The 57,671-nt window shown below is 38.2% G+C and carries 44 protein-coding genes (1 of these 44 cut by a window edge); 11 read left to right on the top strand and 33 right to left on the bottom strand.

Annotated features, from left to right (window positions below):
• A protein-coding gene (locus BN1243_RS17280) for a galactokinase (RefSeq protein ID WP_062108912.1) crosses the window boundary here: on the bottom strand, positions 1-531 show its 5' end (the start). 642 nt of this gene lie to the left of the window's left edge; 531 of the gene's 1,173 nt are visible here — the first part of the coding sequence; its start codon is at positions 529-531; its stop codon lies beyond the left edge, outside the window.
• A 253-nt stretch (positions 532-784) separates the two neighbouring features.
• Here BN1243_RS17280 and BN1243_RS17275 point away from each other — a divergent pair, with 253 nt between their 5' ends.
• The 4 genes from BN1243_RS17275 to BN1243_RS17260 all read left to right on the top strand — a co-directional run bounded on the left by BN1243_RS17275 (position 785) and on the right by BN1243_RS17260 (position 5,274).
• Positions 785-1,981, top strand: coding sequence for an ROK family transcriptional regulator (locus tag BN1243_RS17275; protein WP_062108910.1), 1,197 nt, complete (start codon positions 785-787; stop codon positions 1,979-1,981).
• Between the two features lie 160 nt (positions 1,982-2,141).
• Positions 2,142-3,323, top strand: coding sequence for a M14 family metallopeptidase (locus BN1243_RS17270; protein WP_062108908.1), 1,182 nt, complete (start codon positions 2,142-2,144; stop codon positions 3,321-3,323).
• Between the two features lie 480 nt (positions 3,324-3,803).
• Entirely contained in the window at positions 3,804-4,340 is a 537-nt protein-coding gene (locus BN1243_RS17265) for a sigma-70 family RNA polymerase sigma factor (RefSeq protein ID WP_062108907.1), read from the top strand.
• Positions 4,321-5,274 (top strand): DUF4179 domain-containing protein, encoded by a 954-nt coding sequence (locus tag BN1243_RS17260; protein WP_062108905.1) that lies wholly within the window; start codon positions 4,321-4,323, stop codon positions 5,272-5,274. The genes BN1243_RS17265 and BN1243_RS17260 overlap by 20 nt, the downstream gene beginning before the upstream one ends.
• Positions 5,275-5,343: 69 nt before the next feature.
• Here BN1243_RS17260 and manA read toward each other — a convergent pair whose 3' ends face one another.
• The 11 genes from manA to BN1243_RS17205 all read right to left on the bottom strand — a co-directional run bounded on the left by manA (position 5,344) and on the right by BN1243_RS17205 (position 17,046).
• On the bottom strand, positions 5,344-6,288 hold the full coding sequence (gene manA / locus BN1243_RS17255; RefSeq protein WP_062108902.1) for a mannose-6-phosphate isomerase, class I: 945 nt from the start codon (positions 6,286-6,288) through the stop codon (positions 5,344-5,346).
• 5 nt (positions 6,289-6,293) lie between these two features.
• A complete protein-coding gene (locus tag BN1243_RS17250) occupies positions 6,294-6,713 on the bottom strand; it encodes a VanZ family protein (RefSeq protein ID WP_062108900.1) in 420 nt (139 codons plus the stop codon).
• A complete protein-coding gene (locus tag BN1243_RS17245; RefSeq protein ID WP_062108898.1) occupies positions 6,713-7,879 on the bottom strand; it encodes an MFS transporter in 1,167 nt (388 codons plus the stop codon). The genes BN1243_RS17250 and BN1243_RS17245 overlap by 1 nt, the downstream gene beginning before the upstream one ends.
• A gap of 96 nt (positions 7,880-7,975) precedes the next feature.
• A complete protein-coding gene (locus BN1243_RS17240) occupies positions 7,976-8,590 on the bottom strand; it encodes an SGNH/GDSL hydrolase family protein (protein ID WP_062108896.1) in 615 nt (204 codons plus the stop codon).
• Positions 8,591-8,617: 27 nt separating this feature from the next.
• The gene (locus BN1243_RS17235) at positions 8,618-9,904 is read right to left on the bottom strand and encodes a DUF4129 domain-containing protein (protein ID WP_062108894.1); all 1,287 of its coding nucleotides are present in this window, start codon (positions 9,902-9,904) and stop codon (positions 8,618-8,620) included.
• Between the two features lie 14 nt (positions 9,905-9,918).
• Positions 9,919-11,016 (bottom strand): DUF58 domain-containing protein, encoded by a 1,098-nt coding sequence (locus BN1243_RS17230; RefSeq protein WP_062108892.1) that lies wholly within the window; start codon positions 11,014-11,016, stop codon positions 9,919-9,921.
• Complete coding sequence (locus tag BN1243_RS17225) at positions 11,013-11,987, bottom strand: AAA family ATPase (protein WP_062108890.1); 975 nt, start codon at positions 11,985-11,987, stop codon at positions 11,013-11,015. Before BN1243_RS17225 ends, BN1243_RS17230 begins: the two co-directional genes overlap by 4 nt.
• Positions 11,988-12,142: 155 nt before the next feature.
• A complete protein-coding gene (locus tag BN1243_RS17220; protein ID WP_062108888.1) occupies positions 12,143-13,201 on the bottom strand; it encodes an aldose epimerase family protein in 1,059 nt (352 codons plus the stop codon).
• Between the two features lie 186 nt (positions 13,202-13,387).
• A complete protein-coding gene (locus BN1243_RS17215; RefSeq protein ID WP_230200242.1) occupies positions 13,388-13,798 on the bottom strand; it encodes a DUF4870 domain-containing protein in 411 nt (136 codons plus the stop codon).
• 207 nt (positions 13,799-14,005) lie between these two features.
• Positions 14,006-15,745, bottom strand: coding sequence for a phospho-sugar mutase (locus BN1243_RS17210; RefSeq protein ID WP_062108886.1), 1,740 nt, complete (start codon positions 15,743-15,745; stop codon positions 14,006-14,008).
• Between the two features lie 215 nt (positions 15,746-15,960).
• Entirely contained in the window at positions 15,961-17,046 is a 1,086-nt protein-coding gene (locus BN1243_RS17205; protein ID WP_062108884.1) for a Gfo/Idh/MocA family protein, read from the bottom strand.
• A 431-nt stretch (positions 17,047-17,477) separates the two neighbouring features.
• Here BN1243_RS17205 and BN1243_RS17200 point away from each other — a divergent pair, with 431 nt between their 5' ends.
• Positions 17,478-18,356 (top strand): CHY zinc finger protein, encoded by an 879-nt coding sequence (locus tag BN1243_RS17200; RefSeq protein WP_062108881.1) that lies wholly within the window; start codon positions 17,478-17,480, stop codon positions 18,354-18,356.
• Between the two features lie 58 nt (positions 18,357-18,414).
• On the opposite strand, the gene BN1243_RS17195 is transcribed toward BN1243_RS17200, so the two are convergent.
• The 8 genes from BN1243_RS17195 to BN1243_RS17160 all read right to left on the bottom strand — a co-directional run bounded on the left by BN1243_RS17195 (position 18,415) and on the right by BN1243_RS17160 (position 34,636).
• Entirely contained in the window at positions 18,415-19,584 is a 1,170-nt protein-coding gene (locus BN1243_RS17195; protein WP_069201801.1) for a mandelate racemase/muconate lactonizing enzyme family protein, read from the bottom strand.
• 427 nt (positions 19,585-20,011) lie between these two features.
• Positions 20,012-24,094, bottom strand: coding sequence for an Ig-like domain-containing protein (locus tag BN1243_RS17190; protein WP_062108879.1), 4,083 nt, complete (start codon positions 24,092-24,094; stop codon positions 20,012-20,014).
• A gap of 377 nt (positions 24,095-24,471) precedes the next feature.
• Entirely contained in the window at positions 24,472-25,398 is a 927-nt protein-coding gene (tagU, locus tag BN1243_RS17185; protein ID WP_084782055.1) for a polyisoprenyl-teichoic acid--peptidoglycan teichoic acid transferase TagU, read from the bottom strand.
• A 313-nt stretch (positions 25,399-25,711) separates the two neighbouring features.
• The gene (locus BN1243_RS17180; protein WP_062108877.1) at positions 25,712-27,109 is read right to left on the bottom strand and encodes a hypothetical protein; all 1,398 of its coding nucleotides are present in this window, start codon (positions 27,107-27,109) and stop codon (positions 25,712-25,714) included.
• 26 nt (positions 27,110-27,135) lie between these two features.
• Entirely contained in the window at positions 27,136-28,833 is a 1,698-nt protein-coding gene (locus tag BN1243_RS17175; protein ID WP_062108875.1) for a HEAT repeat domain-containing protein, read from the bottom strand.
• A gap of 10 nt (positions 28,834-28,843) precedes the next feature.
• Positions 28,844-30,631 carry an Hsp70 family protein gene (locus BN1243_RS17170; protein ID WP_062108873.1) on the bottom strand — a complete coding sequence of 596 codons (1,788 nt, stop codon included), beginning with the start codon at positions 30,629-30,631 and terminating at the stop codon, positions 28,844-28,846.
• Between the two features lies 1 nt (position 30,632).
• Positions 30,633-32,108: a hypothetical protein gene (locus BN1243_RS17165; RefSeq protein WP_062108871.1), complete on the bottom strand. Its 1,476-nt coding sequence runs from the start codon at positions 32,106-32,108 to the stop codon at positions 30,633-30,635.
• A 14-nt stretch (positions 32,109-32,122) separates the two neighbouring features.
• Positions 32,123-34,636: an MBL fold metallo-hydrolase gene (locus tag BN1243_RS17160; protein ID WP_062108869.1), complete on the bottom strand. Its 2,514-nt coding sequence runs from the start codon at positions 34,634-34,636 to the stop codon at positions 32,123-32,125.
• A gap of 382 nt (positions 34,637-35,018) precedes the next feature.
• Here BN1243_RS17160 and BN1243_RS17155 point away from each other — a divergent pair, with 382 nt between their 5' ends.
• Positions 35,019-35,366: a hypothetical protein gene (locus tag BN1243_RS17155; RefSeq protein ID WP_062108867.1), complete on the top strand. Its 348-nt coding sequence runs from the start codon at positions 35,019-35,021 to the stop codon at positions 35,364-35,366.
• 97 nt (positions 35,367-35,463) lie between these two features.
• Here BN1243_RS17155 and BN1243_RS17150 read toward each other — a convergent pair whose 3' ends face one another.
• Positions 35,464-37,059 (bottom strand): extracellular solute-binding protein, encoded by a 1,596-nt coding sequence (locus tag BN1243_RS17150; RefSeq protein ID WP_062108865.1) that lies wholly within the window; start codon positions 37,057-37,059, stop codon positions 35,464-35,466.
• A gap of 608 nt (positions 37,060-37,667) precedes the next feature.
• Positions 37,668-39,251, bottom strand: coding sequence for a type 2 periplasmic-binding domain-containing protein (locus BN1243_RS17145; RefSeq protein WP_230200241.1), 1,584 nt, complete (start codon positions 39,249-39,251; stop codon positions 37,668-37,670).
• Between the two features lie 341 nt (positions 39,252-39,592).
• Here BN1243_RS17145 and BN1243_RS17140 point away from each other — a divergent pair, with 341 nt between their 5' ends.
• Positions 39,593-42,121, top strand: coding sequence for a GGDEF and EAL domain-containing protein (locus BN1243_RS17140; RefSeq protein WP_062108864.1), 2,529 nt, complete (start codon positions 39,593-39,595; stop codon positions 42,119-42,121).
• 222 nt (positions 42,122-42,343) lie between these two features.
• Complete coding sequence (locus BN1243_RS17135) at positions 42,344-43,423, top strand: GntR family transcriptional regulator (RefSeq protein ID WP_062108862.1); 1,080 nt, start codon at positions 42,344-42,346, stop codon at positions 43,421-43,423.
• Between the two features lie 209 nt (positions 43,424-43,632).
• On the opposite strand, the gene BN1243_RS17130 is transcribed toward BN1243_RS17135, so the two are convergent.
• The 6 genes from BN1243_RS17130 to BN1243_RS17105 form a co-directional block, all read right to left on the bottom strand.
• Entirely contained in the window at positions 43,633-44,451 is an 819-nt protein-coding gene (locus tag BN1243_RS17130; RefSeq protein WP_062108861.1) for a carbohydrate ABC transporter permease, read from the bottom strand.
• Positions 44,451-45,311, bottom strand: coding sequence for a carbohydrate ABC transporter permease (locus tag BN1243_RS17125; RefSeq protein ID WP_062108859.1), 861 nt, complete (start codon positions 45,309-45,311; stop codon positions 44,451-44,453). The genes BN1243_RS17130 and BN1243_RS17125 overlap by 1 nt, the downstream gene beginning before the upstream one ends.
• An 86-nt stretch (positions 45,312-45,397) precedes the next feature.
• Positions 45,398-46,696 carry an ABC transporter substrate-binding protein gene (locus BN1243_RS17120; protein ID WP_062108857.1) on the bottom strand — a complete coding sequence of 433 codons (1,299 nt, stop codon included), beginning with the start codon at positions 46,694-46,696 and terminating at the stop codon, positions 45,398-45,400.
• 209 nt (positions 46,697-46,905) lie between these two features.
• The gene (locus BN1243_RS17115) at positions 46,906-47,859 is read right to left on the bottom strand and encodes an L-lactate dehydrogenase (protein ID WP_062108850.1); all 954 of its coding nucleotides are present in this window, start codon (positions 47,857-47,859) and stop codon (positions 46,906-46,908) included.
• Between the two features lie 115 nt (positions 47,860-47,974).
• A complete protein-coding gene (locus BN1243_RS17110; protein ID WP_062108848.1) occupies positions 47,975-48,763 on the bottom strand; it encodes a sugar phosphate isomerase/epimerase family protein in 789 nt (262 codons plus the stop codon).
• A gap of 4 nt (positions 48,764-48,767) precedes the next feature.
• Positions 48,768-49,844, bottom strand: coding sequence for an undecaprenyldiphospho-muramoylpentapeptide beta-N-acetylglucosaminyltransferase (locus tag BN1243_RS17105; protein ID WP_062108847.1), 1,077 nt, complete (start codon positions 49,842-49,844; stop codon positions 48,768-48,770).
• Positions 49,845-49,971: 127 nt separating this feature from the next.
• Between BN1243_RS17105 and BN1243_RS17100 the strand changes: the two genes are divergently transcribed.
• Positions 49,972-50,628 (top strand): Type 1 glutamine amidotransferase-like domain-containing protein, encoded by a 657-nt coding sequence (locus BN1243_RS17100; RefSeq protein ID WP_062108845.1) that lies wholly within the window; start codon positions 49,972-49,974, stop codon positions 50,626-50,628.
• Positions 50,629-50,779: 151 nt separating this feature from the next.
• Here the strand turns inward: BN1243_RS17100 and BN1243_RS17095 are convergent, their stop codons facing one another.
• From BN1243_RS17095 to rbsK, 4 genes are all read right to left on the bottom strand, one after another.
• Positions 50,780-51,601: an ABC transporter permease gene (locus tag BN1243_RS17095; protein WP_062108843.1), complete on the bottom strand. Its 822-nt coding sequence runs from the start codon at positions 51,599-51,601 to the stop codon at positions 50,780-50,782.
• Complete coding sequence (locus tag BN1243_RS17090; protein ID WP_062108841.1) at positions 51,598-52,536, bottom strand: ABC transporter ATP-binding protein; 939 nt, start codon at positions 52,534-52,536, stop codon at positions 51,598-51,600. Before BN1243_RS17090 ends, BN1243_RS17095 begins: the two co-directional genes overlap by 4 nt.
• Before the next feature lie 102 nt (positions 52,537-52,638).
• Positions 52,639-53,625, bottom strand: coding sequence for a nucleoside hydrolase (locus BN1243_RS17085; protein ID WP_062108839.1), 987 nt, complete (start codon positions 53,623-53,625; stop codon positions 52,639-52,641).
• A gap of 28 nt (positions 53,626-53,653) precedes the next feature.
• Positions 53,654-54,577, bottom strand: coding sequence for a ribokinase (rbsK, locus tag BN1243_RS17080; RefSeq protein WP_062108837.1), 924 nt, complete (start codon positions 54,575-54,577; stop codon positions 53,654-53,656).
• Positions 54,578-54,823: 246 nt separating this feature from the next.
• Here rbsK and BN1243_RS17075 point away from each other — a divergent pair, with 246 nt between their 5' ends.
• A complete protein-coding gene (locus BN1243_RS17075) occupies positions 54,824-55,099 on the top strand; it encodes a hypothetical protein (RefSeq protein ID WP_062108835.1) in 276 nt (91 codons plus the stop codon).
• Positions 55,100-55,171: 72 nt separating this feature from the next.
• Here the strand turns inward: BN1243_RS17075 and BN1243_RS17070 are convergent, their stop codons facing one another.
• Positions 55,172-56,902, bottom strand: coding sequence for a sulfate adenylyltransferase (locus BN1243_RS17070; RefSeq protein ID WP_062108833.1), 1,731 nt, complete (start codon positions 56,900-56,902; stop codon positions 55,172-55,174).
• 454 nt (positions 56,903-57,356) lie between these two features.
• Between BN1243_RS17070 and BN1243_RS22745 the strand changes: the two genes are divergently transcribed.
• Positions 57,357-57,671: hypothetical protein (locus BN1243_RS22745; protein WP_230200240.1), on the top strand; the 315-nt coding region annotated here is incomplete at its 3' end.

Raw genomic sequence — 57,671 nt, 5'->3', positions numbered from 1 at the left:
CTGGTCCATAATACCACATTTTACACCAATAAACTCATTTTCAGCTTTCTGAGCCAATTTTACAATCTCAATCTGTTCGATATTAAATTCAAAAAGATGATTAAGCATAACCCCTGTTGCTAACTCTATGGAAGCAGAAGAAGATAATCCAGCTCCATTTGGGATATCTCCAAAATATAAAACATCTAGTCCCGAGTCCATTTTGTAATTAGCTTTTTGAAAAACATCTATAACACCTTTTGGATAATTAGCCCAATCATCACTCTTTTTATATTCAATTCCATCTAAATCTACTTCAATTACGCCTTTTTCGGAAAAATTCATTGAGTAAAAACGTAGCTTACGATCATTTCTCTTCTTAGCTATAGCCGTTGTCCCAACATCAAGTGCACAGGGAAAAACATGCCCGCCATTATAATCTGTATGCTCTCCAATCAAATTGACACGTCCTGGTGCAAAAAAAGCCCGAATACCATCATCACTTCCGAATATTTCTTTAAACTGATTAATCAACTTTTGCAGATTTTCCATTATCCTCACCTACTTTTTATTAGTAAAAAAAAACTTAATTAATTAATTTAACTTACTTCATATGTTATTATAATATTAGCACATTTGCAACATTATTTTATCAAAAAGGAAGGTTAAGCAGGGAATAAATACACTTTTGCTAAATATATTAGATAGGTGAAAAGACCCTAGCTAAAACAACACTTTTTTTCCTAGCTATATGAGTGGTCTAGTTAATCAAATTTATACTTTTTACAAGGAAGTGATTTAATACATGAAAAAAGGAAGCTTTCAATGGATGAAGTCGCTTAATCGATCGATTATTTTAAATAAAGTTCGAACAGATGGGCCGATTTCCAGGGCAACGATCGCCAAAGAAACTAAATTAACCCCGCCTACCGTCAGTAATCTTGTTAGTGAATTAATTGTTTCAGGACTAGTTATCGAAAGTGAACAAGGTGAATCCATTGGCGGACGCAAACCAACATTATTAGTTATTAACAATACTAGATTCCATATTATTGGGCTTGATGTTGGTACAAAATCAATTCGAGCTGTTCTTGTAAATTTATCGGGAACCGTTCTTGGTGAAAAAGAAACTCCCATTCCTTTAGCTATAACCAAAGATTCATTACTTAAACTTATAAAACAAACGATTACCTCACTAGCTCATACTCATGAGGATAAGGAAATTATTGGAATTGGCGTTGGGATGCATGGTGTCGTTGATGTAGAAAGCGGGGTAAGCTTATTCGCCCCCGGACTAAACTTACGCGACACACCTATTAAAGAATTTTTGGAAGCAGAATTGGATCTCCATGTGATCATTGACAACGATGTCCGTGCAATGGCCTTTGGAGAATATTGGTTTGAAAATGGGAAGAACGTCGATAACATGGTTACTATTAATATCGGCCACGGAGTCGGGGCTGGCATTGTTTTAAACGGCAGGTTATTTTATGGAGATCATGACCTTGCTGGTGAAATTGGCCATATGACAGTGGATTTAAATGGGAGGTTATGTTCGTGTGGCAATCACGGCTGCTGGGAAACTTTGATTTCTGGTCCAGCTATCGGAAGAACAGCCCTTTCATACTTAGAAGCGGGTGCGAAAACGATGTTAGGAAAAAAACCGCTCGATGGCCAAGCAGTATATAATGCTGCATTGCAAGGCGATGAAGTGGCCAAGCAAGTTTTAGAAATAACAGGTCAATATATTGGAATTGGCTTAACGAATCTCATTCATTTGCTTAACCCAACGAAAATTATCATTGGTGGCGGTGTCTCCGGTGCAAGTCGATTCATCATGCCGAAAATAAGAGAGACCATTGCCGAAAGAGGCCTAACGAAACAAGCAAAGGAAACAGAAATTTATTGTTCTGAACAAGGCGCTTTCGGGACAGCTCGCGGAGCAGCAGCTCTTGTGTTAGGTGAAATTTTCGAAGGGGATTTTCCTGTTAAAGAGATGTAAATGGCTCGGTCAATAACCTTGAACCTGTTGAAAGGAAAGTACCTTTCATAGATTCAGGGTTATTGCCATGCCCCCCTAAAGAATCGCATCCTTCTTTTCATATCATCATCCGCCCTCCCTTTTCATACATATAAAGGAGAAACTGTTTGGAGGGAATAGCATGGAGGTAAAAGTCCGATCAGGTGATTCACTTTGGCTCTATAGCCAATTATTTTTTGTACCATTACTACTCATTATTGACTCGAATAGAGGAGTCAACCCCAATGGTCTCCATATTGGTCAAACAATTAAAATTCCTGGCTTTACAGAAGACCGCTATACCATTCGACGCGGTGATACGCTGTGGAATATTGCCCAATCGCGGAATCTAAATATCGATACTTTATTGCTTTTAAACCAAAATATGAATCCAAACGCATTGCAAGTCGGCATGACGATTCGTTTACCATTACGAGTAACATCCTTTGTCGTTGGAGACCCTTCTCATTATGATTTTGTTCGAATGAGAAATGATTTACGAACGTTACAAGAGATTTATCCCTTTATTTCATTACAATCTGCCGGTAACAGCGTAATGGATCTACCTTTATATGATGCTCGCGTTGGAAACGGCAATCGTAAAGTACAAATGAACGCCGCTTTCCATGCGAACGAATGGATTACTACACCTGTTTTAATGAAATTTTTAAATGAATATTTACTTGCTTTAACGAACGGTCAAAATATTAGCGGGGTCCCTGCCCTCTCTTTATATACACAAAATCAGCTATCCGCCATTCCAATGGTTAATCCTGACGGTGTCAGCCTTGTATTAAATGGACCGCCGGCTGGGAGAGAGGCTGAAGTAATCGCATTAAATCGGGGAAGTACGGACTTCTCTGGATGGAAAGCTAATATTCGCGGTGTTGATTTAAATAAGCAATTCCCAGCAAAATGGGAAATTGAAAGAGATAGGAAGCCTCAAGAGCCTGGACCACGAGACTTTCCGGGTACTCGTCCACTCTCAGAACCTGAAACAATCGCCATGGCAAATTTAGTCAGAAATGAAAGCTTTGCACGATTGCTTGCCTTGCACACGCAAGGACAGGAAATTTATTGGGGATTTGAAGGACTAGAGCCTCCAGAATCAGAGGTACTTGCCAATGACTTTGCTAGACTAAGTGGATATGAAGCGATTCGCTATGTCGATAGTTATGCTGGCTATAAAGATTGGTTCATCCAAGATTTCCGAAGGCCAGGATTTACCTTTGAATTAGGCTTAGGGCAAAATCCGCTCCCCATTACCCAGTTTGACGAAATTTACGCTCATATGAAACCAGCCTTAGTAAGAGCTTTAATGTGAATACATTCGACAATCCCAAAGCACCATTCGCTATATTTCCGGGGAAATTTTCACGTTTCCCCGGATTTTTTAATTTGGAAAAAGAGCACGGTTGCACTACTTAGTTAGTTTCTGACAACTCATTTTTATTTCCTCATGTTACATGTAATGATCCTCATACCATTTCTTCGGTGAATATAAAGACTTTCCTTAACACTTGGGTGTTTCTTACATATCCAAATAAATTTGAAAAACTTGCGATAAGATGTATATAAAATAATAAGATCAGAATTTTAGATTACGAATAATAAAGAATTCCCTATCTATAAATTGTTTTGCAAAAAGCTTACATTCACTTATTTACTTTTCCGCACTCCGCTGAAAAGGACTAGCCTATCCTTTGCTGACAAAGCGAAAAATAATAGACGAAAATATATTTTTAATATAATTAAACTTTTCTAGAATGATTGGGCTCTAATAGTATGAAAGGGGGAAATCAGAATGGAGCATAATATTGTTAAAAAAGCCATTAAAGGTGATGAAACGGCTTTTGAACTATTGATCAAACAAGAGAGTAGTAAATTGTACAGAACAGCGTTTTTATATGTAGGCAACAAAGAAGATGCTTTAGATGTTGTGCAAGAAACTGTTTATAAAGCGTTTAAATCAATCCATAACTTAAAAAGTCCTGAATATTTTAGTACGTGGCTTATAAAAATTTTGATCCGAACTGCTTATCGGGTGCTAGAGAAGAATAAAAAGCTAATAACTGTTGACTATGAATCCTTACCTAATTTACAGGACGAAAAAGTCATCGAGATTCATCAAAGCTTAGATCTTGCCGAAGCCCTTAATAACTTACAAGAAAATCAGAAAACGGCGATTATTTTATTTTACTATCACGATTTACCGATTCAGATGATTGCCACCATGATGGATAAGCCTGAAGGAACAGTAAAATCGTATCTCCGGCGTGCCAAGATGGAGTTAAAAAAGCTATTGGAAGGAGACTATCATTATGGACAAAGTATCGTTTAATGTAATAACAGAAAATATTGACGTCCCTGAGGATGAATTATTTTTAAGGATTAATAACGGGATTGAAAAAGGGAAAAAAAGTAAGAATCGTAAAAGGAAAGCAAAGATGTTGGTGCCCATGGCTTCAATGGCGGCTTCCCTACTTTTGATCTCAGGTTTTCTATTTGCGCCGATGACAAAAGTATTAGCCAATGTTCCAGTTATTGGACTCATTTATGAATCTTTCCAGATGTCTATAGGTAAAGATTTAGAAGAGAAGAATTTATTAACACCACTGAACGAAACGGTTTCAGATAATGGGGTTCAAATTACGTTAACAAGTGCCTATTATGATGGTTTATATATGGGGATTAGCTTTAAAGCTGAAGAAGAAGGAGAAATTAGTAAAATAAAGAATGATATGGTCATCGATTATGATTTCTATCTATTTAACGATCAGGGATGGAGCGGCAGTATCGGGGATCTACAAAAAGTAGATGATCATTTTGTATCCTTCATTGAGATAGAATATCCAGACAAACAGCTTCCGACGGATTATACCCTCCCAATTACGTTTACGAATATGGGAGGTGTTGAAGGTAGTTGGTCATTTGAAGTACCCGTAACCCAGCTTCCTTTAAAAACATTCACCTTTGAAAATAGTAAAACTGAGGATGAAAACTACTCCTTTACAGTGGAATCTATCGTATCGGGTACATCCAATATGCGAGTAGATTATACAACAAATATCCCGGAGGATTTACTTACTTTACGGATATTGGATCATAAAGGGAAGGAACTATCAGATCATACCCATCTGCATCATGGCTCGGACTCTGCAGTATTTCAGACAGGGATTAACGACAGTAATAAATATTTAATCATCTATCCTGGGTATCGAATGGACGGGAAATTTATTGAATTAGAACCTCTTAAGGTGAGTGTGCAAGAATAATAATCCATTTAAAAATGTAAAAGACGCTCAACGTTATTCAATTTTGAGCGTCTTTCCATTCAATAAAACTTACACATGGGACACAATCATCTGCGCATTTCCATCCAATGTAAATGCTCCTGTACTTGCAGGAAGAATGAAATGATCGCCTTTTTTGATTGGGTAAGATTCCGACCCTACGTTCATCGTGGCGTCACCATCTATAACACTAACTAGGAGGAACGGGCTGTCTTGTTGGAATTCTGCTTGTCCATTAAGTTCCCATTTATAAACAGTAAAATATTCAGCTTCGACAAATTTAGTGATTTCCGCACCCGGAATCGTCTTCACTTCAGGAGTTGTATCAGCATCTTTGTGCGGAATTGTTGCCACTGCAACTGATTGTTCGATATGAAGCTCCCGCGGCTTACCATCTTGTAGACGACCATAGTCATAAAGACGGTATGTCGTATCCGAGCTTTGTTGTGTTTCAAGTACAAGCGTTCCTTCGCCAAGCGCATGAATCGTTCCGCTTGGTACGTAGAAGAAGTCACCTGGCTTAATTTTCACGGTACGTAATAATTGCTTCCATTCGTCATCTTCAATCATTTTCTCGAATTGTTCTTTCGTGTTGGCCGTATGCCCGTAAATTAGCTCAGCGCCCTCTTTACAGTCAATAATATACCAGCATTCCGTCTTTCCAAGCTCTCCATTTTCATGAAGATTGGCATACTCATCATCCGGATGAACTTGTACAGAAAGATCTGCATTAGCATCTAATATCTTCGTTAACAGCGGGAACACTTTAGTAGGATGATTGCCGAATAATTCCGGCTGTTCTGTCCACAATTCAATTAACGTTTTGCCGGCAAATTCCCCGTTTTCTACAACGGATGGACCATTCGGGTGTGCCGAAATCGCCCAACATTCACCAGTATGGTCGTTCGGAATCTCATAACCAAACTTATCTTTTAGTGCTGTTCCACCCCAAATTCTTTCCTGAAAGACTGGTTTTAAAAATAAAGGTTCTGTCATGATGTTCATCCTTTCTTTAATTGCTTCACCTGTCGATATTTGATAAATACATAGATGAATCCTAAAGTTAGTAAAGCTCCGATCGAATCAATCCCAACATCGATGATCGAGCCTGTCCGCTCAGGAATAAAGGCTTGGTGCCATTCATCTATAGCTGCATAAATCGTTGTTAGGATCCATGCCTTGAAAAACCTGCTCTTCTCAAAACTATTGTAGAATAAAAACGCTAGAAAGCCAAATGCTGTCAAATGAACTGTTTTTCGAAAAAGGACATTTAAGACTTGCGCTTGATTTTCTGAAAGTCGCAAAAGCTTTTCAATCAAAAACTGTGTGCTTCCTCCAGTTGATGACGGGGAAGCTGTTGTAACAAAGATAGCAACACAATAGAGGATTGCAACTATGAACCAAAGGTATTTTTTCCTCATTATTCCACTACCTTCACCTTTTCTTTTCCCAATCCGTTAAAAAGCAACAGACCGATAATACCAATTAATGTAAGAATCGTCATAATAAAGTATAAAGTAGGTCCTCCAAAAGCGTCAAAAATATAGCCGCCCGCATATGAGCCAATAATGCCTGTTATTCCAAAAACAATAAGGACAAAGACCATATGCCCTGTCGCTTGCAGCTCCTTTGGAAGCAATTTATATAAATATTCAATTGCCCCCATAAAGAAAATCGCATAGCAGAAGCCGTGAAAAACTTGAACGGCTAGCAATAAGATAGGATCATCAATAAAGGCGATTAAAAACCAGCGAATCAGATAAAGGAAGCCCGCTATAATGATATAGTGAATCGGCCTTTCGGGACGGCGAAACCACCACGCGCTTGTAAAAAAGGCAACAGCTTCACTTAATACAGCAATAAACCATAACCAACCGACAAGCATCTCGTTGCCGCCAATTTCAAGAAGATGCAAGCTTACGAAACTATCATTCATCCGATGGGCTAAAGATATAAAAGATAAAACTAAAAAGAATAAGAGTAAAGTTGGATTCTTGAAAAACTTGCCCATATCCCGATAGTCCACTTTTTTAGTACCTGTCTTTGCATCCTTTAAGCGGAACGCTAAAATGAGTGCTATCATGCCAAGCAGTATCATAGGTAACCAAAGATAGCCAATCCCCATTTTAGCGAAGAAAAAGCCGCTCCCAAGCGTCAGTACTGCAAATCCAATTGCTGGCCATGAACGAAGCACGCCAAAAGAAATCCCTTCTTGATCAGCCATCCGTTTCGATAAATTTTCTGAAAGCGGAAAAAGCGTGTTATAAAATAGATAAAAGAATGAACCTGCCACAAAGATCCAAACAAGACTAGATGTTTGAAAGATCCAAACCATACCAAGCAAACTCCCAATAATAACGGTAATCAAAACTTTTTTAACCGTTTTATATTTATCACTTATAAATCCCCAAATAGGTTGTCCTAATAATCCGAAGAATGTTCCTATAGCTAGAAATCTGCCAATTTCCGAAGTTGTTAAACCTTTATTCTGAAAGTATAACGGAAAATAACTAACGATAAAGCTGTTGATTGCCCCAATCACAAACAGATAAAGAATAAATGGAATTAGCGGACGATGACTTTTCATGACATGACGCATCCTTTTGCATTCAATTTTATTTTTAGAGGATATTTTCCATAATGACAGCCAGTCCTATTTTTCGGACTGGCTAATATAAAACTATTATTCAATTGTATCTTTACAGGCTTTTAACCAAGATCGTGCCATTAACATATTTCCGGCCGAATTCATGTGAACCCCATCGGTCGTTAGTTTCTGCGTATTTCCGGAGCGTAAGTATTGTTGGAAATCCTCATGAGTAGGCACTAATACAGCACCATATTTATTCGCAAGCTTCCGAACAATTTCCACATACTCACGTAGTTTTTGATTACCTTCAGATGTTGGATTTTCTTCAATAATGGTCGGCTCCATTAAAATTAGGCGAGCATTCGTTTTTTCACACAATTCATTAAGTACTCGTTCAAACTGCTCTGGATAAACTTGATCGATATTCGGTCGATCAAGCTGTCGCCACACATCATTAATTCCAATCGAAATCGATACATAATCGGGGTTTAATGCTAGAACATCTTCTTCCCATCTTACTTCCAAATCTATGACTCGATTGCCGCTAATCCCCCTATTAATGATCTCTAGTTCCTTTTCTGGATATGTTGTCAATACATAATCGTGAATAAGCCGCACATAACCGAATCCGAGTCCTTCTGGATCTTCCCCTCGGTGACTGTCGGTTATGCTGTCTCCAATTAATAGAATACGTGAATGCTTATCCATTTCTCTTCCTCCTTTAATTTTCCGATATTATTTTAAAATTGCACGCAGCTCCTTAATTGTTCGCTCATCCATTTCCAGCTCCCCATAGCGGACTCCTTCATAAGCATCCCGCAGCAGACGTAATAGCGCTTCATCCGATAGATCTAGTTCCGCGAGAATTTCACGTGGTGTCATTGCTTGTGCCCCCTCTAAACTTTCGCGTTCCAACAGCTTACGGTATACATACCTAACCTTCTCCTGATTCGATAATGAATCCCAGCGCGGTTCACGTTTAAACATATTTCTCATCATATTTTTTGCCTTTTCCTGTTGCTCTTGCCTCCACTCTTTCCAGTCAAAAAGACTTTCCTTCTCATCGACATATTCATGAGTCTCCTCATTTTTCAATGCTCGAGATAAAAGTTCTTTTATATACAGAATGAACCTCCGAACGACTTCCGCGACCTTTTGTCTTACCCTTTTGACCATTAACGATAAAAGCAGAACAACGAGGCCTGCGACAAATACATAGGCTATGTAGGTCAGGATCATGTAAAAGATTTCTGCAAAAGCAGATTTCTCATCATCCGGAAAACCTGGTAACATCCCAGACGAAGGTGGAGCCTCTTCTGGAATAGGTTCAATTTCCCCGGTAGAAGAGTCGCCAAGAATCCATTGAACGATGGCTTTAAATCCATTCCATAACCATTCTCGAATTTTTCCGATATTAGAAAAAAGGACGATTACTATAAAGGTTATCAGTAAATAGACACGATTTTGGTTTTTCATAGCACGGCTAATCATTGGTTTCCGGTCTTTGGAGAGTGTTGAGTTTTTCAATGTTTCATGATTAGAAAGAAGAAGTGTCACTCCAACTGAAATAAAAGCACAAATGGAAAACAGCGAAAAATAAGGATTAAAGATTTCTATATAACGAATTAAAAAATAACTAATAAAATAGATCGCAAATCCACCGAACCACATAAACATAATCGGTAAAGGCTGCGCTCCGCCACCGAACATCATTCCTCTAAACAGAAAAACCACTTGTACAAATGCTAAAGGGATAAGCATTGCCCAAAATAAATCAAATAGGAAAACCGGAATAACCCCTAATACTAGCGATAGTATTGAGGCGAACCACCATTTCTGATTTGGGAAGCCACTCCGTATTAAAACACCTAGTAAAAACAATCCAAAAAGGAGAGCAATCCAGTACCATAATCGTTCTCCGCCAACAAGCAAAATTCCTCCCATTAAAATAATCGGGAATATGAGTAGAAATTCAAATACACCTTGATATAAAGCGTCTTTTAGCTTTTTTAATAAAATCATAGCTCAATCACATCCTAATTGGCTTGCCGAAGCTTTTCAGGTTCCAATTCAAGAATTTCAACGGAGTTACCGCCATCTTCCAATTGTTTAATCATCTCATGCATTTTTTCCGTTACCATTTCGGTAATAATCAGAATGTCCATCCCTTCCATGTTTCGTTCTACTTCTTCTTTTAAGAAAAAATCAAAGTAAGTACTCGTTCCAATTTTCAATTTAGCCATCGTTTCTAATAAATAATTAAGCTGCTGTTTCCCATTTTCCGGCTCGATTCTAATCGACTTTTTATTCGATTCATCAAAATAGCCATTGCAGCCAAACCCTGTGCTAATCCCATTAGTAAGTGCATATTGAGCAATGGAGGCTGCATAGGAAATCGCCCGCTCCATTAACTCTTCATCTATAATCGGCCGCCACATATCCTCAGTTTGATTGAAATTTAAATAAATCATTAAATGATGATCCGCTGAAAAATCCTTTTTATTCACTTGTAAACGATTCGTTCGAGCGGTCGCTTTCCAATGAATCGTATTAAGAGGATCGCCACTCGCATAATCGCGAACGCCCGCCGTCAAAAACGGATCTTCCATAATCCACCTGCGGACGATAAGATCTCCTAACCAACTATGGGCTGGCAATGGAATGCTATCCATCGACACTAAGGTAGGATAAACAGTTATTTCCGCCTTCGCGGGAACACTTTGAAATATGTCCCCAACACCAAAGACATCACCAGTTGTGAGCGAGACAGTTTCGAACCGATAATGCCCTCTTTTCGTACAAGTTAGTGTTTGTCTTCTACGTACTTTTTGATAGGGCATTAAACTGAAAAGTGTTCGATGAAACTCACCATCCGCATTCATTTCATGATTATTTTCGGAATTACGTTGAAATTGCAGGTGTGCACTAATTTTTGATTCAAGCCGCAACCATGGTACAGGCAACAACTTTCTATTAGAAATTTCATCTACCATTTCAATCTGTTCACCGACGAACGCAACTTGCTTACTGAAAGATCTTTTATATTGAACTCGCGCAAGTCCCCACTTTCCATAAATATAAATTTGTAGAAGGACGATAACAATCGTAACGAAAATAAACCATGCTATATTCATTTTACCGTCATACCCTTGTTTTTGAAATCCTCACTTGGGACAGGAACCTTGGTAAGAATATCTTCAAGAACAGCATCTGCCTGATTCTCTCCAACTCGCTTCATTTGAGTTAAAACCATTCGGTGCCCTAGTACAGGTTTTGCCAATGCTTTTACATCATCGGGAATGACATACTCTCTGCCTTGTAATACAGCATATACTTGAACTGCTCTAAGCAAAGCTTGACTTCCACGTGGACTTACTCCCAATTCTACATGTTCATGGGATCTTGTCATTTCAACGACATCCATTATGTAGCGTAGCATGTCATCACTCACATAAACCTTCGAGTAAAGCTTTTGTGCTTCTAATATTAAATTACGACCTGCTACAGGCTGAATTTCATCAATTGGATTTCGTTCTTTAAATCGCTTTAAAATAGCAATTCCTTCTTCTTTTGAAGGATATCCCAAATTAACTTTTAGCAAAAAGCGATCCAACTGGGCTTCTGGCAGTGGAAATGTCCCTTGGCTCTCTAGCGGGTTTTGTGTCGCGATAACCATAAAAGGCAGTTCCAAGAAATGAGTTTCGCCATCAATCGTTGTCTGTTTCTCTTCCATACATTCTAGTAAACTAGATTGTGTTCTCGGTGTAGCACGGTTGATTTCATCAGCAAGTACGATATTGGCAAAAATTGGACCTGAACGAAATTCAAATTCACCCATTTTTTGATTGTAAAAATGAATCCCTGTCACATCCGATGGAAGTAGATCCGGTGTAAATTGAATTCGCTTAAATGAACAAGATAAAGATTGTGCCATTGATTTAGCCATTAACGTTTTCCCTGTTCCTGGAACATCTTCAAGGAGAACATGTCCAGAAGAAATAAGTGCTACTAAAAGCAAATCAATCGTCTCATCCTTACCAATGATCACTTCTTGAATGTTTTTCTTTACGTTGTCTGCCATTTCTTTTATCATAGTAAACTGCATTTTTGGCAGCCTCCTTTTTCTTACAGGATTGGTAAAACTCATACTTTACAAATATGAAAAAAGGCATAAACTATAAATATATATGTAAGCGTAAACATAACAGTTTAAAAAGAAACCGATCATGCGGTTTCAATATACATAAGTTTCCAAAATCTCTATTTTTGTTCACTTGTAATTCCTAAGTAATATTTTGTTACGGATGAGAAAGGTTTATTTTTCTCTAAAATCCAAGCCGGGAAATTAGGATGATGAATGGCATCTGGAACACCTTGAGTTTCAAGGCAAATCCCTAAATGTTTGCGTGCTGGTACACCATATATTTCCTTTTCATCAGAAAGTTGGTTGGCTGTGTAGACAACAACGCTTTTCTCATCAGTTTCAACTGTCAATGTCCTTCCGCTTTCCGGATCGGCTAGATAAATTTCCTCACAATGGTTTGCCGATAAAATGAAAGGATGGTCGTACCCTCCGCCAACAAGTCGATTTTGTGGGTGATTCGATTCCACACCAGCTTTAATCGCTTGTCCATTCCGGAAGTCAAAAGCAGTATCTTCTACATCCAAAATCGTACCAGTTGGTAGTAAACTCTCATTTAATTCAACGAATTGATCACTCTTCATCGTTAGCGTATGATCGAGTACGGTACGTTTCAAATCACCGCTTAAATTGAAGTAAGAATGATTGGTAACATTTAATAGAGTCGTTTCATCTGATTTTCCATAATAATGAATCATAAATTCATTATCATTTGTCAATGTATAGGTCACTTTCATTGCTAAGTTTCCTGGATATCCTTCTTCCCCATCAGAACTAAAATGTGTAAAAATAACACTCGCTCGATTTATATCTTCTTCGTAGGAAGAATTCCAAATCATGTGACTAAACCCTTTTTCCCCGCCATGTAAATGATTCTCACCTTCATTTTTTGCGAGAGAATAGGTTTTTCCTTCCAGATCAAAGGTCGCACCACCAATTCTACCTGCAACACGTCCTACTATACAGCCAAAATAGGGGGAGTGTTGGAGATAGTCTTCTAGATTATCAAATCCGAGAACAATATTTTCCAAACGGCCTTTTTGATCTGGTGTTACCATTCTAGTAATCGTACAACCATAATCGATGCAAGTCACTTCGACTCCATTTACGTTTGTAATGGTATATGAGTATACGGGTGTATCTTCTATATAGCCAAATACACTTTTTGTTACCTTCATATCCATCCGCCTTTCCTGAGTTCTACATCTTTCATCATAGTCTTCCTTTCGGAAACAGTCAATTTGAAATAACAAATTCGAGAGATATTTTCTAAACAATTGGAAAATAGTGGTGGATATGATCGATTTCGCTTTATAGAAAAAAACAAAAAAACCCCTCCAAATGTAGGAGTGGGTCATAATTCCTTATTTATATTGATCGGCAAGATCTCCCAATACAGGAATCTTGAATTTCTGCCCTTGATACGCTTTCACCATGCAGAGAATCCAAAGTACTAATCCTGCTGGATATAATAGCAAGTTAAATAACCAACCAATTAACGGAACGTAATTAAAGACAAAATCAAGAATAAGATAAGAAACCGTCAAAGCTATGGACTGTAACGCATGAAAGCGAACGACTTTATTTTCCTTTTCGAGGATAAGAAAAATAATCCCTGAAACAAAACCAGCGAGATAAGCTATTAAGCTTGCAACATTTTCCTCTAGCCCTGTTGAGGTTTTATTATTTTTATTTCCCTCTAGATTTGTCTCAACTGGTTTATTACTTTCTTCATTATTCTCGTTTTGAGGATCCATTGGATCTGTCTGGCTCATTGCATTCCCTCCTTTAACATCGTGACGATAGACAATACTTTCATCATATCTAAAGTTCAGAATATTTCCATCCTGCAAAAGAGTGATGTTTAAATCCCCATCAAATATCCCGCTTTTTTATGCTAAAAGTACAGATGCTATGATTTTATACCTAAGATTCCTCATAAAAAGCCCATCCCCGATTTCTTCAGGAATGGGCCAAAACCATTAATTAATAAGCTCTTCTATTTTCTTCATAACTTCTGTTTCCAATAGTTGAAGCTTTTCAGTACTACCCTCCAATGTTTCACCTTTTACAGCAAAGTAAAATTTAATTTTTGGTTCTGTACCTGATGGACGGAGGCAGAACCAAGAACCATCAGCTAGTTTAAATTTCAACACATTGGATTTTGGCAACTCTATTGCGGCTTTTGTACTAGTTTTTACATCCAAGCTTTCACTTAGTTCATAATCCTCAATAATCGCAACATCAACATCGCCAATAACTTTAGGAGGAGCGTTACGGAACGATTCTAAAATTCCCACAATTTGCTCAGCACCCTCTTTTCCTTTTAACGTGAGGGATTGCAATGATTCTCGGTAAAAACCATATTCCTCAAAGATGTCCATTAATCCATCATAAAGGGATTTTCCTTGCATTTTATAGTAAGCAGCCACTTCTGCAGCAAAAACCGCCGTTTGAACCGCATCTTTATCTCGAACAAAATCGCCGATTAAATAACCGTAGCTTTCCTCATATCCGAATAAAAACTGATGTGCATTTGTTGATTCAAATTCTTTAATTTTCTCTCCAATAAATTTAAATCCTGTAAGTGTATCAAGAGAGGCCATTCCAAAACTTTCCGCAATCGCTCTTCCAATTTCAGAAGTTACGATTGTCTTAATTACAATTCCGTTTTTAGGTAATGTGCCGTTACTTTGCTTTTGTTTTAAAATATAATGGGTCATTAATGCACCTACTTGATTTCCAGTAAGGACAACATATTCCCCATCATGATTTTTTACCGCTACGCCAAGTCTATCTGCATCTGGATCAGTTCCAAGTAAAATATCAGCGTCTATTTCCTTACCATAACGAATCGCAATTTCAAAAGCAGCATGTTCTTCTGGATTCGGAGACTTTACAGTCGAAAAATTCGGGTCAGGCAATTCCTGTTCCTTGACGACTGTTACATTCTCAAAGCCAAAGGCACGAAGGCCGGCTCGAACGGAATGGTTGGCTGTTCCGTGAAGGGGAGTAAAAACAATTTTTAGTTCTTTCCCAGCCTTTTCAACTGCTTCTTCATTTAAATGAATCGACTTCATTGCTTGAATATAGGCTTGATCAACTTTTGCGCCGATATAAGTAAGCAATCCATTACGAATAAGTTCTTCGCTATCTGCTACTTCAATTTCTAGCTCATTGCCAGCATTTCTAACATAGCCAATTAATTCATCCGCAGGTCCTGGTGGAAGTTGACCACCATCTTCTCCATATACTTTCAACCCATTATATTCAGGAGGATTATGGCTCGCGGTAATCATAACACCGGCAAACGCATGTAAATAACGGACAGCGAAAGACAATAATGGAGTTGGATGCAACTCATCGAAAAGATATGCTTGAATCCCATGCTTTCCAACTGTTTTAGCCACTTCCAGGGCAAACTCCGGTGACATATGACGCGAATCATAAGCAATAACGACACCGCGAATTTTAGCTTGCTGACCTTGTTCTTCTATGTATTGGGCTAACCCTTCTGCAGCTTTGCGGACGGTATACACGTTCATACGATTTGTCCCAGGCCCTAATTCACCGCGCATTCCCCCAGTACCGAACTCCAATTCCTTATAAAAACTATCTTCGAGTGCCTTCTCATCCGCCTGCATCAAAGTTAACTGTTCACGTAAGTCAGCATCCAATTCAGCGAAGCCGATCCAATTCTCTAGCTTATCTTTCCAAGACATATAAAATCCTCCTTAAAGAGAGGCGGTGCCTGGCACGCCCCGAATTTTGTCGAATTAAGATTTACTTCTTTAATGTTCCAAACACTTTAATACTACCATATTACGGTTCATCAATCATTCGCAAGATGGTCAAATCTTTTGGCGAATCTTTTAGAGATATCCATAAGAAAAAAATCCCGACCCAGCATGCGGGATCGGAATTTTTCAAAAGACTTTTAGTCAAAGTATACTGCTTTACCTGTTTTCGCTGATTCATAAATCGCTTCAAGGATTTGCGTTACAACAAAAGCCTGTTCTGGTTTTACAAGCGGCTCTGTATCGTTAATAATGCTGTTAATCCATTGACGCGCTTCAATATCTGAATCACTTTCGCCACTGCCGCCACTAAAGAAAGCGACACCGCCAGTTTTTAAGTCGACTTCTTTCGTATAAAGTCTGCCGAATTCCTCACCGTTAATACGAAGGCCGCCTTTCATATCAGCTCCTGCTTCCGTACCACTTAAAGAAACCTTAGCTTCATCTACTTCTAATGTATTAAGAGCCCAACTAGATTCAAGAACAATCGTAGCTCCATTTTCCATCGTGATGAAACCAAATGCAGAATCTTCTACTGTAAACTCTTTAGGATCCCATGGACCAAACGCGTTTGCAGAATTTTCCTTGTGACCCAATTTATGATAGGATGTTCCAAGTACAGCTTTCGGCTTGTAGTTGTCCATCATCCATAATGTTAAATCTAGTGCGTGGGTACCGATATCAATTAAAGGTCCGCCACCTTGTTTTTCTTCGTCTAAAAATACGCCCCAAGTCGGAACCGCACGGCGACGAATCGCATGAGCTTTCGCAAAATAAACTTCGCCCAAGTCACCACGTTCACAAATATTATGTAAATGAAGGCTGTCAGGTCGGAAACGGTTATTATAGCCAATCGTTAATTTTTTACCTGTTCTCTTGGCCGTTTCTACCATTTGGCGAGCTTCTTCCGATGTTTTAGCCATCGGCTTTTCACACATAACATGCTTATCAGCTTCCAAAGCTGCAATCGAAATTTCCGCATGAGAACTATTTGGGGTACAAACATGCACAACATCGATAGAACCATCTTTTAATAGTTCAGTATAATCTTCGTAAACTTTCGCGCCTTCTACACCAAACTTTGCAGCTGCTCTTTCTGCTCTTTCTACAACAATATCACAGAAAGCTACTAATTCTACTTGCTCGAGTTTGGATAAACTTGGCATATGCTTGCCATTAGCAATACCGCCGCAACCAACGATCGCAACCTTTAACTTCTCTGACATCCAATCTCATCTCCCTTTTTAAACTTCGTCTTAAATTTAAACGTTTCCACACAAATAGTCAAGTGCTTGGCACACACTGAAATATATGAAAAAAAACAGTGAGTTACGCATTCAAAATTCGCCTGTAACCATGGTCTTTTCCAGTATTTTGTAAACCATTCAAGATTAGCTGAGGATAAAAAAGGGTACTCCTGACAAACATGCCAATTTTACTATAGAACCAACCTGACATCATTCGACAAAATTCGGGATGACAGTACGTAGTACACATGATAATATTGGTATTGGATTTATCCTACATAGACTGGCTGTAGAATTTTCATTGTGTGAAATTTCATTTTTTTAGTAGTCCTTTTGTCATTATAGAGAGCTTAGTAGATTCATATAATGGCGAAATCTATCAAATTATATACATAGAGGTGGAAGATTATATGTTATGTCCAAATTGTGGTCATGAACAAAACGCTGGAAATCTATGCGATAAGTGTGGATCGGCTTTTGACCAAGATGAGGCAAATTCAGAAGTAGAAATCCCAAATGAAGATCAGAAAGAAAATTCATCGTCATCTAATGATTCTCATTTAAGTCCTGCAGTTCAGGAAGTTCAGTCTGCTCAAGCCGAGACCGCGACTGCCAAAGCCCAAACAGTGGGAACAGATGACCACGTTGAAAAAGTAAAAGAAAAGTCCAAGCAATATTGGAATTATTTTCTTCACTTTCTTAAGCATCCAACCAAAATCTTTGAAATGCAAAACTCAGAATGGGTGAACGCCCTTATCTCTATCGGAATTTTTGTACTGTTCGTCTCATGGACCCCGATTTTATTAGTTAGAAGTTTCATTCGTGGCGGGTTTGGAGATATGGGATTCTTGTTTATAAAAGAAGTTGCTGGCTATTTTATTACAGGTTTCATTAGTATCTTTATATTTTCATTACTTTCGATTGCCATTGTAACATTTTCATTATTTATCATTAGTAAATTTTTCGGGCCTAATATTTCGTATAAAGATATAATTAGCCATTATGGCGCCTTATTTAATCCTGCATTAATTTTAATCATTTTATCGTTTCTATTAGTTTTACTTAAATCACAATTTATCGGTACTATGTTATTAACAATCGCCCTTGTCATTGCCCTTTCGGTCGTGCCACTTTATCTAATGGGCAAGTATTTGGCAAAAGAATCGAAGCTTATTGATCCTTTTTATGCCTTTTTGCTGTATATGGTGTTAAGTGTGACACTATTTTCGATTGTTTCAGGAATCATCATGGATACAACCGCAGGCAGTATTTTTAATCAGTTATTTTAAATATAATCTGGGTATGGAATTTGATCGGTTCCATACCCAGTTTTTATGGCTGTAGCTTTCAGTACCCCTCTCGAAAAACCTTTGTGGTTATCGTCCTTGGCTTATTATGGGCTGTGTGTAACGACCCAAGTTTTTCCAGATCGACTTCCCAGCCAATTCCATTTCCAAAAGGTAACTTTACTTGCCCATTTTCTACATTAGCCTTTATTTTAGACGGATCATCTTGCAAAAACATTGGTCCATTCAGATCTACCGGTGTCGTAATGTTTAGCGAGTGAAAAAGATGACTGCTTGCGTAAAGACCTAATGATGATTCGGTAAGTCCCCCGCCCAATAAGTCGAAACCGGCTGCTTTTGCTATTTCTCCACAATTTTTAGCATTGGAAAGCCCGCCCATTTTTGTAACTTTAATGACGATTGCATCACATGCCCGGAACTCTATTGCGCGCGCTACATCTGCTGGAGTCCATACGCTTTCATCGAGTGCAATCGGAATTTCCGTATATTTCCGAAGCTCGGCATGGCCTAGTAAATCACTGGCAGCAAGCGGTTGTTCAAGTACATCGACGCCAATCTCCTCTAATTTCTTTGAAACTTGCATTGCCTCTTTCAAAGAATAGCCTTGATTTGCATCCACTCGTAAAAACGCATCGGGATGAACCTTTTTTACGTTACGGACGATTTCAATATCACGTTTCGGATCGAAGCCAATTTTAAGATCAATCCCAGTATAGCCCGCTACCTTCGCCTCTTCGGCCTTTTCTATCGCTTCCTCTACTGTTTTCACACTAATCAAATAGGAGAGCGCAATTTTGTCCTTTTGTTCTGAAAACCAAACTTGAGATAGTGGCTGTTTAGTAGCTTTACCGATTAAGTCCATGACGGCCATGTCAATAGCAGCCTTTGCTATCGGCTGGCCCCTAGTTAAGCCCGATGCAATTTGCTGATCCATCAGGGTGTGAATCTTTTCCAAATTAAAAATGGAAACGCCCTCTATAGCTTCGTCGAAATAATTTCGAATTGCACTAACGACAGATTCCAACGTCTCGTAACTCCACCTTGGACTTGGACGGGCCTCTCCCCATCCACACAAACCTTCATCAGTCCGAATTCGAACATAGACATGGGGCGCACCTGCATTCTTGTTTCCAACTTGCCCTCGTGAAGTGGAGAAGTTTTGTTTCATAGGTAATGTTACTGGATACACATCGATACTGGAAATATTCATTAGGCATGCATCCCTCCTAGAAAATTATGAATTATTAGTATTGTATCACAATGAACTAATAATCTGGGTTAAAACCTCCCTTAGCCCTAACAAGAGGGCAAATTCTTGTTCGAACTCTAAAACGGGAATCATACGGACAACCAATGTTTTAAATGATTCAAAATGAAGTTTCGAAACCTTGTAACACCATTAAAAATACGACTTTAAATTCACTTTCCTGAATTTTAAAGTCGTATTTTTGTTTCTAATTTAGTATTTAAAATGCTCACTGTCTAAAAGGATTTTTAGGTGCTCCTTAATACAAGGCAGAGAAGGTCCCTTAGGTATAAACGTCTGTCGCAATACCGTTCTGAATACAACCACTCGCGGAAATCTAGCGACTGGAGTGCGAATCAAAAACCAATTTTAACAGAAGTTTTACTTTCAATTACTTTTTCACTGTAAAATGTAGCTGATAAAGAGTGGTTTTCTTACCATCTTCAGATTTTGCGATTATTTTACTTGTTCCTGGTATCGTTTCAGCCGGAATGATTGTAATGCCGGTGTTATTTTCGCCTGTAGCCAATACGGTTGGCAACTCGTTTATATTCTCCATTTCAACACTATATTCGAAAATATCGCCTACTTGTTTGAACCGATCTATAATGCTATCACTGCCTATTTGAATATCCTTAACTTTCGGCTCCTTGTATGCATCTGGCCACTTAGAAAATACTCTTAGCTCGGTAATAGCGAGGCCCTTTCCACTTTGAGCAATCATATCCACCCGAATAGCCGTTGTTTTCACCATATCGAAAGTATACACGTTTGCCTGTCTCAATCTAGGTTCTGGCGGATTTCCTAGTAAATTCGTTACACTCACCCACTCCCCGCCAGACTGGTATTGAATCTCAAAAGCTGCTGGATAGGAAGTTCCTTCATCCTCAAACCAATGAATCTCAATCGTATCTATATAATGCTCTTCTGGTTCATAATCTCCGAATGTAATCGAAACCCAGTCGCGAGGACGTGTCTCTCTCTGCCAATTAGTCCAGCGATTATGCGGTTCTGAATCATAAGAAATCACATCATCATGGATGGCTTCAATCCGATCCATTGACCCTGAAGCAGAATTGGTAAAGGACGCTTCCGCTTTTGGATAATCATAACCATTTTTTGCTCTGCCGATATTATGTTGACCACCTATTTTCTCGGTTACTCGAACATGAGCGTTCACCTTAAAGTTATGTTCCTCGACAGTTCCAGCTATTTGAAAAGTCCCAATAGATGCAAGTTTTTCCCGTGGAACAGCTTCCCAAGTCACATTCACCTGTTTCTCTGTTCCGTCATTAAAAAAGGCGGTTACAGTTTCTGGTAAACTCGGTATTTGATTTTTCAAAACGGCCATCGCCGCACCTTCAATAGCGACAACCCCTCTTACACTCACCTTTGCCTCCGCTTGAAATGCCGTTTCTTTGATTTTACCCTTAACGATGAATACTCCTGGCTTCTGATAAAGCGTATAATCAACGTTATCCCATTCCACGATCACATCTCTCGGTAATCCCGTATTATAATGGGCAATTACTGTTTTTGGTAAAACTGGCAATTTTCCTTCATCTGTCACAATATTAATTGGAGCCAATTTCTCGATAAACTTTTCTGCACGATTTTTAGCGATCGTAAAAGTAATTTCCGGTGTTGTAATAGCCATACCTTTATAGATCACGGTTGCCGAAACTTGAGCCTCCCCTTCAGCAAACGCGTATAACGTATTCCCGCTTATTTTTATCCTGTCACATGTCATATGATATTGTAATTCTTCACTAGTTAAATCGATGACCTCGTTATTTTCAAGTTTACCTTTTACTGTCAAAGCAATGATATCGTCTTCTGTTATCGATGTATTTTCAACTGCCAGTTCTGCTGATACCAAAGTGTTGTTTTGCACAAGATGAAGACAATTATCTGCCCCCTTATAAATCTTCACACCATCCGGAATAATTCTCCCTTTTGAACGATCATTCCAAACGACTTCCCTTGTTTCTACCGTTGCATCACTATAATAAACTCGTACTTGCGAAGGTCCTACTGACTCAACCCCAACTGCTACAGTCGCCTTTTGATCACAAGGTGAAACAGTGAATACTTGAATTGAATGGCCAACCAATCCTTCTGAAGTGGCATTCAAAATAAGCTCACCAGAATTTTTCGTAGACTGAACAATCGCTAAAGCTTTGCCATTAAAGGCTTTACGCTTATTATCTTTAAATCTTTCAATACTGGCGGCATTACCATTATCAACACCGACAAGCTCTCCATTGCCTGAAATACTGAACTGAACAAGATGGTCTGCAGTTGGTACGATATTCCCTGCTTCATCGATAATATCGACTGTAATAAACGCTAAATCTGTACAATCAGCACATATAACACGGCGATCAGCTGTTAATTTTACTGCATACGGTTCACCAGCCGTCACAACTTGATCCCGGGCCACAACTGCTCCATTTTCATCTTTTGCAACAGCTTCTAATGTTCCAGCTTCAAAAGGAACAGCCCATTCCAAATACGTTTTACCATCCATCGTCTCCTTATAAGGCGCTCCCCATGAAGTTTCCTTCGCTTCATAACTCCGTACTCCTAATGACTTTCCGTTCAAAAATAATTCGACTTGATGGGCATTCGTATAAGCTAAAACGCGAACCGTTTCTCCTACACTCCAATTCCAATGTGGCAGCAAATGGACCATCGGCGCTTTTTTCCATTGGCTCTGATAATAATAAAAAATATCCTTAGGGAATCCTGCAGTATCGACCGCTCCAAAATAAGAGCTTTTTGCCGGATACGTATTGTAATAAGGCGTCGGTTCTCCAATATAATCAAAGCCTGTCCAAATAAACTGCCCAGCGAGATGCCTTAAATCACGGTCAAACTTCCAAGCATCTTCCGCTGTTCTTCCCCATGCAACATAGTCATTATCATAGGAAGACTGCTGCAGATCATCATATTGTGTACTCAGATTATAATCGTATGGATGTGTGTAAACACCGCGAGATCTTGTAGCAGATGATGTTTCTGCTCCATAAAGCTTCCACTCTGGATGAAGCTCATGATAGCCCGCATAATTATTCTCACTATAGTTAAAACCAACAATATCTACTAGATTAAAAATTTCTTCTATATATGGATTGATCTCCGTCACATTGACCTTATCACCGCGCGTCTTATCTTCACCGATTGTCGTCGGGCGCGTTATATCAATTTCCTTCACCCAGCGCACTAAATTTCTAGCAATCTCCACTCCATCCGAACTCGTCGTATCGTAGATTTCATTTCCAATCGACCACATAATAATACAAGGTTCATTTTTACCGCGATCAACCATTTCCTTCGTATCATGCTCAGCCCATTCGGAAAAAAACCGACCGTAATCATACGTCTTTTTTGACAAAGCCCAGCAGTCAAATGCTTCTTCAATCACTAAAAGTCCCAGCTCATTACAAACTTCAAGCAACTCTGGTGAAGCTGGATTATGAGTAACGCGAATTGCGTTCACACCCATCTCTTTCATAATTTGCATTTGTCGCTCGACTGCTCGCTTATTCGTTGCAGCACCTAATGCTCCTAAGTCATGGTGCATACAAACACCATGTAACTTCATATAACAGCCATTAAGGGAAAATCCTTCATTCGCATCAAACTGAAAATAACGAACTCCAAATCTAGTTTCATATGTATCTACAACTCTCTCATCAACAAGCACTTCAGAAACTAGCTTATACCTGTAAGGATGATCGAGATCCCAAAGTATAGGGTTGGTCATACTAGTTGATTGTTCAATAATGGAGAGACTACCTGGTTTAACTGTTTTTGGCTCGGAAATCACCGTTCCTACCTGTTCTTCATCTTCATTAACAATGATCGATCGCACCCTGATTTCCGATAAGTCATTTGAGGTATTATTCACCTTTGTTGCGATATGAACATATGCTTTTCCATCCTCGAAAGCCCTTTCCAAATTAGGGGTCGTCACGAATGTACCATATCTTGCAACGTGGATCGGATTTTTTGCTGAAAGATAGACATTTCGATAAATCCCGCTCCCAGAATACCAACGACTACTCGGCTGAGTGTTGTTCACCTTGACTGCGATTACATTTTCTCCATCCATTCTCAGCTTATCTGTTAGATCATAAGAAAAAGCATTGTACCCGAATGGATAAGTTCCTAGCAACTCGCCATTCAAATAAGTCGTACTGTTCATATAGACGCCATCAAAATCAATCGATATGCGCTTTCCCTTCATTTCCTCCGGTACTGTAAACCTCTTCCGATACCAGCCAATTCCCCCGTCTAAAAATCCACCTTCATGTGTCGCAAGTGATTCCGGATTAAAATCTAATTCAATACTCCAATCATGCGGTAAATTCAATACTCGCCAAGAGGAATCGTCAAACTCGGGATGATGAGCATCACTCAAGCTTCCATCTACTTCTCTTTGAAAACGCCAATTCTCTGTAAATTTCAATGCATTACACCGCCATCCTATTTCATTTGGACTTTATTTAATTAACTAAGAAAGATCTCTACCTCTATTGTAATGAAAATAGAAAAAATTGCACCCAAAAAGGTGCCTGGCACGCCCCCCGAAAATTGTCGAATTATATACATGTCGATATTCCTCAAGAATCTCCTAACTGTATCGCTTAATCTATTGAATTTTTATAAAATCTCGCGACCTTTTCATTAATCTTTTAACTTACCAAATATTTTTTCAACCTTTACAGATTATTTTTCGACTTACAAAACAAGTTAATCGGTTCGACAAAATTCGGGAGGTGACAGGCACAAAAAGAAGAGCACACAAAAGCCTGGAACATCACGTTCCAGGCTTTTAACTGATTATTATAGGTTCAAATGTTCTTTTAGATGAGCAGAAATGCTAGCACGTTCTTCCTCTGGAACAATGTAATACCAAACTCCGCCGATTGTCGAACCGCTACCTTTGATTTCCATTTGTTCAATATTGTGGCGAGCACTTGCATAATGTTTCTGGATATCCATCATATCTGACATAGTAAGGTTCGTTTCAACGTTATTACTCAATGCTTTGAGGACATCATCATATTTCCAAAGAGCAGAAATATTTGCCCCTCTTTCCATGACACCTTCAATAACTTGACGTTGGCGCATTTGGCGACCAAAGTCTCCACGAGCATCATTTTTACGCATACGAGCATAACTTAGCGCTGCGTCTCCATCTAACTCAATATTTCCTACAGGGTAATGATGCCCGCCCTGTGAAAAGTCAAGATCATTATTCACTGTGACTCCACCAACTGCATCAACGATATCTTTGAAGCCATCCATATTCATCTTAATGTAATAATCGATCGGAATGTCTAAATATTTTTCTACAGTATTCATCGACATCTCTACACCGCCAAAAGCATAGGCATGGTTGATTTTATCATCAATACCTTTACCTACAATTGGTACACGAGTGTCACGAGGAATACTTAGCATTTCCATTGAATTTTTCTCAGGGTTTACAGTGATGACGATCATCGTATCAGAACGTCCCTTATCGCCAGGGCGCTCATCTACACCAAGCATTAAAACGGAAAACGGTTCTTTTTTATGAAGGGCTAATTCAGTAGGCCGTTTTACTTCCGGTGTACGGTCGATCGGCTTATGAACTGTATTTGCCGCTTTATTAACATTATGATAAATTGAATAACCGTAAGCGAAGATCCCTACAACTAGTACAGCCAAAATTGTTAAAAATATTTTTAAACCTGTCCGCTTTTTCTTCGGCTTTTGTCTTTGCATTTTTAATATTCCCCTTCTCATATTTTTCAAGTTGAAAAATACCTTATACTTGCTATTACCATACTTATTAGACGTATTTTGACAAAAAAAGTTACACTCTCTTACAACACATCCTTTATTATACGAAATGAACGACCTGCATTTCAATCTCTTTTATAGTAATTTCGTAGTATTCCTAACATTACCATTTAGTAAACACCCGGATTCGACAAATTTCGGGGTGTGACAGGCACCAAAGCCCTCTACGGAATGGTTCTTTCCATGGAGGGCTTTGAAATTTATTCGACATAATTCGGGGCGTGCCAGGCACCGCTTAATTTCTTGTTGGTTTGTTGTCGAAGTCTACGTATTCTTCGAGTTCTCCCTCGTTAAAGTCAAAAAGGAGATCATGGTCATCGTTTGTATTAGCAGCCACTTCTTGGATAGCCGCACTGCTTTGCAGTTGTTCGAAAAGTTCGTTGCGTTCTTGTTCGACAACTGTCAAATCACGTTTTGTTCTGTCAAGCTCATTTACCATTGTCTCTTTATCAAGCGTAAATTGCTCATTTTCGTCTTGCACATACTTCAACTGTTCTACCATTTCTTCTAGCTGTCTTTCTAACAGATCCAGTTGACGTTCAAAATCTTCCTTCATATTTAAATTTTTTAGAGCGAACTCTCTTTTTACTTCTTCTTCAACCTTTCTCGCGACATTCTCTCTTTCTTTTTCAAGTGATTGAATCCGACGCTCGAAATGGTTCTTTTGAAATTCTATTTCTTCCTTTTCTTTCCGCAGTTCTCCTAACGTCTGACCTAAGCGACCACTATCCTTTTGCGCCTGGTCAAGCTTAGCTGTAAGACTAGCATGATTCTTCGTTAATACCTTGTTTTTCTTAACTAAATCCTGATGTTGTGCATCTTTTGATTTTAAGTCGCGTTGCAATAGCTCCGCCTTTTCTTTCCAACGTTTCTTTTCTTCCACTTCATTTTCAAAAAGTAGTTTGAAATCCTCTGATTTCTCTCTACTTGCGAGTTGCTGCGAAACGCTTGCAATTATTTTCGACGCATATTTTAATGCTTCTTCAGGGTGTTCTAATACCTCTTTCGGCATTTTAAAATCCTCCATTTCTAAAGCATGGACTATTTCCTCTTCTTGTTTGTCTTCTTGTTCTGTCACATCTCTCCAATTAATCTCCAATCCTTCCAATTCCATTCTGATTCCCGTCTCATTAAAAAATTCAATTACATACTTCTCTTCTTGCAAAATCGGTAAAAGCAATTCTTTCAGTTCGCCATTTTTATAAAATCGCAAAATATTAATGACAAGATAGACACGCAGTTCTCCTTTATCTAATTCCCCTCGAATCGCTTGATCCCATTTCTCACTGGATAACTTTGAAAAATCTTCTGGGAATAATTGACGCAAATTATGCTCTTGCAACTCATCCCATTGGTTTACTAAAAAGTTATAATAATCATAGTTTTCCAAAAGGTGAGGGGATAATAATTGGGTCAGCTCTTGATGATTATACTTTTTCCGCATAACATCTTGTGTAGTAATACCAGCCTTTTTCAAAATTTTAAATTCATTATTAACTGTATTATAAATCGTTTCTTCTCCGAAACATTGTAATAAAGCGGCATCCAGATATTGATTCTGGACACCATTCACTTCAATGTAAGGGAATCTTTTAACTTTTTTTCGTGACTTTCCTTTTTGCTTAGCAGCCATCGGACAAGCTCCTTCCTAAATTAGGATTATTTTGTATCTTGTAAAACACCTACGTTCTTTCTCATGAACTTAATAATTTGATCCAATTCACGAATGACCATTGGGCTTGTTTCCTCTCTTCTCGCCTTATAAAGCACATCTTGAGACACGATCGCTGACTTCTTGCCTACATGCTTCCCGATCAAGCGATAGATTTCAATCCTCAGTGCAGTCATTGGATTTTGTTCAAGTTTCTTTAGTAAAGTCCGCCCTACTCCTGTTGGTAACAGATTAGAACGTTGGAGAGCTGATACGAGTAAGATCGCTTTATCATCTGGAATAACGAGAATCTTTTCTGCCATTTTCTCCAATAGCGGGAACGGCATTCTCGATAAATGCTTTTGCAAAATGTATTGCTCCCGTTCTTCACCATTCATTAAAAGATCAACAAATTTTGCAAATGAATCTTGATCACCTAAACGCACCATGCAGTTTAGTGCATCTAAATACAAATTGTTTTTGCGATCATGTAAATAAGGCTTGATAACGGGGAATAAATTAGCATCTCTTCCACTTAAATAACCAATCGCTGTTAGACATTCTTTTTGAATAATCGCATCAGATGTTTTGTTAAGTTCTTGCACGATTAATGGGACAAGTGATTCGTCATTCGTATGGCTAATTCCTAAAATAAGAGCTTGTTTCTTCTCAGGATACTTGTCCAATGCATCAACGAGAACTTGTGTTGATACCGCTGTTCGCATTCCTCCGAGATTTAAACAGACTGGAACAAGTTGGTCATAGTCCGTTTCTTTAGCAAGAACTTCCGCTAAAAAAGGGACCGCTTCTTCTTGGAAAGACCTAAGAGCAATTGTAAAAATCGGGCGAATCGGTTTCTTTTCACAATTCATATAAGCATGGAAAATCGGTTTGATTGCATCTGGACCAAAGTCAGCAAAACGGCGTGCTTGTTGGATCCCTTGCTCAATCATTTCTGTACGATTGACATCTAGATTATTCATTAGTTGAATAAGCGGTTCGACCGAATTTTTATCACGAATTTTTAACAACGCATCCAAACCATGGCCAAAATAATCGGGATTGCGCATATGAGTTAAAATGCTTGAGACCGCTTCACGTTCACGAACCGCCCCCGCACACTGAATCGCTAAACTAATGTGCTGTTTACTATTCGCTCTTTCGACAATAGCTTTAACAAGCTTCCTCCCTTTATAGCTTCTGATCGTCAAGCGACTTAGCAAATGAAGGAGTTCATTCTTACTTTCTTGTGAAGCTAAATCAAACTGTCTGCATTCTCGAAAAATAACTGTAATGGCTCGTTCACCATATTCCTCTATCTTTTTCGCTGCATTTTTTCGGCTCGATGAATCCGAGCTTGTTGACATTATGTTTAATGAATCCAAAATAACGAGATATTCTTGTTCAGTTAATTCTTGATCTAAGTTTTCAAAGGAAATATCGACTAGACCCACACGGCCGAGGTATTCGACCTCGACCAATGTTTCATTACCGCTCTCCTGTGACGGGCCTGACAAAGAAGTGAGAAAATCATCATCAATTTCATCAGATTGCTCTTCAAGTGCCGCTTGTTTAAGCAATTCTTGGCGAATCTCGTCCTCTTCCTTTACTGACTCTTCTAAACTGAAACTCTCTTTCGGTAAATTCATTTTCATTTCATTTAACTTATTAAATAAATCAGATGATAAACGATCTTGTAAAGACATGGAATCCCTCCTACTTAATGCGATTAAGATTTTCTTGTTTTGCTTTTAGTGATTCAATCTCTTGTTCAGTAAATTCATGTGCACCGATATTTACATCAATTACTTCGGTTTCATCTTCTTCCAGCCAAGCTTTAACATTAACCTCACGTTCTTCATTACATTCGACTTTCAACACCAATTTCGAATGAACTGGTACAGGATTTCTAAAATTAATCGTAGCTGATTTTAGACTTTTCGTATGAATCGATTTAGGTGATACAGCTGTAAACAAGTCAAGCTGCATCGCATTAACCGTACTAAAATCGCTCTGACCTGTTACTACAAACCGATCTTCAATAATGCGTTCAAATGGTAGTTTTGTCCCTTTTTCAAGCAGTGCAACTGGATCACCGCCAACGACATTAATGTAGACATTGTTCGGAACCGTATTCGTAAAGACAACTTCACGACCACTCATTTCTGGGTCAACGTTCGCTGGTAATTGATCGCTCGTTTTAAAATTGATTTGATTTATTTGATGATGATAAATAGCTGCACCACGGCTTACGGCAAACATTGGATTAATTGATTTAATCGGTTTAATTCTTCTCCCGAAAATCTCGTAGATTCGCTCTTGAATTGTATGATAATACGTCATCCCGCCAACTAAGAAAACTGCATCAATATCTTGAACAGACATCGGCCCAATTTTTGCTTGTTCCAACGCACCTAAAATCGGTTCTTCAATATTTTTGCCTTGCTGGCTGCCTTCTCTATATAACAAACCTTTTATAATCGTATCGAACTCTTTCTTCGTAATCGAAAGGGTCATCACCATTTCTTGAGGAAGCTGAGGTGATAACATTTGCCGATATGTTAAGCTATCAAATTTATCCTTGTTTTCGTAGTAATCAATCTGCTGCGTTCTAAGTTGGGTTTCAATTCTAGTACTGAAACTTTTCTTGGCGTTTTCCGCTAAATCATGAAGATTTTCAAGCAAGCGCAAAATATCCTTTTTCTCATACTTCGCTTTTAATTGTGGAAAGCTTAGCCCCATATTCTTTAATAATTTCTTGAGAAGTTCATTGACGACTTTTTTATCGAAATCAATCCCACCAAGTTCGGTATATTGCGAAATTGAGAGTTCTTGAATATCAATGCCGCCATTTTGTGATTCATTAACTTGAAGAATGGAAACGTCACAAGTACCGCCCCCAAGGTCAAACACCATTAAATTTTTCTTACCTTGCGCTAAATCCAATCTCCGAGCAGTGGCAGCAAGCCTTTTCTCCTCATTTAAAAAATCGATTAACGCAGCAGTCGGTTCTGGGATCATATGAATTTTTTCTTTATCAAATCCGCTCAAAACTCCAGCTAGTTTCGTTGCTTGTTGTTGCTGGAAATTGAAATTAGCTGGAATCGTAATGACGACACTATCGATTTTTTCGCCAGCATAATATTCTTCTGCTTGGGCCTTTAATATTTTCAATACGTAAGAAGAAACAATTTCAGGGCGAATTCTTTCTTCATCGATTGGCCAGCTAACATCATCACCGATATGACGTTTTGCCTCTTTAATAACGCGTTGCGGAAAAACGCCATTCATTCTTTTCGCAAATCTGCCGACAAATGGCTGACCTTGATCATCTACATAGAGGACAGACGGAAGCGAAGCATCTTGAACTAAGGAATTTCCAGATTCATCTACTTGAGCTACTTGTAAAGCTTGGGCTTCGACATCCCCACGAATCGTTAAATTGGCAACACTCACTGTTGAGTTCGTTGTTCCTAAATCAATTCCAATATATCTTTGAACCATTTTAATTTTCCTCCTTCACTTCAGTTACCAATGGTTGCACGAGTAAATTCCCATTAATCTTCCAGCCGTATTTTAGTAGTCGCACATGAATATTCTCTGATTTACTTTCGATCGGACCATCAATATGATAATTTCTAATCAGTTCATCTTTTTGCAGAGTAAATTGATCACCGAGTTCATGGCCGCCTGAGTATTCTTCTAAACCAATGGCTAGGCTTAAACTAGAAAATAAGTTAATGAGTCTGCCCATACTAATATTCTGATTCTCTGGTGTGTTACCTAGACTTTCTTCAAACAGATCAGATAAAAGATAATTATTCGCTTCTCCGCCAATTGCTTGGAAAATTTTCATATAAGCTTTTTCCTCTGCTTCGTGTACTCTTTCTTTTTCTTGATCTAAAGCGACTTTTAAACGTTCAATTTCCTCTTCGGCAATGACAAGTCTACGATCAGTATTGTCAGCTGCTAATGTGGTTTGTTCCGGCCATTCATTTACTTTTTCCATTGCCGTTTCAACTGCTTTTAGCGCTTGTTGCAAAGAAGTTCGAATTTCAGCATGCGGTAATACTGCTTCCTCTTCAAAAATTTCATTTTCTTCAGCCGTTGGAGCATCTTCTTCACTGTTAACTTCTTTAAGACTAGGCTCTTCAGTCGTGATATCTTCGAATAAGTCAGCCTCTGGAACATGGTCATCCATCAGATCATTCAATTCAAAGTCTTCATCCTCGATCTTTTCTTCCTGTGCGGATAAAAACTTTGCCGATCTTTTTCGCAATTCTCTTATGTCAATAGATTCTTCATCTTCTTTTAAAACATCTAGTAAAATCGTAGCGATCCCGTTAGCAAATGGCTGATTCTTTAAGCCAATTATCCGCTGATAGGCATTCATTTTTGGAATATGGATAAATTTTGGACCCTTTGCAAATCCTGCTCGATCAACTGCAGCCATTCCATCACCTTTATGAACATCATCAAAAATTCTGGATAATACTTGCTGTACAATGAAGTCGACTTTTCTCATAAAGTTCTTAGGTGTAATGGCCGCTACATAACGCACCAATAAATCTGCAAACAAACGCGACTTACTGTTGAACGCTTTATAACTTTGAAGATCTCCTTCACAAACATAGGCTAGTGCTTTTCGAGAATTAGGAAATTTCAAATTAATAATATACAAAAAGCTGATAGCCAAGGCCGAGTCAATTTTAATCGCTTTTTCCTTATTCCAACTTTCTGTAATTAGTTCTGCTAAACGTTCCGTATCATCGGAAGTAATATTTTCATAGACGTGCTTCTCAGCTTCCGACTGTAATTGCCAGAAAAATGAATTGCGGTCTCTCCCATCAAGCAGATTAAACTCTTTTAGATGCTGTTCCAGCTCCTCTTTCGGCATCTCTGGAATACTAGCATATAACTCTCTATCTGGTTTTCCATAAGATTTTAAAACAGCTTCTAATACTTGTGTTTTAATATTCATGGTTCTATCTCCTCTTAATATAAATGATAGGTTTGGCCATTAAAGGCGGCAGTAATCGTCATTTTATCGTTTAAAAACCCGAGCAAATCAATAATAGAAGGATAAATTTTCTCCCCGCCAACAATTGTTTGAGTAGGTTTATATTTTTTCGTATGTTCACCATGCATGAGGAAGACTCGTTTAGGCTGTAGAGTGACAATTAGCCCTAAAATTTGTTCACGGCTTGCATGAGCAGATAAACGAAAAGACTCAATTCTAGCGTGGACTTCCTTCTCATCACCATTGACATTTGTTGTTTCAATTTCCCCAGTTTTTCTCGTCTGCAAAATTTTATGTCCAGGACTTTCCTCATCCATATACCCTGTAAAGGAAATAGCATTTTTCTCTTCCTCAATAAGGGATGCCGCATAACGGGCAGAGGCACTGTTGTCTGTTAACATCCCGGAGCTTGCAACGATACAATTGTTTCCCGGTGAAATATAGTCTTCCATAAAATCTTTAAATGTGTAGGGACTATTAAATCTGTTCGAATAAATCTCTTGAGCAGCTTGCACACCTCCACCAAAAAAGATCTGTTCTTCTTCCTCTTTTTGATAGAAAGCTGGATTTATATATTGCCCTTTTTCCGCATATCTTTGATAGATCCGGCAGACATCGGTCACTCGTCCATCAATGAAAAGATTAAAAGGTAAATACCTTTCCTCTTTAAATGCTTCCTTTAAGATGAGAATAATTTCTTGTGCTCTTCCGACTGCAAATGCGGGAATTAACATCGATCCCCTCTTATCCATCGTGCGTTTGATCGACTCAACAAACAGTTTTTCCTGTCTTGCTCTTCCGAGACTAGCGTTAGTTGGGAGAAAACCATAAGTAGACTCCGTTATTAAAATATCAACAGATAGGTCATCTGGAAGATCTAATCCTAAAACGGTTTTTTGTTCGTCAACTGAATAATCTCCTGTGAACAAGATAGAAATCCCTTGCATTTCGATATGAATAGCACCAGCACCTAATATATGTCCTGAAGGGAAATAGGTAATCTTCCATTCATCATGACCAGATGGGATAATGAACGTTTTGGAAAAATCAACATTGTGAATTGAAAGTAATGCTGCGTGGACATCATCTTCACTATAGTCAAGACGATGTGTTTCATTGTCCATTCGAACAGAATCAATAAGCAGCAATTTCATTAGATTTCTAGTCGCCTCAGTAGCATAGATTGGTATATCGGCCTGCTGCTTGTAAATATATGGAATGGCTCCTGTATGATCTAAGTGGGCATGAGAGATAAGAAGTGCATCTATATCTTCAAATGAAATTCCTCTTTCAAGTAGGGGCGAATAATCAGGGTGATAAACCTCTTCATGCAAATGCATCCCCGCATCGAGCAGAATATGATGGCCTTTAACACTTATTAAGATCGACGTTCCGCCAATCTTTTCTCCGCCGCCTAAAAAGGTGATTTCACAATCATCCAAATCCACATCTAACTTTTTCTGTTCACGATGTTTTTCGGATGTATTCCAATAAGCCTTAATTGCCTCAGGCCGATCGGCATGTTTCGTGAATTCCCTTTTCCAAAAAGAAGCTCGCTCAGTTGGTCGCTCCTCCTTAAGAAAATCAGCATATAAAAGCGTTAAAAGTAAGTCATTTGGATTATCTTGAAAAGCTTCCTCTATACCTTCATTCCAATCAGACTGCTTACCCATTTTCTTAATAAACCGTATGTAAATCTTTCGCTTCTGCTCAAGTCTTTGATCTTGAAAAGGTTTGGATCGCAACTGCTGGACTAGATTTTTAGATAAAACTTTTCCGGCAAGTTCTTCATAAAATTGAGCGATAAGCTGAACATCATCAGACAAATTCCAATCGTTATGACTCCAATCGGGGCGCATGATGAGATGTGTCATTTCATCAAGAAGAATAGCCCAGTAAGCAATATCTTGCCCTCTTTCCAAATACTCCCATTTCAGAAAGATCAGTTTTCGTAAATGAAACCTTGCCTGAGTCAAATTCCCCAACTCAAACTCTATACCTACTAAATGAAGCAATATATCAATATAAAGACTGGATTGGCTTGGATTTTCTCGAAATTCATGTTCTATTTTTTCTGCGACTTCAAGAGAAATCATATAAGCTTTATCCAATTTACCGGCCTTAAGTAAATGTTCCGCGATCCGTAGTTTTATAGAAAGTAAATAGTCAATCCCTGGCTGTACAAGCAACCATTCTATGTAGTGGAGTTCTTGGCTCATTCTCTCCCACGCCGTAAGAAACAAAGGTCCCAATATATTTAAGTTTCCTAATTTCTCTATACCTATTTTACTAGCATTAAATACAACATCGTACTGACGTTGGGAATGATAAAAAGAACTTATTCGCGTAAGAGACTCCGCATCAAATTGCTGTAAATGATCAATGACTTGATCATACTGGAGTTTAGCCTCTTTTATAAAACCTCTGTTATCAAGATAGATGGCTTCCTGTAAATGAGTTTCTATCGTTTTGACAAGGACCCCCTCCAATCTATAAAAAATGACAAAAGCTTAAGGTACCACTGTCGCCTTAAGCTTGATAAGTATACACATCGTTTAAATTTGTCCACACTCATCTATATAAAAATGTCAAAAATTGTCGTCTATTCCATAATACCAGATATAGTCCATTTTCAACATATCGAAATACCTAGTATGATATAATTTTTAATATACCTTAGCGATTAATAAGTCTAAAGACACGCATGTATTAATCTATACAGATATAACTTTAGTAACTACTTCTAAAAAGTATTTTATACAGCGGCTTTTAACAATATCCGATCGTTATCGGAAGAAATGGAGATGCTACTTAAATCTGCTTGCAGTTATGCGTGAGGAAGAATACAATGTGATTATGCCATTTTAAAAAATGAACGGGACAACATATACGAAAGGGGTTGGGGATATGTATCAATTGCCTAGAGAAAGCAAAGTATTTTGGATTACCCTCCAAAATGGGATGAAGGTTGAAGTTGATTATTACGTCTACGAAGGCCATACTCAAGCATTTGCCAACTACTACTATTATCAGGAAGAAAGCATAGCGGGGAGTGGGAGCGGAGCAAATACAAAACAGGCGATCCGCAATGCCCTTTCTGATTTAAAAAACGAAATGAAAGAATTTTATAAAACAAGGTGCCAAATCATCCAGACAACAGTGCCTGAAACAGATCACAAAGCAACGATTATCATCCTGCCGAAAGATGAACTGGAATAGGCCAGTTCATCCGGAAAAATTTCATCTTTTATAAAAATCGAAAGGTTGTATCTCGATCAATCGAGATACAACCTTTCGATATTAGATGCGATAAGACTTAGTTATCTAAATATCTTTGATAAGCATCATTTTGAATTTCCATGTATCGATCAAGACCCTGCTTCTTAACGGTGTCTACGAACTTATCCCAGTTAGAGAGAGACTCTTCGCCAACAACGAATTTATCCTGCATTTCAGTGACATATTTTTCGATGTCTGCAGCTAACGCTGTTAACTCTTTACTTTCTTCTTCTGTATAAGTGAATGGCGGCCATACTTCATCAAGAAGGTATGGTTCTACTTTTGCTGCTGCTTCTAAAGCTTGATCAGATCCTTCAGACCCATCGAAGTAATCTTGCATTAGAATACCAGGAGCACCGATTCCAATCCACCCTAGGTACTTAACGATTTCTTGTTCTTTCGTCAATCCTTCAGTACTGTTAGTGATGTGATCCATATACTTATATTTGCCGTCAACAACTTCATAAGTTTCGTTTTCTACACCCATGTAGAACAATCTTGAACCTTCATCGCTGTAGAAATGATCGACCCATCTCATCGTTGCTTCAGGATTTTTGTTTTGATCTGTAATAATAAATTTACCAATATGACCTACAGGGAATGCCACTTGTGCCCATTTTTGATCACCGTGTGGACCTTTAAGCGGTAAACCACCTACATACTTTTCTCCAATCTCTTTACCAAACAGCTCTTCAGGTGCATAGAATACCATACTTGCATACTTATCTTCAGCACCATTGTTTAAGAATTGAGCCCAGTCAATCGTATAGATATTTTGTTCAACTAACTTCTCTGTATGCAGCTTGTTTGCATATTCCAATAGCTCACGATAATTATCTGTTATTGGATAGAAACGAAGTTCACCTGACTCAGGATCTTTATCAATATAGCTGCGTCCAGTATTTCCTACACCAAATGCTCCTCTTAAGAAGTTAACATGCAGTGTTCCATTGTAAGATCCATATGGAGTAATATCAGGATCTTTTTCTTGAACCGTTTTCAAGAATGTGTAAAATTCCTCTGTTGTAGAAGGAACATCCATTCCATACTTATCCAATAGTTCCTTGTTATACCACATAAGTGGATGTGTCCTTACTGATGTGAATTCAGGATCATGAATAACTGGAAGTGAATATATATTTCCATCCGGGAATGTAATCGCTTTACGAATACTTGGATTTTCATCCATTAATTTCTTTAAATTAGGAGCATACTTATCAATTAAATCATTCAATTTTACAAACGAACCTTGCTGCCCATATTTAAAGATATCTAGAGTCGGCATGTTCGCAGCATAATAAACATCGGGAAGTGTTCCACTGACTAGGGAAAGGTTTCTTTTCTCCTCAACCGCATCTGGCTCGACCTGTTCCCACTCGACTTTAACGTTTGTCATTTCTTCATAAGTGTTCCAGACTAGAATGTCATTCCAGTTTTTCATCGTGTTATTACCCATTGCTGCCCACATTTTCAATGTAATCTGATCTTTTACGATCGGCATCCCTGTTTCGTTTAGATTCTGTTGGGCTTCTTCTTTTTCTTTTTCCTTTTCTGCCTCACCGCCTGAATCCTTCGAACATGCAGCAAGTACTACTAAAGCTAAAGCCATAAACACGTACAATAGTTTTCTCATTTTTTAAGATACCCCCCTCAACATTTTGTTCAGCATTAGCAACCATCGAACTATGGCTGCTTTTCACGGTTCTGTAAAAAAAGATGAGTTCCAACCTTCATTATTTCTCTTTATTTATCACACTCCTTTAAGGTAATAAATATTGATAAACAAGGGAAACCCTTGATCTATCCATTCTTGAAAAAATGAAATCATTCTATTACGCAAGAGGTTTGCCAACGCACTCTAAAAATGACGGTAAAACTTCAAAAGGAGATTTTGATGTATGCGTTTGCAACAAATCGATGAGGCTTAATTCCTAGACAATAAACAAATTGTACTCGTGTTATTAATCTTATTTTAAATTAATAACATCATGCTTAATATCTTTATAAAGTTAAATTCTGATAGGATGTGGGTGAAAGTAAATTTCATTATTAACTATACTTTTTTAAAATCATCTTTCGTCAAATTTACACCATTATAATTTTTCTGTCAATACTTTGTAAAAAAAACTACTTTTTCTCGGTTATTTGCTAGAAAACGAGTCTAGCAGTGAATTTTCGACTATTATAAAAGCAAGTGAGAAAAGAAAATTACCCACTCGCTTTAGCCCTTTATTATTTATTTTAGTTTTCTACGTATCTATCAAATGCAGCTTTCTGAATTTCCATATACTCGTCTAATCCCATTTTTTGAATACTGTCAACATAACTATCCCACTCAGAGAAAGCAGCTTCCCCCACGATAAACTTATCTTGCATTTCAACGACATATTTTTCAATATCAGCTGCCAAAGCATCTAGACGTTTCGCTTCTTCTTCTGTATACGTAAACGGCGGCCATGCTTCATTAATTAAATAAGGTTCAACCTTTTTCGCTGCTTCTAATGCTTGATCTGCACTTTCGGATCCATCAAAATACTGTTCCTTTAATATCCCTGGAGCCCCTATACCGACCCATCCAAGGTATTTCAAAATGGCTTCATCTTTTGATAATCCTTCAGGATCATTTACAATTTTATCTACGTATTTGTATTTACCATCTACTTCTTCATATGTCTCGTTCTCTAGCCCCATATAGAATAATCTAGACCCTTCATCACTGTAAAAATAATCAACCCATCTCATTGTTGCAGCGGGATCGGGATTTTCACTAGTAATGATAAATTTTCCGATATGTCCAACAGGATTCGCTAATTGGGCAAATTTTCTTTCGCCATGAGGACCCTCAAGCGGTAATCCTCCAACATACTTTTCCCCTACTTCCTTGCCGAAAAGTTCTCCTGGTGCATAGAAAACAGTGCTCGCATAGGATCCTTCTCCGCCATTTGCAAGAAATTGCGCGACATCAATTGTAAAGATATTCTGTTCAATCAGCTTCTCCGAATATAACTTATTAATATATTCCAACATTTCTCTGTACCCATCCGTTATAGGGTAGAATCGAAGATCATCTGTTTCTGGATCTTTGTCAATATAACTTCGACCTGTTGTGGAAACACTAAATGATCCTTTTAGCCAACCGATCAATGCGGTAATATTTCGTGCACCGAAAGGAATGAGATCCGGCTCATTTTCTTTTACAGTTTTCAAAAATTGATAGTAGTCATCTGTCGTCTCCGGAATTTCCAACTCATATTTATCAAGTACATCTTGATTAAAATATGGGAGTGGATGCGTCCTTACGGAAGTGAATTCTGGGTCGTGAATCACCGGCAAAGAATAAATATTACCATCTGGGAATGTGATCGCTTTACGAATTTCCGGGTTCTCTTCCATGAGCTTTTTAAAATTCGGCGCATATTTATCAATCAAATCATTTAACTTCAAAAAGGATCCTTGCTGACCATATTTAAAAATATCTAAGGTTGGCATGTTAGCAGCATAATACACATCGGGAAGATTCCCCCCTACTAAGGAGAGATTCCTTTTTTCCTCTAATGCTTGTTGCTCTACTTGCTCCCATTCAACTTGAATATTAGTCATATCTTCATACGTATTCCAAATCAATATGTCATCCCAGTTCCTCGGCGTCTTTGCCCCCATCCCGGTAAACATTTTTAACGTTATCGGCTCTTTAACAATGGGCATGCCTGTCTCATTAAGATTTTCTAGTTGTTCTTCCTCAGTTTGTTTACTTCCTGTATCCTTGCTGCAAGCAACTTGGAAAATTAACAATGAAATAGCTAATAAAAGGAATACCTTTCTCACTGTTTGACCCCTTTCGTCATCCATTCTATTTTTGAGCAAAGAACTAACTTCAAACTTTTTTATCGCATCCCCCTCCACGGTCCACAATATATTTCTCATTAAAGTATACGCCTACATAAATTAGAGTTAACCTTCCCAATAATTTAAATTATTCTGACTTACCCGTCAAGTCCTCCTCAATACTGGCTTTGTCGAATGGCGGCCTTACTTCCATATCTTCCCATCAGAGATCTTATTGAATTTAGCTAATGCTCGGTATATTATGGCTACACAAATGTCGAAAAAAAGAATGTTATTTTCCTCGCCTCTGGACACATACTGGTTACAAAGGGGGCCATCTGATGGTAGGTAATTTTTTTAGAAGGTTGGCTAGAAAGAAAAAGGAACGTTCGGACAGTCAAGAAGAGATCTTTAATATATATCAATATGTATTTCATCACTTCCCTGATCCCGTATATATATTGAATGAAAAAGAGGAAATTTTGGTCGCAAATGCTTCCTTTAACAATCTTTTTGATATTCCCCCGAAGTCGCTACGTGGCATTATCAAAAAATCTAAACTTAAAACACAGCTCAATAGTTTTTATTACTACTATGAAAAAACCTTAAAAGGAGAATCACAATCCTTTACATCTAATAACTTTGTAAATAACAATGATGTTGTTGAAATGGAGAATACTCTATATCCGATTTACATAAACGGACGAATAATAGGGATAGTAGGATTAATGAATGATAGCTCGAAAAGTCAAAAACACCTTGAACCTTTAAATACACTAGCATTAAACCTGCAAACGGAAGAAAAAGTTACGAATATAGGTATTTGGGAATATGATTTAAAAGAAGATACAGCTTATTGGTCTGATAAGATGTATGAAATATTTGGACTTGATGAACATACTTTTAAAGTCCCAACTTATGATAAGGTTTTCCCATTTATCCATCCCGATGATCAGCCCCTTTTTCAGGAAGCCTTTAATGAAACAATTGAAAAAGGAATTGCTTTGAAGGTCAAACATAGAATTGTTCGCCCAGATGGAACAGTCAGAGTTGTCAGTGAATATGCCGATATTATTATCAATGAAAATCAAAAAACCATTCGATTAATTGGAACTACCCATGACATAACAGACCAACAGTTAATCCAAGATAAATGGGCACTAAAAGATGAACAACGGAAAAACTTCGTTCGCCATCTTGATGCATATCTATGGTCAAAAGATATGCAAACTAATCAATTATTATTTATTTCTCCAGGGTTTGAGCGACTAACAGGCTTTAGTACAGGCGATTTTCTTCATCATCGGATCGAATGGGAGGATTTAATAGTTGAAGAGGATTTTGAATCATATGAAAAAGTTCAAGAACGTTTTCTTGATGGCGAATTTTCATCTATCCAATATCGGATCTCCAATAAGGCCGGTGATTTGAGATGGGTACATGATAAAACAATCCCTACTCTAGATTCTACAGGTAATCTTCTGAGATTAGATGGAATTATTATCGATATTACTGAAGAAAAAATCACCGCTGAAAAAATTAAGTATTTAGCCTATCATGACTATTTAACTCACCTTCCGAACCGAAGAATGTTTGATCAAGAACTACAAGACCATGTGGATAAAACGAAAAGCAATTTTGCGATAATGTATTTAGATATGGACGGTTTTAAAAAAATCAATGATTCGTTAGGACATAGTATTGGAGATCGGTTATTAACTGAATTTGCTTATCGCTTAAAACAATGTGTAACTGGAGATAATCTCGTTGCAAGAATGGGAGGTGACGAATTTTCCATTCTCATTCGAAAAGTAAGTAACATGGAAGAACCTGTTAAAATAGCGAAAGAACTAATTCAAATTTTAGAAGAACCTTATTTTATCGAGGGATACGAGCTACAAATTACGGCTAGTATCGGAATCGCTATCTACCCGGATGATGGGGACAATCCCGAATCACTTGTAAAAAAGGCCGATGCCGCTCTTTACCGTGCAAAGGCTGCTGGGAAAAACACTTATAAAATTTATAATCCGTCCATGGATATTGAATCATTTAAAACTTATTATCTGGAAAGAGATTTACGGAAAGCGATCCAGAAGAACCAACTGTTTTTATACTATCAACCAAAAGTGGAAACACATACGTGTAAAATAATCGGCGCTGAAGCTCTGATTCGTTGGCAACACCCGGAGTGGAAGTCCATTTCTCCAATGGAGTTTATCCCCCTTGCAGAGGAAACTGGGATGATCTTCCCGATAACAGATTGGGTGATACGAACGGTATGTGAGCAAATAAAAAAATGGGAGCAGCTAGGCTTACCCTTAAAAACAATATCCCTTAATATTTCGCCTAAACATATTTCCCGTGAAGATTGGGTCGAAAAAATAATTCAGACTTTACAAGAAACAAAAATAAATCCAAAATGGCTGGAACTTGAAATTACAGAAACGGCTTTAATTGAAAAAGGTGAGGCCTTTACCGCTGATATTGAGCGTCTGAAAAAGATAGGTGTAAAACTTGCACTCGATGATTTCGGTACTGGATACTCCTCTCTTCTCTTTTTAAAAAAGTTTAAAGTAGACACAATCAAAATTGATAAATCCTTTATTACGGAACACACTTCACGCGAAAATTCGCAAATTACAAAAGCGATCATTTCTTTAGCTCATGACTTAGACATGAATGTTGTAGCAGAAGGTGTTGAAACGTGGGATCAACTTAGTTTTTTACGTAAATATGAATGTGATCAAATCCAAGGATACTTGTTTAGCAAGCCGCTTCCTTATGAAGAATTTGAAAAGCTGCTCATTTTGCCCAATTTGCCCCCTCAAGAAATCGATGGAGGAACTAATTATAGAAAGGGGATATAAAAACATTTTTAAGAAAATAGAACCCTTTCCACACAAAATAAAACCATGCCAATTTATGAAGATTGGCGTGGTTTTATTTTTCACTTAAGACTTTGTCGAAAGTTGTCGAAAAATTCCCACCGCTCATTCTTGACTAGAAGTGCATCTAATATTATGTTGTAGTTATAACCAGCATTACAATTATATATCCTGATATACTCTGGATCTAAAGGAGGACGATATGTGATCAATAATAATTCACCTTTGTATTTGCAAATAAAAAAGTATTTGGAGAAGGAAATTGATGCAGGTATTTACAAGGCTCATGATCAATTACCTTCAGAAATCGAATTAGCAAAAAAGTTCAACGTAAGCAGAATTACTTCTAAGAATGCTATTTTACAACTAGTTGAAGATGGTAAAGTCTATCGTATACCAGGAAAAGGAACCTTTGTTGGGGAACCAAATGTAAGACAGTCAAATTCCCAACAAAACAAACGGCCAATCATCGGATTAATTATGCCTGAAATAGCTGACCGCTATTGCTCGCAAATCTTGTCCAGCATTGAAAACGTTGTCACTAACTCAGGATATAGCTTAATGATCCAACAATCCCACCATTATATCGATGTAGAAAAACAGGCCATTCAAGCTTTGTTAAATGATGGTGCAGAGGGATTAATTATTTTTCCTGTGGATGATGAAGTTTATAATGAAAAAATTCTTCGTCTTACTTTAGATCAATTTCCATTAGTTCTAATCGACCGCTATTTAAGCGGGATCGAAACACCAGCTGTATACTCAGATAATGTCCAAGGCGCTTATGAATTAACAAAAATCTTATTAGCAAAAAATCATCTGAAAATAGGGTTATTTTCTGCCCCAAACTTTGAAACTGCTACTGTTGAGGATCGGATTAAAGGATATGAAAAAGCTCTTGATGAATCGGGCATTCCAATCGATCGTTCTATTTGGTTCACAGAACTGCTTCATGAAAATCCACTAGAACGAGCAATCAGTTTTCTTCAGGATAATCCAGATATAACAGGTATATTCGCTATGAATGCTTATGCTGGTGAAATTGCTTATAAAGCAGCAAAAAGTCTAGGTAAACAAATACCAGAGGAATTTTTAATTGCTTCTTTTGATCAAGAACATGATCTAGATATATACCCCATTTATACTGCTAAACAAGACTCTGTTCAAATTGGGGAAAAGTCTGTCGAACTATTACAAACGCTATTACAACAAAAAGCAAAACAGACTGTTGAACAAATTGTTCTACCTGTAAATATTTGTTTTAAATCGAGATGGCCAAATTGATTTCTTTTTGACTGGGGAGATTTTATAAATAAACAAAACGTTGCGATGGTTCCGCTTTTTGATGTCCATATTAAGACTAGTGCCTAAGACTAGTGCCTGGCACCACCCGAACAATGTCGGATATTGTCGAACAGATGCAAATCCTATTACTACAGAGGATTGTACTTTTCGACAAAAACCGGGTGGTGCCTGGCACTTTATTTTGCACTTTATTTTACAGCGCCTTCTGCTACACCTTTTATAATTTGCTTTTGGGCGAAGAAATAGCCAATAATTACTGGTAAGATGGCTAATGTGAGTCCTGCTAATGCTAAGTGCCATTGTTTTGTATATTGTCCAAAGAAGAAAAACATTTTCAATGGAATCGTCGCTCTAGATTCCCCAAGAACAAGCGACGGTAATAAGTAGTCATTCCAAATCCAGATCACATTTAGAATTCCAACCGTTACTGAAATTGGCTTCAATAACGGAAAAATAATGTAGTAGAAAATTTGAAAGCGACTTGCCCCATCAATGACGGCAGCTTCATCTAATGATAGCGAAACACCAGTCATCGCTCCATGATACAAAAAAATTGATAGGCTGCAACCGAAACCTAAATACATAAAAACTAATCCCGCTTGATTCAACATATTGACACTGCCAAATAGCGAAATTAAAGGGATCATGACGGACTGAAATGGAATAAGCATAGCAGCAACAAATACCATTAACAAACTTGAGCTTAATTTGCTTTTATTACGTGCTAAAACATACCCCGCCATCGAAGAACAAATCACGATAATCAAAATGCTTGCAACAGTTATGATCATTGAATTCATAAACGATTTAATAAAGGCTAATTCTTCAAACGCCCGGGAAAAGTTTTCCGCATTTAATGTTTCAGGAAAACCTAGAACATCTGTAAAGATTTCCTTTTTCGTTTTAAAGGCATTCACAACAATTAAATAAAAAGGAGAGATCCAAATTAACCCAAGTAATAAGCCAATAATTTGCAGAATGAATAAATTGCGCTTACTACTTTGCATTAAACATCAACCTCCCGCTTTTTATTGTAATACACTTGAGTTAAAGCAATTGCAGCGACAATAATAAAGAAAATAACTGCCTTTGCTTGTCCAAGAGCCATATCATTTCTTGTAAATGCCGTCCTAACTATGTCCATTGCCACCATTTGTGTCGAATCATATGGGCCACCGTTCGTAAGTGACAAGTTTTGATCATAAATTTTAAACGAACCTGATAAAGTTAAAAACATACTAACTGTAAAAGCTGGCGCAACTAGCGGAAATGTAACATTCATAAACCGTTGAATGCTATTCGCTCCATCAATTTTTGCGGCTTCAATCAATTCCTGAGGAATACTTTCCAGATAAGCAATATAAATGATCATTATATATCCAGCCATCTGCCAAGCAGTTAATATGATCATTCCCCAAAACCCAGTATTCGCTGTAGACAACCACCCCATCAATGACTCAGCACCGAGAATTCTCCCTATATCAGAAAAAACACTTATAAAAATAAACTGCCAAATAAATCCTAATATGAGCCCGCCGATTAAGTTAGGCATGAAAAATACTGTTCTCAGTAAATTACTGCTTCTAAAATTTCGGGTAACTAAAATGGCTAATCCAAGTCCCAAAATATTAAGTAGAATAACGGATACAATGGAAAATTTTATTGTAAACCAAAGTGCGTTTAAAAAGCTCTGATCTTGGAACACACTAAAATAATTTTTCAAGCCTAAAAAACGAGTGAAATCCAGACCATCCCAGTCTGTGAATGAATAAAAGATTCCCATTAAAAGCGGAACAATCACGACTAGGCCTAACCCCAATAAAGCTGGTGTTAAAAAGAGCCAAAATGATAAATCTCGATTACTCATAACAATCCCCCTGAAATGGTTTTGCCTTATGACTTTTAAAAAGTGAAACCTTAATCAGTGGGGTTGTGATCCCCACTGATTAAGTATTACTTCCGATCTGCTTCCCATTTCTTCGTGGAATCAGACTCCACATCATCCCAGCTCATTTTACCGTCAAGATATTTCTGCATATTAGCTCCTAACTCATCACTCCACCCTGGGGGATAACCAAGGAATACCCAACCAATTGTTTTACCATCTGATGCATACTCATAGATCGATCTTGATAACGGATCGGCGATTTTTGACGTGTCGTATCCTTCATAGGCAGGAATAAATTTAAAATCGTTCAGAACAGCATCTTTTCCAGTGTCGGATGTATACAACCAATCCAAGAAATCTTTAGCAGCTTTTACAACCTTTTCATCACTATTTTTGTTGACAGCCCAATAGTTTGGAATCCCAACTGGCAGACGACTTTCATAGCCCTCTAGCGGAATCGGTAAAATTCCAATGTTTTTTTCGGCAAAATCCGCATCCATTTCGCTTATAGTTGGATATACCCAGTTCCCTTGTTGGATCATAGCAACTTGTTCAAGTGAAAAGTATTCTTCCACTTGTTGCGAATAATCCAAACTTAAGGATGGTTGAATTGAATATTTATTTTGCAAGTCCAACATTTTTTGAAGCTCAGATCCCCTATCAAATTTGATCGTATCTGACTCGTATGCCTTTAGTACATCATGGTCAAATTCTGGTGCAAAGTAGACGTTGGCCAAATGGTTAGCCAGCACCCATTTCTCTTTCGCTGCCAATGCGAAAACAGCCTTAATCCCAAGTTCATCTTTCTTACTATCAAGTGTCTTTACGGCATTTTCCAAATCATTGTATGAGACAATATCATCAGGATTAATTCCCGCTTTTTCAAACACTGTTTTATTGTAAATAAAGCCATAACCTTCTTGGTTAAACGGCAGCCCTCTAACTTTGCCGTCTTTCGTAACAGCTGAAAGCGTCCCTTCGAGTGCCGCCTTAGCCGCTTTTGTATCCGATAAATCAGATAAATACTTATCCATTTGTTCCGCGTCAGATGGACCTGCTACACTGAAAATATCTGGCTCATCTCCTGAAGAAAACTGCGATTTCAACGAGCCTAGATAATCTGTTCCTCCACCAACGCTTGTAATATTAATTTTCACACCGGTTTCATCTTCATATTTTTTGGCAAGATCTTTAAATTGTTGATTAAACTCCACTTTCCCCTGGAAAATATCGATTGTCACTTTGTCTTTTTTAGCTGTACCTTTATCTCCTCCGTCATTTCCTCCAGAAGAACAGCCAGCAAATAAAAGTCCGCATATCGTCAAGAGAACTGCCATTTTTGCGATAAGCTTTTTCGTTTTCATCTTTCCCACTCCTCATTTAGATTTTTTATTAGTATGGACCGAACCCTTTTTTCAATCCGATTCTATTGATAAAAATTCTAGACATCAAAAAAAGCACCTAAACTCACTATTTCCTTAATGACATCAATTATGTAATTTCGACAAAATTCGGGGCGTGCCAGGCACCAAAAAAGGCATACGAATTCGCATGCCTTCTTTTGGTTATAACTTTATTGTTTATTGAATTGTGGTGTTAAAATCGCTTTTAATACGCGGGCACTTTCTGAGAATTCCTGTTTTTCTTTATCATTCAAATCTAATTGAATTACTTCCCGAATCCCATTCCGATTTACAACTGCCGGCACCCCTATGTAGACATCATCTTGGTCATATTCACCTTCTAATAGAGCAGATACGGTTAAGATCGAGTTTTCATTTCGAAAAATCGCTTTAGTAATTCTGACCAACCCCATAGCGATTCCATAATATGTTGCACCTTTGCTTTTAATAATTTCATAAGCTGAGTCACGGACACTAATGAAAATATCATCAAGATCTTCTTGTTTAAATTTCGGATTCCCACTAATGTATTTATGAATCGGCACTCCGCCTATGTCAGCTGAGCTAAAGACAGGTAGTTCACTATCTCCATGTTCTCCAATAATGTAAGCATGGACATTATTAGGAGAAACAGCGAAGTAGTCTCCTAACATATAGCGAAAACGGGCTGTATCTAAAATCGTACCTGAACCGATAACCCGTTGCTTTGGTAAGCCACTAAATTTCCAAGTAGCATATGTCAATATATCGACTGGGTTTGTAGCTACTAAAAATATCCCTGAAAACCCGCTCGCCATCACTTCATCAACGATCGATTTAAAGATTCTCAGATTTTTTTCAATTAGATCTAATCTCGTCTCTCCCGGCTTTTGATTTGCCCCCGCACAGATGACAACTAAATCCACATTGGCGCAATCTTGATACTGACCATATCGAATCGAAGTGAAGTCAGGTGCAAAAACTTTCCCATGGTTCAAATCCATTACATCGCCTTTAGCCTTGTCTTCGTTTAAATCAATAATAATTAGTTCTTCAACAATCCCCTGATTTAGCAAAGAAAATGCATAGCTAGAGCCAACAAATCCAGCTCCGATCACTGCTACTCGATTACCTTTTACTGTCATGATGATTCACGTCCTTTGCAAAAACTCTTTAAAGAAATATCATAGCCTAAACAAAACAACTTTACTAGAAGTATAACCTTAATCGTAACATTTACCGCAACCATTAGGTGTAATCCTATGAGTAGATACGTGCTTCTATCTTTTTCAGATGATCAATCGATTGCTTCGTAAATTCATCTTTATTCTGCCCAGGAAGAAACTCCATTGTGATATAGCCGTTATATTCCATATTTTTTAAATAGGTAATGACAGGAGCAAAATCAGTTTGGCCTATACCTGCTGCTTCTCGCGTGTTATCCGCAATATGAACATGGGCTAGTGATTTTTCGATCAAAGAAAAAGCTTCGAGCATATTTCTTTCTTCCAAATTCATATGGAATAGATCTGCCATCACTTTTACACTGCTAATATTTACTTGTTCAGCCATTGCCATCGCTTCTGTTAAGTTCGTTACTAAATACGTTTCATAACGATTGAGCGCCTCGATCGCAATAGTAATCTGATGTTGTTCGGCATATTCTCCTGCCACGCGAAGACTCGTTACAGCATAGTTCCATGCCTCCTCCGTTTTTGGAGCATGTTTGCCAACTGTAGTTGGTACAACAATGACAGTTGAGGCATCTAGAGCTTTTGCCAGATCAACACATTTCTTCACATATTCAATCGCATCGTTACGAACTGTTTCATCAGCCGATGCCAAATCTCTTTCAGCTGTATAAATCCCGCAAATTGAACTGCAACTTAGTTCATATCTTTTTAGCAGTTCTTTCGTTTCTGCTAGATTTATAGAGTCAGGCTCTCCCTTTAACTCAATTCCATCATATTGATATTTACTGAGTCTTTGCAATGTCTCTTCTATATTTTCATTCCCGTAAATCCATTGAGATACACTATATTTAAACATTTGCTTACTCCCCTCTTGACCATAGACGAATTTCGTTCAATAAAATGGTCAAAGCGTCATTTTTTATAGTAGTATTCATATTCTTTTTCATTTCAGTACGTTTATTTTGCAACTCGTTTAACTGTAAAAGTAGCGATTCTTCAGTCAAGTTCTCTTCCTCTAGCATGTTGGCATAGCCGCTTTTCACAAATGATTTTGCATTTAAAATCTGGTCCCCTCGGCTTTGCTGCAAACTTAACGGGATTATAAGCATTGGTATTTTTAGCGATAAAAATTCGAATATCGCATTTGATCCCCCTCTTGTGATCACCAAATCCGTTGCTGCCAGGATGTCCGCTAGCTCGTCATGAACATATTCAAACTGACGATATTGCGGGATCTGTTGCAGAGAAGAATCTACTTGACCTTTTCCACAGAGATGGACAATTTGAAAATCCTTTATTAAGTCGTTTAAAGAATTCCTTACAACTTCATTTATTCTTTTCGCTCCCAAACTTCCTCCCATAATTGTTAATACTGGTTTCCTTTTATTAAAATCAAGAAATCTTAACCCCTTTTCTAGGGAACCAGTTAAAATCTCTCTTCTAATTGGCGAGCCAATATGTTGCGCTTTATGGGCAGGAAAATAGTGAGTTGCTTCTTCAAATGATGTGAAAATTTTGCTTGCAAACCTCTGGGAAATTTTATTGGCTAGCCCCGGTGTAATATCACTTTCATGGATCAGCGTTGGAATTTTTAATGTACTTGCCGCAACAATTACAGGTACAGAAACAAATCCACCTTTAGAAAATACGAGGGACGGACGAATCTTCTTTAACGTTTTCCGTGCTTCTAAACATCCTTTTATTACGCGAAAAATATCTCCCACATTTTTCTTACTCATATATCTGCGAAGCTTGCCGCTGCTGATCCCGTGATAGGGAACATCAATTTTTTCCATTAACTCCTTCTCTATCCCGGAATGAGAACCAATATAATGGATATCCCACATTTTTATATCAAGCTCACGAATGATGGCCATATTCGGTGTAACATGACCTGCGGATCCACCGCCCGTTAAAACAATCGTCTTCTTCTCCATAATGCCTCCTCCGATTTTATTGTATCCATTATATGGGAAGGGACAGGAAGAATGCTATTTATATTTAAAGGGTTTTATCAAACGGTAGCGAATCCAATAATTACTATCAAAATAAGAAGGTGAGCATATGGAAAAACATCTTTTCCTTTTTGGCGGGAGTCCTCCTTTTACAGCAAACATGGCAAACCAATTCGTAAAAGCTTCTGGAAGAAATAAACCCGTCTCCATTTTATTTGTCGAGCGAGAAGGTTGGGAGCAATATATGCCCAAATACACGCGAGCTTTGGAACGCTTAGGTGTTAAAGATTTCCTATACTTACCTCTACCTTCAACACCTGTAGAACAGGTAGTCGATTGTATTAAAAAAAGCTCTAGTATCATCATTGGTGGCGGGAATACAAATTTATATGCAGACTATATTGTGGAAACGCCCATTGCTCTCGTCATAAAAGAACAATACGTATCTGGAATTCCGATCGCTGGTTTTTCAGCAGGTGCCCTTATAAGCCCTAAAGAATGTATTATTTCGCCTAAAGATAATGAGCAAAAGGAGTTTCAGCATAGAAAAGGACTAGGTCTATTACCCAATGTTTTAGTTGCCGTACATTTTTCACAATGGAAGGATGAAGAGCATTTAAGAAACGCCGTCCAACAATTTAGCGACTTCAGTAATTACGGGATCGATGAAGAAACTTGCGTATATTTCCGAAACGGAGAGCTAGATTCCACAGAAGGAAATGGGGTTTATAGTATTGCAGGGGATGTGCTTGTAAAAATTAATTGAATGACCGTACAGTTTAACACTGTACGGTTCAGATTGTCGACAAAAGGAATCGAGAGTTCCACATCTCGGCGTCTCTTTCACTTTTAAAAGGAATTGCAGGTGAAATCCGTTGATTTCCGCTCCTGGCGCTTCCGTTAATTTTACATAAGACTTAAAACGAAATATCCCGTTTCTGAAAGAAGAAAAAGGTAATCGCCATAAAAATCAAATAATATGCAAGTAAAATTACACTTGAAAATCCAAGAGTTACTCCAGGTGCAAGCGTGTCCTGTAAAGCATAAATGGATAAATCAAGATGTGGAAAAATAAGAAACTTAGTCCAAGTGAATTTTTCCATCAAAAAGAATAATACTCCACCTATTGAATTGGAGGTAAATAATATAAAAATACCAATTCCAACAGCAAGTGCTTGGCTTTTAAACAATGTTGAGAGCATAAATGAAATAGTACTGACAATGAGGAGACCCGGAATCAGCAATAAAAATTTCTGAATAACTTGAGTTCCTACAGACGCTTCAAAAGTTCCATTTAAACCAAACTCTTCTATTTTAGCCCCAAAATCGCCTACTCCGAAAAAGATCAAGCCGATAATATAGCCAATGATGAACAGAGTAATCATTAGCAAAAGCGAATACAATGTCACAGCAACATACTTAGATAAAAGTATTTTCCAACGGGAATGTGGGCGAATAAGCAACTGTTTTATTGTGCCGCTACCAAACTCTGCTGATACATTCGCACTGCAAATAATAACACTAAATAAGATGACAAGTGATCCTAAACTATAGACAACTGAATTCATAAAAGTCCATGTGCTTGTTGAAGTTGTACTGAACATATCTGGAAAATTCTTTTGAAGCAAGTAGTAAATAATTGCACCGCCTAATACAACTACGGACAAAATAATCATATAAATCCAAGAACTTTTTTTCGAAAATATTTTCATAAATTCATTTTGTATTAAACCAATCATTGCTTGACCACCTCTTTTGCGGAATTCGTAATTTCCATAAAGCGATCCTCGAGTGTCTTTTTCACACTAGATATTTCAAAAACTTGAATATCTGATTGGACAAGCAGCTTATTGATTGCCGCGATCGACTGATAATCAATGGAAATTGTAAATTGTTTCTCGCTATTTTTTATAATTGATTCGGTGATGTTTTGCTCTACTATTTTTACCGCTTTTTCACAATCATTTACTGTAAAGGTAACTTCTCTAGCCGAAGTTTCTTCCAGATTAGTAGTGTCAGACATCGACTCGATATGGATTAACTTACCTTTTTCAATAATCGCGAAACGATCACACATCAGTTGCATTTCCGATAATAAATGCGACGATACTAACACAGAGACCCCGTTATTCGCAAGCATTCTAAGATGATCGCGGAACTCACGAATTCCTGATGGATCAAGACCGTTCGTTGGCTCGTCTAATATTAATAATGACGGACTATGTAAAATAGCTTGTGCTACACCTAATCTTTGACGCATCCCTAATGAATATGTTTTAACTTTTTGTTGAATGGCATGATCTAGTTTTACCAATTCAATTGTTTCCTTCAGCTTCTCATCCGAAATTTCATTTCTAGACATTCGCTTATAATGGATCAAGTTTTTATACCCTGACATATAGCCGTAAAATTCAGGGTTTTCTACTATCGCTCCGACTTCGTTTAACGCACCATTAAAATCAGTGTCAAGGTCATGTCCATTAATGCTTACCTTTCCACCCGTACGATTAATGAGCCCAACAATCATCCGGATAATCGTCGTTTTACCCGCTCCATTTGGCCCAAGCAATCCAAAAATCTCACCTTTCTGGACCGCGAAGCTTACATTATCGACAATCGTTTTCGAACCGATTTTTTTAGTTAAATTCTTCACTTGTAAAATATTATCAGTCATGTTCTCCCTCTTTTCATTACCAGCTATACATTTATACGAAGAAATAAAGAAAAGGTTTCAAAATTGAACTTGCTTAGAAAAATTTAAAAAGGCAAGTACATTTTATAATGTAACTTGCCCATTTTTAAAAGGAATCCCTTCAAACACTGCCAATATTTTATTGATAGCAAGCTCTGCATTGACATCTACACAAACTTTCACCGGCGAACCTACTTCAGGATGAGGCCGCAAGTCAGCGACAGTCATTCCGAGACAAGTTTCGCTTTCACATTCGATTTTTATCGGCATTTGTTGAGTTTTAACAATTCTAGGATCTAACACTACTAAAACCGTCAATGGATCATGCACTGGAGCTGATTCCATTAGATAATAATTGGAATGGTAAAAATCAAAATAAAATGTCATAGCATTATGAATAAACGAGACAATTTCTCGATTTTCAGGCTTACAATGTCTTTGGAGAAACTCCAAATGTTGACTCGTCATTTTCGTTTTTCTCGTCACGTTTAATCCAACCATCGTGATCGGTATTCCCGATGAAAAAACAATATCTGCTGCTTCGGGGTCTCCCCACATATTTGCCTCTGAAACAGGCGTAATATTTCCCGTAGTATGGACAGCACCGCCCATCACGTACACCTGCTTAACTCTTGTTGCTAGAGTTGGATCTTTTATCAAAGCGTGAGCTATATTAGTGAGCCTTCCTAATGTGACGATGATTAGATCCTTTTTCAGTTCTCTTGACTTTCGCAAAATAAAATCCTCTGCATTTTCATCTACAGGCATTTGTCGTGATAATGGAAGTTCAATATTCCCAAGTCCGTTATATCCATGTACATCAGAAAAACTACTAAGTTTTCTTTTTAAAGGTTTCGCTGCTCCTTTTGCTACGGGGACTTCGTATGATGGTTTCGCAAGCTGGATCACTCGTAATGTGTTATCCGTCGCTTGCTCAACGCCTACATTTCCAAATACAGTAGTGATCCCTTCGACCTTCAGATTGGGCGATTTAAGCGCAAATAAGATTGCGATCGCATCATCGATTCCGGTATCAACATCAATAATAACGCGCTTCTTGTCTAATTCCATAAGGTTAATCCTTCTTTCCGCTTTATGTCTATCTTTGTTGTCCAAAAAATTTCTGCACTTCTTGTAAAGTAGGCATGCCAGCTTGAGCCCCAAATTTTGTCACGGCCAAGGCTGATACTTGATTAGCCGAAATAATCGCTTCGTCTATCTTATGTTCTGTACATAAAAAGTAGGCTAGTCCTGCATTAAACGCATCACCTGCACCTGTTGTATCCACTACCGAAACAGAATGAGAGGGAACTTTCTCCAACTTTTCCCCTTTCCCCTTCCAAGCAACACCTTCAGAACCGAGAGTTGTCACAACATAGCGACATCCCCAATCTAATAATACATCCATCATTTCATCTAAAGAGTGTTGAGAACGATCGAGCCCCGTAAGAGTTTCAAGCTCAGATTCATTCGGAGTAATATAATGAATCTTGTTCAAAACAGATTTCGGCAATTTCTGTGCTGGAGCTGGGTTTAAAATGATCGTTTTATGATAGCGATCAGCGATATCAACGGCTTCTTCAATCGTAGCTAAAGGAATTTCTAATTGGAGCAGAATTATATCTGAATCCGCAATAACATTCTCATACTGTCGAATATCTTCAGGTAGCAGCTGTCCGTTCGCCCCAGGAACGACAACAATATTATTTTCATTGGGAACCAATGTAATCGAGGCCGTCCCTGTAGATTCATTTTTCACCAATTTAACGTTCTCGACATTGACATCATCTTTTTCCATATAATCGAGCAATGTTTCCCCGAAGGAATCTTCCCCTACTGCTCCAATCATCGTCGTCACTGCTCCAAGACGTGCCGCTGCTACAGCTTGATTAGCCCCCTTCCCCCCAGGGATAAAACTAATTCTATTTCCCGTAATCGTCTCTCCACCGAGAGGAAACCGCGGTGCCTCGACAACGATATCCATATTCATGCTGCCGATGATAGTTATTTTATTCTGTGCCATCTTTTTGGCCTCCTTATCAGTATTAGTGAATCTGCGCTTCTTTCGCTATAGATGTTGCTCCTATAACAGCTCATCTTTTAAAATCTCTTTCCGTTTCAATATTAACTTAATCACGAGAATTTTATAGAATTCAGTTGAAAAATGCTTGTTTATGTAAAAAGGACAAATCGACATAGTTCTATTTTTCATAAAAGTCTCATACGCTAATACCGACAAAATTCCTTGGGTACTTAAGGAGAGTGCATCATGAACACACACAACGAAATGTCATGGCGGGAGCTAAAGTTATACATGGCAGGGGTTATAGTTGTAGTGGGGATTTTTATTTTAACATTAGTTTTTAGCCGTTTTGCCACCCCACTACTTTTGTTGAAAATACGTTTATCCGTGATGGGGATCGGATTTATCTACTTTATTAGTATATTTATTTTTTATGAGCGCATAGCTGCCATAAACTTGAATCTTCAAGATAAAATGAGCGAAATTATCATTATTATCAATGGGAAAGAGCTTAGAAGATAGAAAGTTCCTCTAAGCTCTTCTTTTTATCCCGCATTAACTGGCTGTAGGACCCCCACTGATTGAAGTTTCACTTTATTCCGCGGGCTCGTCACTGCCACGATAACGTTGATAAGGAAGCGGATTCCATGTACGATAGTCTAGATCCTCTTTATGAATGGCTGGCGGGAGATCTCCAAGAATTCGTTTAGCAACGGCAAGTTCCTTTTCAGCCTCATCTTTATCCTGGTACATAAATTCATCGGATGCTTCGGCTGGAGCTTGGGTCACCTTTTCCTCCAAATCTTTAATAACCATTTCTTGTTGCGTCTTTACAGATTCACGTGCTTTTGTAATCCAGTCTGGCTGCAAGCTGCGATTCGTATCTCCAAGATAGCTATATTCTTCAAATGTTTCTTTATAAATTCGGTGAGCGTTTGCACGGGCATCATTTACAGCTGCCTCTAGATCACGAATCGTAAGCTCCTCGACCGTTAAAGGCTTCTCCCTTTTTTGTCCGCCTAGACTTTTGTATTCTAGATAATACGGAAAAATACTTTTAATCGTCTTCCCGATAGGAGAGATGGACTCGTGATTCGCGTCCAATCCTTTAGGCTGGACTCCTTGGATAGCAATGCGCGCTGATTCAGGTCGAACAATTTCTTTCGGCGGCATAACTCCATGACGTAAAAGTTCACGAATTCCTGTGCCAGAAATATTGATGCGATATTGTTCATCATGAGGACATGATTGCATTGTCGCTAAAGTATCACAACGAGTACAATAAAATACTTCGAAATAAAGCCTCACATCAATCCCTAATTCTTCTGGGGTAAAATCTTTGAAAATACTATGACTCGCATATTTATCATAATAATCGCCAATCCCAGCATGATCCCGTCCAATCAATGCATGAGTACAACCATAGTTTTTCATAATTAAAGCGTGCAGCACCGTCTCCCTTGGCCCTGCAAAAATATACGTAACCCGGAGTGGAGCAAGTATCGCCCGTTCTCGCGGATAATATGTATCAAAGACACTTTTATACGCAAGGACTCGAAACTCATGACGGGTATACTCGCGCTTAGCCATTTCAACTAAAGGCTGAACAAATATTCCGTCTACCTCTTCTAGCGCATTTCGATGAATATATTCATGACCTCGGTGCAACGGATTGGCTCCTGTAATAAACCCACCAACAGAACGGAATTTCTTTTCCTCATAAAATAGTTTCCAAGTATCTTTCGGTTCCATTCTTAATTTTTCAAATGGCCCCCAATTAACACGTTTTAATAGTTTAATAGGCCCGCCTAAAGCGACATCCCCCATGCGCCGAAAAATCGCATCAACACCAGGATGATTACGATCTGTCGTACCAAATAAATGGGAAGCACGGAAATTTTTATCATAATCAAATAAGTCTTCAATTTTCATAATCGCTACAGGATCTTTAGATTCATCAACAAGTGTAACCTCATCCCCAATAGTAAGAGATGTGATGACTTGCTTATTGCGATCACCAATTGGAGCAAAACTCAATGGAACTGGCCAAACAACACCATTTTTTAAACGTCCGTTACTAAGGACAGACTTATAGTCATCTTCATTCATAAAACCTTCATTCGGTGACAATACACCTGTCGCAATCATTTCCAGAGTAATGACCGCTTCCAAATCCACCATAATCATCGGCAGCTGCCTAGCTCTCTGCAGCTCCTCTTCCAGCTCTTTTCCAGTAACTACCCGATTCACAAGCTTTCCGCCATGAGGCTGTTGTGGGTAACGGGAAAATGTTTCTTGATCCATAACCGTTGTATTATGATCCATCATACTTTCCTCCCCTTCTCACTTTACTGAAAACGCTGTTAATTTTTATTAAGACAGGCTCTCTATAAATACATATAATTCAGAATGTACTATTTTTTCGGTAAAAATGCAAGGGTAAAAGTTTAAATCTTTTAATAATTAAATTTTTGGTAGGTGTTTTTTTACAATTATCCCGAAATTACGAGTTAGTTCGGATTTTTACGTATAGAGTATGCTTTTGGAGGCGTTCTCAAGGAAGGGGGTACCCTTTGATCAGGTGAGCCTTTTGGTCCGACTGTTGCGGATTCATTCTCGATTTAGCATCGATCAAGGCGAATGGTGAGCGGTTTTAGGGGAGAGCACTGAAAAAGTCCATGTCCCAATGCCGTTGATTCCTTTTTTCCACGAACAAGGGCATGATAAAGTGTCTCATGCCTTGTATGTTCCGTTTTTTTCCTAATTGTGATATGATTCAATGACAATCGTCACCATTTCACAGAAGTTCAACTCATTACGGGCACGATTCCGCGGCATTCGTTACCGCTTCACAGAAGTTCAACTCATTATGGGCACGATTCTGCGGCATTCGTTACCGTTTCACAGAAGTTCAACTCATTACGGGCACGATTCAGTGTCAATCGTTACCGTTTCACAGAAGTTCAACTCATTGCGGGCACGATTCAGTGTCAATCGTTACCGTTTCACAGAAGTTCAACTCATTATGGGCACGATTCAGTGTCAATCGTTACCGTTTCACAGAAGTTCAACTCATTATGGGCACGATTCTGCG

It is taken from the genome of Bacillus niameyensis (assembly GCF_001375535.1).
In the GTDB taxonomy this organism is placed as follows: domain Bacteria; phylum Bacillota; class Bacilli; order Bacillales; family Bacillaceae_C; genus Lederbergia; species Lederbergia niameyensis.
Note: the sequence above shows the minus strand (reverse complement) of the source record. Positions and strands in the feature narration are given on the sequence as shown.

Excerpts from the sequence above, each read along its gene's own strand:
- BN1243_RS17275 (WP_062108910.1), top strand. The coding sequence starts at position 785 with ATGAAAAAAGGAAGCTTTCAATGGATGAAGTCGCTTAATCGATCGATT.
- BN1243_RS17270 (WP_062108908.1), top strand. The coding sequence starts at position 2,142 with ATGGAGGTAAAAGTCCGATCAGGTGATTCACTTTGGCTCTATAGCCAA.
- BN1243_RS17265 (WP_062108907.1), top strand. The coding sequence starts at position 3,804 with ATGGAGCATAATATTGTTAAAAAAGCCATTAAAGGTGATGAAACGGCT.
- BN1243_RS17260 (WP_062108905.1), top strand. The coding sequence starts at position 4,321 with ATGGACAAAGTATCGTTTAATGTAATAACAGAAAATATTGACGTCCCT.
- manA (WP_062108902.1), bottom strand. The coding sequence starts at position 6,288 with ATGACAGAACCTTTATTTTTAAAACCAGTCTTTCAGGAAAGAATTTGG.
- BN1243_RS17250 (WP_062108900.1), bottom strand. The coding sequence starts at position 6,713 with ATGAGGAAAAAATACCTTTGGTTCATAGTTGCAATCCTCTATTGTGTT.
- BN1243_RS17245 (WP_062108898.1), bottom strand. The coding sequence starts at position 7,879 with ATGAAAAGTCATCGTCCGCTAATTCCATTTATTCTTTATCTGTTTGTG.
- BN1243_RS17240 (WP_062108896.1), bottom strand. The coding sequence starts at position 8,590 with ATGGATAAGCATTCACGTATTCTATTAATTGGAGACAGCATAACCGAC.
- BN1243_RS17235 (WP_062108894.1), bottom strand. The coding sequence starts at position 9,904 with ATGATTTTATTAAAAAAGCTAAAAGACGCTTTATATCAAGGTGTATTT.
- BN1243_RS17230 (WP_062108892.1), bottom strand. The coding sequence starts at position 11,016 with ATGAATATAGCATGGTTTATTTTCGTTACGATTGTTATCGTCCTTCTA.
- BN1243_RS17225 (WP_062108890.1), bottom strand. The coding sequence starts at position 11,987 with ATGCAGTTTACTATGATAAAAGAAATGGCAGACAACGTAAAGAAAAAC.
- BN1243_RS17220 (WP_062108888.1), bottom strand. The coding sequence starts at position 13,201 with ATGAAGGTAACAAAAAGTGTATTTGGCTATATAGAAGATACACCCGTA.
- BN1243_RS17215 (WP_230200242.1), bottom strand. The coding sequence starts at position 13,798 with ATGAGCCAGACAGATCCAATGGATCCTCAAAACGAGAATAATGAAGAA.
- BN1243_RS17210 (WP_062108886.1), bottom strand. The coding sequence starts at position 15,745 with ATGTCTTGGAAAGATAAGCTAGAGAATTGGATCGGCTTCGCTGAATTG.
- BN1243_RS17205 (WP_062108884.1), bottom strand. The coding sequence starts at position 17,046 with ATGTCAGAGAAGTTAAAGGTTGCGATCGTTGGTTGCGGCGGTATTGCT.
- BN1243_RS17200 (WP_062108881.1), top strand. The coding sequence starts at position 17,478 with ATGTTATGTCCAAATTGTGGTCATGAACAAAACGCTGGAAATCTATGC.
- BN1243_RS17195 (WP_069201801.1), bottom strand. The coding sequence starts at position 19,584 with ATGAATATTTCCAGTATCGATGTGTATCCAGTAACATTACCTATGAAA.
- tagU (WP_084782055.1), bottom strand. The coding sequence starts at position 25,398 with ATGCAAAGACAAAAGCCGAAGAAAAAGCGGACAGGTTTAAAAATATTT.
- BN1243_RS17180 (WP_062108877.1), bottom strand. The coding sequence starts at position 27,109 with ATGGCTGCTAAGCAAAAAGGAAAGTCACGAAAAAAAGTTAAAAGATTC.
- BN1243_RS17175 (WP_062108875.1), bottom strand. The coding sequence starts at position 28,833 with ATGTCTTTACAAGATCGTTTATCATCTGATTTATTTAATAAGTTAAAT.
- BN1243_RS17170 (WP_062108873.1), bottom strand. The coding sequence starts at position 30,631 with ATGGTTCAAAGATATATTGGAATTGATTTAGGAACAACGAACTCAACA.
- BN1243_RS17165 (WP_062108871.1), bottom strand. The coding sequence starts at position 32,108 with ATGAATATTAAAACACAAGTATTAGAAGCTGTTTTAAAATCTTATGGA.
- BN1243_RS17155 (WP_062108867.1), top strand. The coding sequence starts at position 35,019 with ATGAACGGGACAACATATACGAAAGGGGTTGGGGATATGTATCAATTG.
- BN1243_RS17150 (WP_062108865.1), bottom strand. The coding sequence starts at position 37,059 with ATGAGAAAACTATTGTACGTGTTTATGGCTTTAGCTTTAGTAGTACTT.
- BN1243_RS17140 (WP_062108864.1), top strand. The coding sequence starts at position 39,593 with ATGGTAGGTAATTTTTTTAGAAGGTTGGCTAGAAAGAAAAAGGAACGT.
- BN1243_RS17130 (WP_062108861.1), bottom strand. The coding sequence starts at position 44,451 with ATGCAAAGTAGTAAGCGCAATTTATTCATTCTGCAAATTATTGGCTTA.
- BN1243_RS17125 (WP_062108859.1), bottom strand. The coding sequence starts at position 45,311 with ATGAGTAATCGAGATTTATCATTTTGGCTCTTTTTAACACCAGCTTTA.
- BN1243_RS17120 (WP_062108857.1), bottom strand. The coding sequence starts at position 46,696 with ATGAAAACGAAAAAGCTTATCGCAAAAATGGCAGTTCTCTTGACGATA.
- BN1243_RS17115 (WP_062108850.1), bottom strand. The coding sequence starts at position 47,859 with ATGACAGTAAAAGGTAATCGAGTAGCAGTGATCGGAGCTGGATTTGTT.
- BN1243_RS17110 (WP_062108848.1), bottom strand. The coding sequence starts at position 48,763 with ATGTTTAAATATAGTGTATCTCAATGGATTTACGGGAATGAAAATATA.
- BN1243_RS17105 (WP_062108847.1), bottom strand. The coding sequence starts at position 49,844 with ATGGAGAAGAAGACGATTGTTTTAACGGGCGGTGGATCCGCAGGTCAT.
- BN1243_RS17100 (WP_062108845.1), top strand. The coding sequence starts at position 49,972 with ATGGAAAAACATCTTTTCCTTTTTGGCGGGAGTCCTCCTTTTACAGCA.
- BN1243_RS17095 (WP_062108843.1), bottom strand. The coding sequence starts at position 51,601 with ATGATTGGTTTAATACAAAATGAATTTATGAAAATATTTTCGAAAAAA.
- BN1243_RS17090 (WP_062108841.1), bottom strand. The coding sequence starts at position 52,536 with ATGACTGATAATATTTTACAAGTGAAGAATTTAACTAAAAAAATCGGT.
- BN1243_RS17085 (WP_062108839.1), bottom strand. The coding sequence starts at position 53,625 with ATGGAATTAGACAAGAAGCGCGTTATTATTGATGTTGATACCGGAATC.
- rbsK (WP_062108837.1), bottom strand. The coding sequence starts at position 54,577 with ATGGCACAGAATAAAATAACTATCATCGGCAGCATGAATATGGATATC.
- BN1243_RS17075 (WP_062108835.1), top strand. The coding sequence starts at position 54,824 with ATGAACACACACAACGAAATGTCATGGCGGGAGCTAAAGTTATACATG.
- BN1243_RS17070 (WP_062108833.1), bottom strand. The coding sequence starts at position 56,902 with ATGGATCATAATACAACGGTTATGGATCAAGAAACATTTTCCCGTTAC.